The organism is Desulfovibrio mangrovi (assembly GCF_026230175.1).
GTDB classification, from domain to species: domain Bacteria; phylum Desulfobacterota; class Desulfovibrionia; order Desulfovibrionales; family Desulfovibrionaceae; genus Halodesulfovibrio; species Halodesulfovibrio mangrovi.
The window spans coordinates 1,896,435-1,951,111 of sequence record NZ_CP104208.1; the positions used below are offsets into that span (position 1 = coordinate 1,896,435).

Here is a 54,677-nt window from a genome sequence, read left to right on the forward strand (position 1 = left end):
TCTCGCCGGGATGCACCTTGGTGCCAACCTGACGAACGAGGATGTTGCCGGCCAGAACAACCTGACCGCCAAAACGCTTAACGCCGCGTCGTTGTCCCTGGGAATCGCGTCCGTTTCTGGAACTACCACCAGCTTTTTTATGTGCCATGACGTATCTCCTGACAGAAAAAAATTACTAGGCCCGCAAAAAACTAGGCCTGGATGCCCTTGATCTTGAGAGCAGTGAACTCCTGACGGTGACCCTGCTTTCTGCGGGAATCCTGACGACGGCGCTTCTTGAAGACAATGATCTTCTCGCCGCGGCCATGTTCCAGAACTTCAGCGGTAACCTTGGCGGAAGCCACGTAGGGTGCACCCACAGTGAACTTGTCACCACCAACCATAAGAACCTTATCGAGAACGACTTCGCTGCCGGCTTCAGCTGCAAGCTTTTCTACAAAAATCTTGCCACCTTCTTCAACACGGAACTGCTTGCCGCCCGTTTCGACGATCGCGTACATATATATTCCTCCATAGAAAGAGAGAGGGAGACTTACCCTCTTTCAGCAGGAAAAGTCAACCCAATTCGTCTCATTTGTTGTAATTGAGTTTCACAAAAAGTGAACCGCTTCCGCTACCACAGCAGTTTCCGGCTTGCAAGAGTTTCCTGCGGGTTTTCCGGAAAAAAATGTAACTCCAGCGACTACTCTTTACGCCAACCCAATAACCTTACAAACAATTATAACATCCATGTTAATTTTCCCAGTGACATGGAGGGGTATTTATGAGAAAAGACCCTTGAGTGTGTCTCATCTCGTGTCCGGGGAGAAGTACCGCACCAAAGCCCTCCCCCAAGGCTTATTCTCCCCGGACCCCTTTCAACTCCCCAACACCTTTGCATTTCCATCCAATTGCCTGTATAATGGGATGATTGGACATCATTCTTTATACCCACACCCAATGAGGCATCGCATGAAAGGCATCATCCTTGCGGGCGGTTCCGGCACCCGGCTGTATCCCATAACTCACGGGGTATGCAAACAGCTGCTGCCGGTCTTCGACAAACCCATGATCTATTACCCCCTCTCCGTCCTCATGCTTTCCGGCATTCGGGAAATATGCATCATATCCACCCCCAAGGACCTGCCCCGCTTCCGCGACATGTTCGGCAGCGGTGAACAGCTCGGCCTTTCCATTGAATACATCGTACAACCAAGCCCCGACGGACTTGCACAGGCATTCATCCTTGCCCGTGAATTCATAGGCAACTCTCCGGTCTGCCTTGTTCTCGGCGACAACCTCTTCTACGGTCACGGCCTGTCCACCGTGCTTGAAGAAAGCGCCCAGCTCTCTGACGGAGGCATCGTCTTCGGCTACAAGGTGCGCGACCCCGAACGATATGGGGTGGTGGAGTTCGATGCAGCGCAGAAAGCCCTGAGCATTGAAGAAAAGCCCTCAAAGCCGAAATCGCGCTATGCAGTCACAGGCCTATATTATTATGATAACAAGGTCGTCGACATCGCCGCCGAACTCAAGCCTTCAGCTCGCGGAGAACTGGAGATCACAGACCTTAACAACGTCTATCTCCAGCAAGGCAAGCTGGACGTACAGCTCCTCGGCCGCGGGGTAGCATGGCTCGACACCGGCACCTTCGAATCCCTGCATCAGGCGGCTGCATTCGTCAGGGCCGTGCAGGACAGACAGGGCCTGAAGATTGCCTGCATTGAAGAGATTGCCTACCGCAAAGGCTACATCACGGAAGCGCAGGTGGCGGACCTTGCCAAACCCATGATCAAGAACGATTACGGGCAGTACCTGATGGATGTCATCCAAGCCTAGCCAGCCGGATACAAGCGCGGCGCAGCAACGTTCCGGCATTTCCAAAACAGCACGCAAAATCAAAGGCCTGTTTCGCAAAGGATGCGAAACAGGCCTTCAAAAATTCTTGACCCACTGCTTGTCAGGGCATAGAGCCTGAATGCACTGCAGACCCGCCCACGGATCTTTTACATGCAATCGACTATCACCCCTGCCACAACAGGAACTCTCACTGCCCGATCAGATCAATGCGACCGCCCACAGTCGCGCCGATCCTAGTGATGATCGAGGTGCTCGCCCTTCTTGATGCGGTAGAACGCGGTGGAAACGATGATTACGAAGTAGATGAAGATCAGGCTCACGCCCACCATCCCCTGGGGGGTGGAGTGCATCATATTCGCAAAGAGTTCGGCGACCATACACAGCTCCTTTTCTCAATCATTACATATAAAACCTGCAGAGAAAGTAGTTGCCCCAATTTCCGTAAAAGTCAAGAATCAATTTGTGATTTTGAGCACAACTAGATAAAAACTGTAAACAAAACAGCCCCTTTCACACCTGCGGGCTGATCATCCAACCAATACATCCCGGAGCCATTATGCCCGCAACTGCCCTTACCGCAGGCACCACGCTGGAACTGTTTATCGATTCGCTCGCCACTGGCGGCCAGGCCATCGCCCGCCGCGAAGGCATGGTCATCTTTGTAGACCGGGGACTCCCCGGCCAGACCGTGCTTGCCACCATCACGCGTACCAAAAAACGCTTTGCCGAAGCCACACTTGAGCGTGTTATCACGCGTAACAACACTGAAATACAGCCTTTCTGCAAACACTTCGGCATCTGCGGCGGGTGCCACTGGCAGCACCTTCCCTACGAAGAGCAACTGGAATGGAAGCGTCGCTTTGCGGAAGATTCCATGCGCCGCATCGCCGGTGCCGACGGGGCAAGCGCACTCCCGACCATTCCCTCCCCTGACCAGCGCATGTATCGCAACAAGATGGAGTTCGCCTTCCTGCAGGGGCGCGACACCATCCATCTGGGGTTACGCAGAAGCGCCTCGCACTCTATCATTAATATAACAGAGTGCCACCTGCAGTCCGAGCACTCCGTCGCCATCGTCCAGACCGTGCGACAGTGGGCCAATCGACATAAATTACTCAACGCCTATGACGCGCGCAGCGGCAAGGGCTATCTGCGTTTTTTGGTTGTCCGTGAAACAAAATACAGCAACCAGTGCATGGTACAACTCATCACCACGCCCGACTGGTCCCCCACGGGGCAGCGGGAAGAGCTGGTCCGCGAACTGGCTGCCGAACTGCGCGAGCACTCCGATATTCCGACCAGCGCGGTCCACTCCGTCCGCAGCAGCAAGACCCAGGTGGCCTACGGAGAAGACACTATCTTCATCGAAGGTGCCCCGACCCTTTCGGAAACCATCTCCATCGACAAACACAACCTCACCATCAACATTGGCGGAGCAGACTCCTTCTTCCAGACCAACACAAAGGCAGCCGAGGCATTGTACGGTAAAGCCCTGCAACTGGCCGCACTGACCGGCAAAGAAACAGTCTGGGATCTCTACTGCGGCATCGGCGCGCTCTCTCTGGCCTCTGCCATGAATGCCAGTCGCGTTGTCGGCTTTGAGATTTCCGAGGCTGCCGTCAGTACGGCACGGCAGAATGCCGAGCAGCTTTCCCTTCCCAACACCTCATTCCATGCCGGTGATGTGCGGCTTACCATGGCGCTCGAGTCCGTTTTGCCGGACGTGCTCATCACTGACCCGCCGCGGGGTGGCATGCATCCGGACGTGGTTGCGGCCATTGACCAGCACGGCCCGGAACGCATTGTTTACATTTCGTGTGATCCAGCAACACAGGCACGTGACATCGGTTTGCTTATCGACAAGTACGCCGTATGCGAAATTCAGCCCGTGGATATGTTCCCTCACACCCCGCATGTTGAAAACATTGTGCTCCTGAAGAAGCGCTCCTAGTTATCAAAGCGCATACTCAACTATAAATACTGGAGATTTACCGGCACAATCATCTTACGGTAAAAGTCATAACCCCCTATGGACGAAAGAAAAAAACTGAGGTATGGAGCAATAAAGTACCTCATCCAAGCTTTCCCACTCCAGACAGGAGGGTGACCGCCAATGAATCGCCTGTGTCTTCCACTACTGTTTGCCGCAACCAGCCTTGCAGGCCTGCTGCTCACGGCAGCCCCGTCGCCCGTTCAGGCAGAGTCAACTTATGTCGGCACAGAAGCATGCGCAGAATGCCACGAAGATCAGTACAACAACTTCAAACAGTACGCGAAAAAGGCCAAGTCCGCCCACAGCCTTCAAATCATGGCGCCAAAGCTGACCAAGAGTGAACTGGAAAGCTGCTACGGATGCCACACAACAGGATACGGAAAACCCGGCGGTTTTGTGAGCTTTGAGCAGACCCCCCATCTGGCGGATGCCGGATGCGAGGTGTGCCACGGCCCCGGCTCCGAGCACGTTGAATCCGGGGGCGACAGCACGCTGATACACAACCCCGAGTTAGAAGAATGCAAGACCTGCCACAATGAAGAACGGGTCAACAACTTCGGCTTCCGCCCCCTGCTGCATGGGGGAGCCCACTAACAAAAAAAGCCCTCCGCAAGGAGGGCTTTTCATTTGGTATCCATATCAGCCGAGGACAGCCGAACCGGGCATGGCATGGCAACGCTCCGAACCGGCTACCAGTCCACCTTGATGACAATCTTGCCCGATGCATCACGCTCAATTCCGGACAAGTCTTCAACCTGGTCGAGGGTACCGCCAGCATCAAGGATCTTATCCTTTTCCTGCTGAATCAATTCTTCAAGAAGTGCAGTTTGCTTGTCGCTCAATTCAAGGAACTGGCAGCCCACCCTATCCTTACCGACAAAGCGCACCACTGCCTGCACCTTCTTTAGACGGACATCTATGGAATCCACCAGATGGAAACGGAAGACCTGCCCCGTCTCAAACACGTCAGGATCAGACTTGAAACAGATGCCCCCCATGCTGATGTCAACCACAGTCAGTGCTTCACGGACCTTTCCGACCTGAACGGTAAAATCTGCTAGCGGAATACGCGGATGCCTTCTCTTTTCCTTCCAGCCTTCGCCAGACTGCTCCTGGATCACTCCAGGCCCTGAGCGCGTTTCATTGTCAGCACCACCGAACAACGCCCCCGCAAGGCCATCCGCCAGTCCGCCCTCCATTGCTCCGGCTATTGCACTGCCGGAGGAAGTCTGATGTTCGCGGCGCAACTCGGTCAGCTCTGCGGCCCCCATGCCCCCTTCGGTAAGAATGCGCAAAGCGCGCTTTTCCTTTCCTTGTGAAACATACAAACCAGCAAGCTCACGACGCATGACGTCATCACTTCCCCCTTGGGCTACCGCCGCTTCGAGCACCTGAAGTGCCTCTTCAACCTTGCCCTGTTCGCGCAGCTCCTGCGCCGCCAACTGCATGGGGTTTCCGGTAATCTCAGCCCCCTTGGGAGGCTCTCCGAGCTTACGCATGGCCTTGCCGGCTTCAGCCACACGCCCCTCCATGGCAAGGACGGAAACGGCCTTATGCCTGAAGGCAAACGCTTTTACCGGATCTCCCAATCCGGCAAAACAGTCCGCAAGGGCGGAAAACACTTCTGGAAAGACAGGCTTGCGCTTGAGGGCCGCGAGAAACATCTGGGCTGCTTTGGCAAAAAGACGCTTCGACAGCAACTCCAGACCGGCGTAGAATAACCTGCGGGCGTCTTCCTCGTGGTCAATGGGGTCCGGCAGCTTGCCATCAGCCTCCATGGCCTTCAACTTCGGATCAGGCTGCCCTTCCGCCTTCAATGCATTGATAACCGCTGCCCGCACGTTGCGAGGATCAAGCGACGACGCCATGCAAGATGTAGCGCCTGCAGCAAGAGCCAGCTGAGACTCCTCGGAACTGCACTCCGGCTGCACAACAATAATGGCGAGGTTGGCAAACGCAGCATCAGCTCGCAGAGCCCGCAGCAAGGCAAAATTATTCTGCCTGGCAACGACACCACGTAACATGAGGATATCAAAAGGCGTTTTCTTGAGCGCCACAACCCCGACTTTGAGCGATGGGGCAAAGAGCAGACGCGCCTGACCGATCCCCTCCAAACCGGTCCGGAACACATCACGAATCTCTGCCTTCTCTTCAATGATGAGTATCTTCAGAATTCTTGCCATAAAAAGCCCTACACCCGAAAAGTATCGCATCACCCCACAGGGATATATAACGCCTATCAATGAAGGTCCATGGTCTCAAGCAAACTTACGTAAATTTATGGCAAGTTAGCCCGCTTGCCGCTCATCTCCTCAACCTTGATCCTGACTATGACGGTCTTTCTCTGCGCTGCTTCATGGATCGTTGCAGGGTCTCCACCAAACCGCGCAACCAATGCCGCAAGGGCGCTTTGATGCTCTTCGCCCTGCTCAAGAATGGTTGCCTTGCCTCTGACCACGACACTTTCATAGGCCATGCCTATATCACAGGCCTTGGCATTTTCCGGCACCAGAAGCCGGGCAGTTCCTACCACGCTCACGGCGACCGAGGCATTGGCACGAATGCAATCCAGCTTTTTCCCTTCCTGTGCGCAGTGAAAATAGATGTTTCCATCATGATACACGTAATTGAGTGACACCAGATAGGGCGCTCCCGCGCCCTCCACATCATGCGTGGCAAGCGTCATATATAAAGCCTCACCCAATATCCGCTCCATCTCCTGCACACACCCGACCGCCCTGTCTTTACGCCGCATGAATAGCTCCTATTGCTGGTTGATCGATCAGCCCAATTTTGCTCACGAAATTTGTGAAAAAAAGTGCTCTCGTTTGCCCTCACCCGTTGACGGGGTGAACATCGCATGATAGACCGGTCCAACTTGTGAATGATTGCACGAAGTGCCCCGTGCGAAAACTGGGTAAACTGGGGTTCTCAGCGGGGTCCGGAGAATGATCATTAAAAAGAACAAGGAAATCAACTCCAAAAAGTATGTCGACCTTATGGGCACCGTCGGTACGATGGGAATGCACATGGTCACACATCCTGCTGTGGGGGCGGGAATAGGCTACTTTTTGGATGATTGGTTAGGGACTAAGCCGTGGTTGTTCATTGCCTTCCTTATACTTGGCGTTGTTGCCGGGTTCAGGGCGGTTTTTTTGGACACTCGGAAGATCATGAGGAATCAGGAAAAGCAAGATGCTGAGAGATTTGGGCGAAAGGATTGAAAAGCACCTGTACGCCAAAGGCTTCAGGCTGCCGCAAATCCGGTCCATACTCAAGGTGCAGATTCTGTTCAGCATGGCTTCCGCTCTGGTTGGGATCCTGACAGTAGGGCTGACCTTGTGGCCACTCAGTTTCGCGGTGGGCGTGATACTGGCTACATACAGCTTTTTCTCGCTGGCTAGGTTCTTACAGCAGGTAATACTGCAGAGCTACAGTCGGCAAATGCTGTGGGGATTGTTGTTCAGATTTTATGGACGGCTTCTGCTTACCGGACTCATCCTGTTCGGGCTGATTATTGAGCTCAGGGTTCCAAGTTCGGCGCTCGTGGCAGGTTTAGCCACTTGTATGGCAACCATGCTCGTAGGGATCATATCCCGAAGGGCAGAGCGGAAAATCAAGGAGGCATGAGGATATGGCAGGTGGATTGCCGCATCCGGTGCTATGGTCCACCCTCGCGGGAATGGATCATATCACCATCAATGGAGCTCAAACAGAGTTCAAACATGTGTTCTATACCTGGATTGCCATGGCAATTCTGTTTAGCTTTGCTTTTCTCCTGAGAGGCAAAGTGAAGATGGTGCCCGGTAAGCTCCAGAACGTTTTTGAAGTTATCATCGGCGGTTTGGAAGAGTTTGTCGTCAGCAACATCGGTGAAGACGGTCGCAAGATTTTTCACGTTCTCATCGCTCTGTTCCTGTTCATTCTCTTTAACAACCTCCTCGGACTCGTACCCGGTTGTGACGCACCTACGGCGAACGTGAACACCAACGCTGCGTTGGCTATCTTCACCTTCCTGTACTACAACTGGATCGGCATCAAGCGTTGGGGCGTTGGCTACATCAAGCACTTCTGTGGCCCCTTCTGGTGGCTCATTCCGCTTATGTTGCCCCTGGAACTTATCTCCCACGCTGCACGTCCGCTCTCTCTGACTCTCCGTCTTTTCGGTAACATCAGAGGTGAAGAAATCGTGCTGGTGCTGTTCTTCATGCTCGCACCTATCTTCGGTACCGTTCCGATCTACTTCCTGTTCCTGCTCGCAAAGTGCCTGCAGGCCTTCATCTGGTTCATGCTTGGCATGATTTACCTGAAGGGTTCTCTGGAACACGCCCATTAATGGGGGAAATGGTCTTAGACCAACTAACATAATAATCTTAGGAGTGTAGTACAATGCGTAAGTTCATGATGATTGCTCTGAACACTGTTGCCATCCTGTCTGTTGCCGCTATGGCTTTCGCTTCTGAAGGCGCTAACGCTTTCGGCGACCTGGTATACTTCGGCGCCGCTCTGGGCATGGCTATTGCCGCTGCCGGCTGCGGTATCGGTCAGGGCCTCGGTCTGAAGGCTGCTTGTGAAGGCACCGCCCGTAACCCCGAAGCTTCCAACAAGATCACCGTGTCCCTCATCCTCGGCCTGGCATTCGTAGAATCTCTGGCCATTTACGCTCTCGTTGTTAACCTGATGCTCCTCACCAAGTAAGCATCTGGTACTAGCGCCTGTTAAGGAGGCCGCTGAAGCGGCCTCCTTTTTCTACTTTATAATTGGGAATGATTTCACAATCAGGTAGACTCCGCCCATGACACAAAAAAGCGACCATATCCCAAGAGCCACAATCCAGCGTCTTGCCGTGTACGTGCAAGTGCTGGAAAACCTTTTGAGAGAAGGCACTGAAGTCATATCCTCTGAACCGCTGGCCAAGGCATGCAACGTCAACGCATCCCAGATACGTAAAGACCTTGCATACTTTGGCGAATTTGGCGTTCGGGGGGTGGGCTACTACGTAAAGAGCCTGATCGAATCCATTACCAGCGCCCTTGGTGTAGACCGAGAATGGCGCACCGTACTCATCGGGGTCGGCAACCTTGGCCGCGCCCTGTTGAACCACAAGGAATTTCGCCTGAGAGGCTTCAATATCGTCGGCGCATTCGACTGCGACCCCTTCAAGATCGGTGAGGAAATCTCCGGCCTGGAAGTTGTCTGCACCAAGCGTCTCAAGGAAAAAATCGGTGAGAATGGTGCCGAGATCGGCATCATCACCACTCCGCCGGAGCGAGCCCAGCGCGCTGCCAACCACCTTGTGGAGGCTGGCATCCGTGGGATTCTGAATTTCGCACCGGCCCGCATCACAGTTCCCAGCGACGTACATGTGGAATACGTTGACATATTCCACCATCTTTACGCTCTTTCTTTCAACATCACGTTCGGGAGCTCTGACTAGCAACCGTTGTCGCTTTCCCTTTTGACGACAAAAGGCCCGACAGGTATATTCAACCAGTCGGGCCTTATCTTTCAGCGTTACCGAAGCGCTTCTGCAACGCCTCACGATATCAGGAGGAATCATGCCTGCTCCCATCGTTCTGTTGACGGACTTCGGCCATATTGATCCCTATGTCGGCCAGATGAAAGGAGTGCTTGCCACCTTGGCGCCAAACAGTCCCGCGCTGGACCTGTGCCATGGTGTACGCCCGCAGGCCGTCATGCAAGCCGCCTATTTTTTGAATGCGAGCTTCATGCATTTCCCCGAAGAAAGCATCTTCATATGCGTCGTCGACCCCGGCGTGGGGACGGACAGGCGCATACTCTGTGCCCGGGTGGCCAACCGCTACGTATTGGCTCCTGACAATGGCTTGCTTATGCCCCTTCTTTCAGAATACCCGGGGGCCAGCTGTTATTCCATGAACCTGTCCACATTCGGTGAGGCATCCGCCACCTTCCACGGACGCGACATTTTCTGTCCTCTGGCGGCCTGTCTGGCCGACGGCGGCACACCTGCCGAACTGGGAACCCCCATCAGTATTACCGAACTTCACACACCGGACTGGATCGCACCGGTTGAAAAAAATGAAACCGTTGAATGCACGGTGCAGCACATAGACACCTTCGGCAACGTGGTACTCAATCTGCCGGCCATACCGTGGCTTGAGCGAGTCTCCCTGTGGTCGGAACTGATGCTGAAGCAGTCGCCCCCCCTACAAGTTATACGTACCACGACCTTCGGACAGCTCCCGCGCAACACTCTCGGCTGCATAGCCGGCAGTCAGGGCTATCTCGAACTCGTTCTCAACGGCAGTTCTGCGGCACAATACCTCAAGGTCGACCTCGGAGACAGAATCACCCTTTTAAGCACGTTCATTCCAGCCGATGACTATTCAATCAGAAATCAATAGTTTCTCGGTCGCCATGGGGTTCATGACCCGACTGGGGCCCGCCCGCATTTTCTCGCCTGAGGAACTGGCCTCCACCCTCAGGCATTTTTCCCTTCTGGGACTTCTTCTTGGTGCCATGATCACCCTGCCCTTGCACGCTCTCTTCGGCAGCAGCCACGGAACCGCGCAAGGCTGGCTTTGGGTTGCCCTCTCCATCTGGCTTACCCGCGCCCTGCATTGGGACGGCTGGGCTGACCTGTGGGATGCATGGGGCAGTTGCGCGCAGGGGGAAAGATTCTGGGCCATCATGAAGGACAGCCACATCGGGGCATTCGGCGTCATCGGGCTGGTCATGGGACTTGGCGGTCAGATACTGTTCGCAGGAGAATTGCTTGGCTCCAATCTGTGGCCCGCGCTCATATGGGCTCCCGCCTTCGGCAGGGCTGCAGCCGCCCTTATTGCCATGTTCGGCACGGCTCCCCCAACCTCCACGCTCGGCAAACTCTTTCTGGCTGGTGCCACCCTGCCCGTCATACTCGCGCAATCGGCAATTGCCCTTGTTGCCGGAGTTCTGCTCTGCGGATTCAAGCCTGTTGCCCTTGCCTGTGCCCTTGTATCCTTCGGCCTCATTGCGCTGACCCGTCTTTCCCGCAAGCAGAATGGCCTGAACGGTGATTTTCTCGGCGCAACCGTCATCTGGGGTGAGCTATCCGCCATGCTAGGGGCTCTGCTCGCGCTGAGTTGACCGATGCTTGCCCCACTATAGAATCATCAAGCCTGGTCCCGCGCCTCTCTGCGAAGGAAGACAGAAGCGATTCCGGCACGATCTCTGCTATTGCATACGCAGAGCATTTTACTGTCGGATTCGTGACACCTTTCAGCCCATTAGCGAATACACCATGGCTCCGTACCGATTCAAACTGCAGCAGGTTCTGGACTACCGGGCCCAGCTTGAAGATCAGGCAAAGATGGCCTTTGCAAAAGCGCAGCAGCGTTACGAAGCCCATGTTGCCCATGTGAACGCCCTGCGGGAGCGGCTTGCCGAATACGAACCGAAGCTGTATCAGACGAACAACCAGAGCGAACTGTGGCTGCTGCGCAACTTTGTGCAGGCACTGGCGCAGGACATTGCCAATGCCGAAACACATCTGCTGCAACTGGCCCAGGAGCTGAACAAGGCGCGTCAGAATCTCGTCAAAAAATCGCAGGAGCGGAAGCTCCTCGACAAACTCAAGGAAAATCAGGCCAAGCGACATGCCAAAGAAGAACGATTCAAAGAACAGCAGCAATTCGACGAAACAGCAACGCTTCGGTACAAGCCTCAGACTGTTTAGACTTTGCAAGCTGCTTGCCTTGGCGGTTGTTTTCAAGCTTGTCATCCTTGCCACGCTGGCGCTGGATGCCACGGGCTGGCAGATTCCCTTCCTGTCCGTACCGGCTGCTACCGTAGCTCAAACGAACGCCGCCCCAGTCGTTGCACTTCCCGTAAGTGCAGCCGTTGCGGCAACCCCGGCCATGGCCGCCGACCCCGCACCCGCAGCACCTGCCGCACAACCGGTGCAGGACTCGCTGACGTGGGAATCACTGCAGCAGAAGCAGGACGAACTGAATCGCCGCGAACAGGAGCTCAACAGACTGCAGCAGGAGCTTGACCAGAAGATCCAGAACCTGCAGTCGCTGGAAAGCCGCCTTCAGGTCATGCTCAAGGACGCCGAGGAAGCCAAGGACAAGAAGATGCGTCACCTTGTGGACGTATATTCCAACATGAAAGCCAAGCAGGCTGCGGAAGTGCTGAGCACGCTTGATGAAGGCATCGCCGTGCGCATTCTTGCAGGCATGCGAGGCCGTCAGGCCGGTGAAATCCTGACTTTCGTCAAGGCCGACAAGGCTGCCCGCCTTTCCGAAGCCCTGACCAAAATGCAGCTGCCTTTCGAATAGTTCGCCATGCCCCGTTTGAAAATCGTTGTAGCCTACGTTGGCACCCATTATTGCGGCTGGCAGATTCAGAACACGCTATCCAGAAGGCCCCAGCCGACCATTCAGGAAGAGCTTGAGCGCATTGTTGAACGCGTGACAGGCAGCGCCATCCGCGTCTTCGGCAGCGGACGCACGGACTCCGGCGTCCACGCTGACGGACAGGTTGCGCACTTCGACATACCTGAACACAAGCTGGACATGGATTGGCAGCGCACGTTCAATTCCATGCTGCCGGACGACATCGCCGTGCTCTCCGTGGAACAGGTTGCGGACAATTTCCATTCCCGCATCGACGCCAAGGGCAAGGCCTACTCCTATTCACTATGGCTCAGCAGACGGTACACTCCCCCAAGGCTCTTTCCCTTTGTGTGGGCCAGCGGTCCGCTTGATATTGCCGCCATGGATGCGGCGGCGCGTCATCTGGAAGGAACCCACGACTTTACCAGTTTCCAGAACGCCGGCACGGATCTGGAAACCACGGTACGGACCATCCGCAGCATTTCCCGTACACCGGAAGGACCGATACCCGCCATAGACTCCCCCATGCAGATCACATGGCGATTCGAGGCCGACGGCTTTCTCAAGCAGATGGTGCGCAACCTCATGGGCACACTGGTAGCCTGCGGCTCCGGCAAGCTCTCGCCCGATGCCATACCGGAACTCATTACCGCCTGTGACCGCACCAAAGCTCCCTGTACCGCTCCGGCACAGGGGCTGAGCCTCACCGAGGTCTACTACTAAGACCAAACCGTTTCGGCTCACAGCTACTCCCCTACCTCTCTTGAGAGAGGAGGATTCCCGCCAATAAAAAACACCCCGGACAACTGTCCGGGGTGTTCTTGTTTCCATGGTAAATAATGAAGAGCCGTCGGCCGTTACGTATAGTTCGGCTCTTCTTCCTTGATGATCTGGAAGGCCTTGTTGGACTTCACCGTGCCGCTGATGCCCCAGAACTTGCGCACTCCGGCAACGGTACATTCCAGCAGGTCGTCCGTATCGGTATCCAGCAGGAGCACGTCGCCGATCTGCAAACGCAGCAACTGGTTGCCGGTGATCTTGGTTTCCCCGAAGCGAATCTTCATCTCCACGGGCGTCTCCATGAGGCGCTCTTTCAAGCGAGCCACCCATGCATGGTCCACCTCAAGCCGTTCCGTCTGAAAGCTGGCGTGCAGCTTGGAACGGATAGGTTCGATGGTGGCGTAGGGAAGACAGATGATAAGGGAGCCGATGGCCGTCTCCAGTTCCACTTCAAAGGTGATAACCACCACAACGTCGCTGGGCGGCACAATGGCCGCAAACTGCGGGTTGATTTCGGAACGCACGAGTTCGAGATTCACTTCGTGAACGGGACGCCACGACTCTTCCATGTTGTCCAGCGTGATCTTGATCACGCGGTCTACAATGGCCTGCTCAATGCGGGTAAACTCACGCCCCTCGATCTTGGGCTGCGAACCGGCCCCACCGAAAAAGTTCTCCACCAACGCGAACACAAGTCGCGAGTCAACAACCACAATGGCGTTACCGCGTAAAGGCTCCATCTTGAAGATGTTGATGCTGGTGGGCACGGGCAAAGAACGCATGAAATCGCCGAACTTGGTCATATCAATGGATATGGGGTTCAGTTCCACGCGCTTGCGTATGGTGTTGGACAGTGCGTTCGTGCACAACCGCGCAAAACGGTCGTTCACGATTTCCAGAACAGGCATACGGCCGCGGATAATGCGGTCCTGATTGGCAAGGTCAAAAGGAACTATGCCGGAGTCGTCCTCCGGTATATCAGTCTCGCTTTCAATCTCTCCGCCGGACAATCCTCGTAAGAGGGCATCCACCTCGTCCTGGGCAAGAATCTTGTTCATACGCCACAATGCTCCATAAACTTGAGTACACTATACCCTAAGCCTGCCGCGTTTGCCGGTCAAGCACGCCGGTATGTTGGCGATTTGACGTCAAAACGGTTCAGCGAATGATTATGCATGTTTAGTGCCAGAATGCCTGCCCTGACCCAGCCCAGACAGATCCAACACTCCGGAATAGTTAGGAAAGATGAGGATAACGACGCTTGATACGCTGGATGACATCCGGATTGACGTATCCGAGAAGGGAAAGAATTTCATCTATGGCATATGGCGATTTGGACTGCTCCTTATAGCTCTCCGCCTTGGCAAGATCCTCCGGAGAAAGAAGCTTTTCAGCCAGCAACACGTCCACAATGGTATTGTGCGCCGTGGTTGCCTTGCGGGATGCCGGTTTCTGCATCCCCGTAATTAGGTCCCCGCCCTCCGCAAAAGCGCCGAGACAGCTGTCATCCACACCGTCCAGTTGGCGGTTCAGTGTCAGTTCCATCTCCTTGAGGTCGGTCAGAGACTGCTTCACATCTCGATATTTCATCTGCAACTGCTGCTTTCTGGACCGCTGGACCTGAATCTTGTCCGTCAGCCCCGTCGTAGCCTGATAGCCGAATCCTGCTACGCCGATTATCAGCAGAAACACCAAGAACACGCCAAGAAGCGTTGACATGAAGCCACCCCTTTTCTCCCAGTAAGGCGGACGTGAACGAATTGTAATTACAACAATCCGGACAGTTTCTAGACTTTTACCAGAGAGAGCACGAGTAGAGCAAGTGCATATTCACCTCTCCAAAACAGAAGGACTGGATACAGTAAAAGCAACAGCAACAGAGAGCGCCTGCAGCAGTTACAGCAACTCCCTCAACATTGCGCTTGACCCTCCAGAAAAATGCGGTAGAACCAGTGCCACAGGCTCATTTCCGAAATTATCTTTTTTTGTCATTTTTCACCATTTTCCATCTGGTCCACAGTCCTTTTTACCGACAAAGGGGTCGCAAACCAATGAAACGTATCATTCTCAGCCTTGTCGTCACCATGCTGTGTCTGGTGCCCGCCATGGCCTCCGCAGCCGGAAAGGTCGTATCCGTCAGCCAGTTTGTTGAGCACCCGGCGCTCGACGCCGTCCTCAAGGGCGCGCAGGACTATTTCAAGGACAACAATCTGGATGTTACCTTCAACGTCCACAACGCACAGGCCAACATGGCCACCACCGTACAGATCGCAGCCCAGATTCAGGGAGAGCAGCCGGATCTGGTTATTGCCATTGCCACTCCGTCCGCGCAGGCATGTGCACAGAAAATTCAAGGCACCCCCATCCTGGCAACTGCCGTGACCGACCATGTTGGCGCAGGCCTCGTAAAGAGCCTTGAACACCCCGGCGGTAATGTTTCCGGCACTTCGGACATGCTGCCCGTGGCCCGCCAACTCGACCTCATCCGCGAGTTCCACCCTGAACTCAAAAGCCTTGGCGTCATCTACAACTCCGGCGAGGCCAACTCCGTCACGCTGGTCAAGATGCTCAAGGCCGCCTGCGACGCCGCCGGCATCAAGCTGGAAGAAGCCACGGTGCTGAACTCCGCCGGCATCTATCAGGCAGCCAAAAGCCTTGTGGGCCGCACCGAAGCCGTTTACCTGCCCACCGACAACACGGTCATTTCCGCGCTGGAATCCGTGGTCAAGGTGTGCCGCCAGAACAAGCTGCCTCTGTACGCCGCAGATAACGATTCCGTTGAGCGCGGCACCATCGCCGCCCTTGCCTTCGACTATTACAAGCTCGGCTACCAGACCGGAGCCATGGCCAAGCGCATCCTGTTCGACGGTGCCGACGTTTCCGCCATGCCTGTTGAATCCCTGCAGGAACTGTCCCTGCACGTGAACATGAAAGCTGCGGAAGCCATGGGCGTTACCGTACCGGAAAGCGTCCTTTCCCGTGCGGAAAAAGTAATCAAGTAACCATTTGAACACATCAACGAGGCGGGGGTGTGGCAACATGCCCCCGCCTCGCCATTCGAGAATTGACTATGACCTGGTATGCTTTTTACGGAGCGCTTGAACAGGGGTTCGTATACGGGCTCCTCGTGCTGGGGGTCTATCTGACCTTCCGCGTGCTCGACTTCCCCGACCTTACTGTGGACGGCTCGCTGCCGTTGGGCGCCGCTGTTTCCTCCGTGGCCATCACCGCGGGCGTGAATCCCTTTGTTTCCCTGCTCATGGCCATGGGCGCCGGTTTTCTGGCAGGCATGGTTACGGGCATCCTGAACACAAAATTCCGCATCCTGCATCTACTGGCCTCCATCCTGACCATGATTGCCCTCTATTCCATCAACATCCGCATCATGGGCAAGCCCAACCTGACTCTTCTGGGAGCGGATACGGTGCTGGATTCCGTAGCCGGTTTCGGCCTTCCCCCGCACATGTCGGCCCCGCTGCTTTTCGCCTGCTTCTGCGCAGTTGCAGTAGCCCTGCTCGTCTGGTTCCTGCACACGGAACTGGGACTCACCCTGCTCGCCACGGGTGACAACGCGCAGATGATCACGGCCCAGGGTGTGAATACGCACAGCGTCATAATTTTCGGCGTGGGGCTCTCCAACGCCCTTGCCGCCCTTTCCGGCGCGCTTGTGGCTCAGAATCAGGGAGCTGCGGACGTGAACATGGGCGTGGGCACCATCGTGGCGGGCCTTGCCTCGGTCATCGTAGGCGAAACCCTCTTCGGGTGCCGCACTGTGGCCCGCGCCATGATTGCCGCCATTCTCGGTTCAGTCGCCTACCGCCTTGCCATTGCGCTTGCTCTGGGACTCAAGCTGGGCAGCTTCTCCTTCACCCCCAGCGACCTCAACCTCATCACGGCCATTCTGGTCATTGCGGCCCTTGTGTCACCCCAGCTGAAGAGCCGGTTCAGGAAGTAAGCCATGCTGGTACTCGACAACATCACCAAGTATTTCAACAGAGGCACCATCAACGAGGTGCTGGCCCTGAACGCCTTGTCACTGACCGTGAACGAAGGAGACTTCATCACCGTCATCGGCTCCAACGGCGCGGGCAAGTCCACCACCCTCACCTGCATTGCGGGCGGCTTCAAGCCGGACAGCGGAGCAATCCGCATCAACAATGAGGACATCACGAACTGGCCGGAATACCGCCGTGCCACCTTTATTGGCCGCGTCTTTCAGGACCCGCTGAAGGGCACCTGCGCCTCCGCCTCCATAGAGCAGAACATGGCGCTGGCCCTGAAACGCGGCAAGCCCAGAGGCCTGTCCAGAGGCGTGAAGGACAAGGACCGCCCATGGTTCCGCGAACAGCTCGCCACCCTCGGTCTGGGACTTGAAAATCGTCTCAAGGATACCGCAGGTCTGCTTTCCGGCGGCCAGCGTCAGGCCCTGACCATGCTCATGGCAACCATGGTGCGCCCTGACATTCTGCTGCTGGACGAACATACGGCCGCCCTGGACCCCAAGACCGCCAACCAGATTCTTGAACTCACCCACAATATCGTGGCAACGCAGAAGCTGACCACTCTCATGGTTACCCACAACATGCATCAAGCCCTCACCTTCGGAAACCGCCTGATCATGCTGGACCGCGGCGAGGTGATTCTGGATGTCTCCGGCGAGGAAAAGAAGAACCTCACCGTGGACGACCTGCTGCAGCGCTTCTATGCCCTGCGCGGTGAGGCCATGGGCTCCGACCGGCTCCTGCTCGGGTAACAGCCTCCCCCCTCCCCGGTTCGCACAACAGATTTGCGAGGCCGCTTTATCCATCGGAAAAGCGGCCTCTTTCTGTCTGTTTCCCACTTTTTCTCACAGCTTTTTGCAATGATCCACAAAACACGCTCTCTGCTAAGAAATTTTCTGCAAAAATATCTTTCAGTTTCCACGATTCACGCAATTTCCTTCTCAGCACCTGTTTCTTTCCTCCTGTTTTTGGCTTACCATTCCCCCATGCAGCAAATTATCGTCACCGACCATACCGGCGAGAGTCGCGCCATCCCCCTGAAGCCGGACAACGGCCTCTCCGTGGCGCAGTATGTTTACACCAGCGGCACCTTCTGCGCTCCTGCCCTGTGTTCGGGGCTCGCACGCTGCGGACGCTGCCGCATGCTGTTCACGGAAAACACGCCTCTGCCCAGAGGGGAGGACGCCCTCTACTTTACGGAAGCCGAGCTGAGGGAAGGCTGGCGACTGGGCTGCCACCATACGCCGGAGGCAGGCATGTGCATCACCCTGCCAGAGCTACCCTCCCGCAAACGCCCCTTGCAGGTTACTTCACAAACGCTTGCAGCAGCACAGGGCAAACAGCTCAAAATGGCCGTGGACATCGGCACCACCTCCCTGCACTGGTCCTTGCTGGAGGGTGACAAACGCATCGCGCACGGACAGGAACTCAATCCGCAAATGGGCGCAGGCAGCGAAGTCATGTCCCGCCTCGCCTTTGCCCGCAACGGAAACGGGGCAGAGACGCTCCAGACGCTGCTCACCGACCGCCTGCACGATATCGTGACCAGAACGGCGGACGCCGGAGCTTCAATTTCGGAATGCTGCGTTGCCGCCAACTCAGTCATGACCTACCTGCTGCTCGGCAAGGCGACCTCAGGACTTGCCAGCGCCCCCTACGCGCTTGACTACAAGGGCGGCAGCACCGAAACGCTGGACGGACTCCCCCCCATGTATATGCCGCCATTGCCCTCACCCTTCGTGGGCGGCGACTTGTCGGCGGGCATGCAGGCGGTGCTGGAGCGCAATCCCGAATACCCGTTCCTGCTGGCAGACCTCGGCACCAACGGAGAATTTGTGCTGGCCCTGTCGCCTGACAAGGCGCTTGTCACCAGCGTGGCCCTCGGTCCGGCACTGGAAGGCATCGGCCTCACCTTCGGCACCGTGGCCCAGCCGGGCGTCATCACCCGCTACAGCATGACGCCCAAGGGACTGAAGGGAATGCCCCTGCCGCAGGAACCGGACGGGCCCCCCGCAGTGAAGGGCATCAGCGGCACCGGGTATCTTTCTCTTGTTCACGCCCTGCTCAAGGGCGGCCTGCTGGACCGCGATGGCAGATTCGCCGAGCCCCCCTACAATCCGCTCGCCACCCGCCTTGCCGCACAGCTGAACACGCAGTACGGCGAAAAGCGCTACCAGTTGCAGGACGACATGTATCTGCTCGCAAGCGATGTGGAAGAGCTCCTGAAAGTCAAGGCAGCCTTCACGCTGGCCTATGAGCACCTTCTTGCCAAGGCGGGACTCGCCACGAGCGACATTCGCACGCTCTACGTCGCCGGAGCGCTGGGAGAGCATGCAGACATCGCCGACCTTGAAGGATTGGGCTTCATTCCCGCAGGCATGGGAGCCCGCGTATCGAGTCTCGGCAACTCCTCGTTGCGCGGAGCGGAACTATTCCTTATTGACCCGGCAAGGCGCGGCATGGCAGAAGTCTGGACCGCCGCAGCTGAACATGTGGACCTGACCACTGATCCTGCCTTCACCCAAAACTTCACGCGCCATATGCGCTTCATATTTTCATGAAAAACTGTCTCTCCCTTCCCGCGCTGCCCCTGCGCGAAGAACTTGCCGCCTATGAAGGCGTTTTGCGTACCGTATTGAAACTCAAGCAGGCACACCGCAAGGAACTGCATTATGCCGTAGCGGACCTTTCCCGCGCCCTGACCACGGAACGAGGCGGGATGAAAGTGAACTACTGGTCCACCCCGCGCAACTCCTCAGCCTACCTGCACTTCTATCTGCCGTGGAACCTGTACCGCCTTGCATGGCTGCTGCCCAATCTGGATCTTGACCTGCAGGACGGCGACACCGTGCTTGATCTGGGCTCCGGTCCGCTCACGCTGGTGCAGGGCATGTGGCTGGCACGTCCGGAATTGCGTGAGAAGAAGCTCACCTTCATCTGCTCTGACATCGCGCCCAAGCCCATGGAAACCGGCCGCGCCCTGCTGGAAGCCATGATGGGCACGCCCCTTGCGCAAAGCCCGTGGAAGGTGGTTCTTGAACGAACCTCTCTGGAAAAGACCCTGCGTAACCACTACGGCAAGGTCCGCCTTGTCAGCGGTGCCAACGTGCTCAACGAGCTGCGCGCAGGCAGAGGCCAGACGCTTGAAGAACGCATGGACGAACTGGCGCTTGCCATGACGGATGCCTGCTCGCCCAACGGTGAAGTCCTGTTCGTGGAACCCGGCACCCGTCTCGGCGGCAAGATGGTGGCTCTGCTCCGCATGGGCCTGATGGAGCACGGCATGTTCCCGCAGTCTCCCTGCCCGCACGACATGTTCTGTCCCATGCTGGATCAGCAGAGCACCGGCTGGTGCCATTTCAACGCTCCGGCGGAAAATGCGCCCGCATGGCTCATGGAACTGACAAACCGCGCCCGTATGGAGCGCCGCAACATCAGCATGAGCTTCATGCATGCGGCAAGAACACAACCCCAGTACGACGCAGACTCGGTGCGCGTGCTTTCCGACCCGATACGCCTGCCGGAGATGGCCGAAGCCGCCCGCTACGCATGCTCCTCCAGAGGATTGGCGCTAGTGCACAAGGCCGGCCGCTTCCAGAGCGGCTGGGGCCTGCAGATCGAGTGGCCAGAAAAGCCTGTTATCGACACAAAATCTCGAGCACAGGTAGCCTACCCCGCAAAACGCTAGCAGCCCCACATGAAGATTATCGACCTCGGACTAATCAAGTACACGGACGCCGACGCCATCCAGCGGAAACGGCTGGAAGAGGTAGCGGCCGGAGCGGAACCCACGCTCTACCTGCTGGAACACTCACCGGTCATCACCTTCGGACGCAACGGCGGCCGCGAAAACCTGCACGTCAGCGACGAGTATCTCGCCTCGCAGGGAATCGATCTGGTGCACTCCTCACGGGGTGGCAACATCACATGCCATTTTCCCGGACAGCTGGTTGCCTATCCTGTATTCAGGGTAGCCAAGCAACCCGGAGGCATGCGCGGCCTGTTCCACGATCTGGAAGAGGTGGTCATCCGCACGGCAAAGGCCTTCGGGCTTGATGCCGCGCGTCAGGAAGGGCGTCCCGGCGTATGGGTGGAAAACCGGAAGATTTGCTCCATCGGCATCGCCATGCGCAAATGGACCAGCTACCACGGACTTGCGCTCAATGTAATGCGCGATGTGAACCTGTTCCGCATGATCACGCTCTGCGGACTTTCCGACGCGGAACCCTCGTCTCTGGCGCAGGAACTTAACCGCGATGACCTCAGCATGCAGGAAGTGAAGGATGAGCTTGTCAGACAATTCCGAAACGTATTTACGGATACCACCCTGGCTCAGGGTCAAGATTCCCTGTAATCACAACTATACCGCCACGGGCGATCTCATCGGCGACCTGAACCTGAACACGGTCTGCCAGAGTGCCAAGTGCCCCAACAAGTTTGAGTGCTTTTCTTCCGGCACGGCGACCTTTCTGATCATGGGCAGCACCTGCACCCGCAACTGCGCGTTCTGCAACATCAGCAACGATCCGGTTCCCCCACTCGACCCCTCGGAGCCCGAACGCGTTGCGGAAGGCGCGCGCAGACTCGGACTGAAGCACGTGGTCATCACCTCGGTCACGCGGGACGACCTGCTGGACGGCGGCGCATCGCACTTTGCGGCCACCATTCGTTCCGTTCGGGCCGCGGTTCCGGAGTGCTCCATCGAAGTGCTCATCCCCGACTTTCAAGGATCGTTTCCCGCACTGAAGATGGTGATGGAGGCAGCGCCGGACATCATCAACCACAATGTGGAAACCCCACCCGCACACTACCCCCGCATCCGCCCGCAGGCGGATTACGCCCAGAGCCTTCAGCTGCTGGAAAGGGTAAAGCAGGCAGGTCATCGATCCAAATCCGGCCTCATGGTCGGACTTGGCGAAACGGACGACGAGGTACGCGGCGTCATAGACGATCTTGCAGGAATACAGTGCGACATCGTCACCATCGGCCAGTACATGCGCCCCTCACGCAAGCATCCCGCCGTAGTACGCTACGTGCATCCGGATACCTTTGAAGAATACGCCGCCTACGGCAAATCCAAAGACATACGCCACATGTTCTGCGCGCCGCTGGTACGTTCCTCGTACAATGCGGCCATGTTCGCGGACTAACCTCCGAAACACCCAAAGATACAGCCGGGCTGGGATTACCCCAGCCCGGCTTTTTTTTGGCAACGTAGCCATAAAAAAAGCATACACCCCTTGTCATAAGAGTAAACATATACTAACGTGACATTACAGCCTTATCCCACAGCCTGTTCCCATTTATAAGCCGATAGCCCTCGGCCCTCCTGCAAAAGCCTCCTGTTCCCCTCGGGAGGCTTTCGCATGTAAAAATACAAAAATGGGGGAAAACCCTACTATGCACAAATCCCTCCGTGCGATAGTATCCGGATATGGACTTCTCGCTTTGAGGACACGTGATTTAGCGAGAGGTGCGGTACAGACAGCCCGGGAGTGACGGCCCCGGGCTGTTTGTGTATCAGAGCATTGTCACGCCACAGTAGAAAGCCCCCAACTTCTTGATGCTGCATTATGTGACAGCTGCCTCCTGTCCCCACAGGATTTTTCTCTCCCACTTCTTTTTCCTCACTACAGTGATGCAGTACGCCACAACAGTCACACCGCACACATCACACACACTTCCTTCCGCCTGCTTGACCAGCCAACCCGCCCACACTACCATGGGATATCTTCATTCCATCAGGAGAACCCACCATGACCGCACAGCGACGCGACACCCTGCGTGCCATCCTTGACGCCGCCCTGCATGCAGTTGCGCCGGACAAAGCCATTCACCGCCATGTAGCCGTAACAGGTTCCATCATGAACATATCAGGCGTGGAGTACGACCTTGACGCCTTTGAACGCATCTTCGTTGTAGGAGCCGGCAAAGGGGCTGCCCCCATGGCTGCAACACTGGAAGCCATGCTCGGCGACAGGATAACGGAAGGGGCCGTGTGCGTGAAATACGGACACACCGTTCCCACCCGCACCGTCAGCATATACGAAGGAGCACACCCCGTACCTGATGCAAACGGTGAACAGGCGGCCCGCGCCATTCTGCGCATTGCGGAAAAAGCGACGGAAAAGGATCTTGTGCTGTGTGTCATAACCGGCGGCGCCAGCGCCCTGACTCCCGCGCTGGTGGAAGGCATCAGCCTCGAAGACGGCAAGGCAGCCACAGCCCTGCTGCTGGAATGCGGGGCCACCATTCACGAAATCAACGCCATCAGAAAGCATCTTTCCATCTTCGGCAGCGGCAACCTTGCACGAGCTGCCTCCCCGGCCCGGCTTGCCGCGCTGATCATCTCGGACGTTGTCGGCGACAATCTGGACGTTATCGCCTCCGGCCCCACATCACCGGACTCATCAACCTTTTCCCAATGCATGGAAATCGTGGAGCGTTACGGCATCCGTGACAGAATGCCTGCCAACATCCTTGCCCGCCTCGAAGCCGGGGCACGCGGCGAGATTCCGGAAACGCCAAAGCAGGGAGACCACGTTTTTTCCACCGTGCAGAACGTGCTGGTAGCCACCAACCTGCAGGCGCTGGAAGCTGCGGCGGCTGCGGCATTGCAGGCAGGCTACACCCCGCGGATCCTCACTTCCACCATGACCGGAGAAGCCCGCGACAAAGCCCGCGAACTGGTTGATACCGCCATGAACCTCTGCCTTGACGGCAAAGAGGTTTCCGGTCCTGTCTGCCTGCTGGCAGGCGGGGAAACCACGGTTACCATCACCGGTAAAGGCTTGGGGGGGCGCAATCAGGAAATGGCTCTGGCAGCGTCTCTATACCTGCAGGACTGCGAACATATCACCATGCTCTGCGCCGGAACAGACGGCTCAGACGGCCCCACGGATGCCGCAGGCGGTTTTGCCTGCTCAAAAACCGTGGAAAAAGCCCTGTGCTGCGCCCTGGACCCGCAGGTCTATCTTGACGACAACAACGCATACAACTTCCTGGACAAGACGGATAACCTGCTGAAAACCGGCCCCACGCTCACCAACGTCATGGACCTTGCGTTGGTACTTGTCGATTGCCCCCGGTAAACGGACAGATCATGGCGAAGGAAAGAACATTGATCAGCCTGCGTTCCGTAGGCCCGGCCACCATACGCGATCTGGCGGAACTGGGAATTACCAGTGTGGCGGAGCTGGCGGAACGAGAGGCGCAGGAACTGTATGACGGGCTCTGCGCCCGCACAGGACAGCAGCATGACATCTGCGTACTGGATGTTTTCTCCTGTGCCGTAGCACAGGCGCGCGACCCGAACCTGCCACAGGAACAGCAAGACTGGTTCTGGTGGTCAGCCCGAAGAAAATGCGCAACATCGCGCTAGATCCCCTCGGCCACAAAAAAGCCCCCGCATGCAACACATGCGGGGGCTTTTATCAGCAACAGCAACAAGCTGCTTACTTTACGGCATCCTTCAGCATCTTGCCGGGGGTGAACTTCACAATCTTGGTTGCGGGAATTACGATTTCTTCGCCGGAACGGGGATTGCGACCCTTGCGGGCTGCACGCTCAGCAACCTTGAAGCTGCCGAAGCCGGTGAATACAACGGAATCGCCACCCTTGAGAGCTTCAACGATGGTAGCGATGGTTGCATCGAGAGCAGCTTCTGCCTGAGTCTTGGATGCGAGGTTAGCCTTGGAAAAAATCTTTTCAACAAATTCTGCTTTGGTCATTCACTTATCTCCGTGACACTGACGTAGTTTATTCGAGACTCCGGGGAAGTGCCCCTCATGTCTCAGTGAGTACGGCTGGACAAATGGCAAAGCTTGTAGGGTTTGTCAACCTCCGCATTACCAAATAGTGGCGACTGGCGTGGGTTCCCAGCCATTTACCCTCCCCCGGCGGGCAACAAACAGTATTTCCGATACAAGCACAACCCATTGTAATCACGATCAATTCCAAGACTGTCCGTGCCTTTTGGCGTAACTGGGCCTCATGGAAGAAAAAATGCGTCCCTCCAGCCTTTCAAAGCAGCTACGCCTCATGCCATCCATGGACAAGCAATCCCTGTCGGGTATACAATATGCGGTGAAGATTCCGAAGCAAAACGGAGTAGCACAGCATGAATGTGAAGATTGAACGCCTACCCACACTGCGCATTGCTACAGTCCGCGCATACGGCCCTTATGAGAAATCCGGCCCCGAGGCTTGGCAGATGCTTACCCCCTGGATTGCCAGAAACAGCATTCTGTCGGCCAAGACCATGTTTCTGGGGTTCTGTCATGACGACCCGATTATTACGTCCGCGGGGCGAATTCGCTATGATGCGGCCGTAACCCTGCCAGAGGGCTTCATTCCCGATGATTTTGTTCATACAAGGGAGATCGCGAGCTGCGAATATGCCGTTACGATCCACAAGGGACCGTACGTCACCCTTTCGCATGTTTGGGCTTCCCTGTTCTGGGACTGGCTGCCCGCCAGCAGCCGCCGTCCTGCCGATGCACCGCTGATGGAACAATACCTGAGTGACCCGTATCTGGATTCTGAAGAGGATCTCGTCACCAGACTGTATCTCCCCCTGACAACAATCTGACCATCCCGACTATAGTCCGGAGGAACAATGACCACCCGTTCCCGTTTCATTCTGGCCGCCCTGTCCGTCCTGCTGCTTGCGCTTGCGGCCTGCGGGCCCACCAACTACGTCCGCCTGCGCTACACCTCGGAATTGGCCCCAGCCCACATCCAGCCCAACGCTCCCACCGTAGCCATCGTCGAATTCGCTGACGGACGCTCCAAAAAGGACGTTGGGATCCGCAATGACGCCACTCCTTTCATTCCGGTATCCAGCGTTACCGCATGGGTCAGCGAAGCTCTCAGGGAAGAACTGAGCCGCAAGGGACTCAACACGCGCTATGTGAAAAGCGCCGATGAAGTAGCGCCCGGTGAACACGTAATCACCGGTACGGTCAAAAAGGTATGGCTGAAGCAGAACACGCTCACAGCCTACAGCGTATCCATCGAGGCAGCCATCGCACTGGATGATGCGATGCCCGTCACGTACCGCTCCGAGCAGGAGCGTCAGGACATCCCCACCGGAGATGTAACTGAAGAGCATCTCAGCGAGACACTGCGCACCATGCTCTCCAGCGCCGTGGAGGATCTTCTGGCGAAGATCTACAATACCGCGAACTAAGTGCGCCGTATTCTAGCCATTATCTGGTGCCTCTGGGCCTTGAGCCCGGGGGCACCCTGTCAGGCGCAGCCCGCTGCTGCCCCTGCATTCAAACACTCCGTGGCAGTAGCCTTTGGCGGGGAGCTGGGCCTGCCTGTGGCAGTGCGTGTGACTGAAGCCATGGCCCGCATAGGAGCCATGCAGAAAGCCGCCCAGTGGCTTGACCGGGATAAAAGTGTGCAGTTGGCCCGAATGGGCTACGAAAAAACCGACCCGCAAGTACTGCGAGATGCCCAGCCCCTTGCATGGATGCTCTACCGTGCAGTCATCACCGAGCAAGAAAAGATAGGCAAGGCGCCTGACCTTGGCGTCCGGTCAACGGCTACAGTAGTCCCCCCCAAGAACTTTCCCGTGCGCCTCAAGGATGCCCTGCTGCAGTCACTGCAGCTCCTGCTGCATCGCAAGGCTCTCGATCATGAACAGCGTATTCTGCGCCGCTTCGTACAACTGACTGCCTCCATGCCTGACATGGCGGCACCGGCAGATGCGCTGAACAAGCAGTTTGAACCCCAGTTCACCGACATCGCCAACGAACTTCATGCCCTCACCCTGCTTCGCGAACAGCTGGCAAGCCTGCAGAACGGACTGTGGACGCAACCGGAGCCGATTTCCCTTGCCATGAAGAGGGCTATTGAACTGGCACCGGACAACCCTCTGCTCTGGTACGCCAAGGGCACGGCGGATTATCAGCTCCAGCGTACACAAGATGCCCTGAATGCGCTCGACAGGTGCCTTGACCTCATGCCCAATTTTGCACAGGCCCTGCATGACAGAGGCACAATATATGTGCGCCTTCACCTCACCACACTGGCTCTTGCCGATTATGATGCCGCCATCCGTCTTCAGCCCCGCAACGCCGATTTCTTCCGCTCCCGCGGCTCGGCGCACCTCGTCAACGAAGACTTTTCTCCCATGTGCCGCGACTTCTACACGGCCTGCGCTCTCGGGGTCTGCGAGAATTACCACTGGGCCACAAGCCGGGGACACTGCACATCCGCACCGCCTGCGGGACAGTAACATGCTGCGGGCCTCAGCATCCTGAATTTCCATGAAAAAAGAGATCGGCCGCGTCTGGGGGTAGTAGACGCGGCCGACGCTGCAAGGGAGGAGGATGATGAATGGTGCGGCTTCGCTGCTTAACCGCACGGGAGACCGGGTGCTGCAAACCGGTCCATCATTCCCTGTTGTCATCGAAAACGTTCGACGACAAACATCCATATGGCCAGATTACACTACGCTAAGGAGCGGGCTATTATATTTTTCAAAATTGATTGCCCGCGACGACATTTTTCCGGCCCGCCTGCACGACCGATAAGAGAAAAGCCCCTGCCGCGAATTCGACAGGGGCTTGTTTTTTTCATGAATAAACCTAACGGAAGGTCATCTCCAGACAAAGGAATCGGCGCTCCCCGCACAATGACACAGGCCCTCTGCCGGACGTTGCTGCAGTTGCCTGCGCAGGCACATGGCCGCTTCATCCTGATACACAACCCACAACGATCCGTATCGTTCACAGATATATGTGTGTCCTCCCCGGGGCGCTTCTCTCCGGGCCTGCGGGGGGCCCATCAATTCATGCACCTGTTCCGGCGTCATGCCCCGTGCAATGGTGACACGTCCGGCCTTGCTCATCTGCAGATTCCTGCGGAGAACAGCATCGCGCTTCCTCTTCAGCTCATCCAGATCCTGCAGAGCACGTTCCCGATCCCGGTCGTCGAAAGGCCGGGGAGACGGGGGAGGTGCCGGCTTTGCCTGCTGACCGTCAGAGAGAGGCGGCATGGGAGCATATCCGTCAGACAGAGGAGCCATTTCAGCAACCCGTTGCCGAGCGAAATTCACAGCCCTGCCCGAGGCGTTAAGCTCATCCCGCAGGGCGGGAGTCTTTGCTATCTGCTCAAGCCGTTCCAGCACATCCTGCGTATTGAAAGAAACCTTGCTTCTGCAGTGGACCGACATATGCTGCCCATCCAGGCGCACTTCTTCGCCCAGACGTTCAACCTGCAGCACTGCGGCCGTAAAACTGTATACCTCATCCCGCTCAAGAGAAAAATTGGCAATTTCAGTACGGGACTCCATGTACACGCCAGCCCGCTCCAGCGCCTTTCGCTCGGCCTCCGCATAACACATGCGAACGGCCTCGGAACGGGAGTCGTTGTCTCCCATGTGGTAGACATGCTCCACGTCAAAGGTCTGCCATGCGCAAACGGGGGAACCGGCTCCAGATGCCAGCAGCAGCACTCCGCTGGTCATCACTGCCACAAACAACCGCCTGATCATGACAGATCAATCTCCATACCCATACGGGCTGCAAAGCAATGCATGGAAACGCCTTGCTGCAACAGCACAGCATGGCAGCGCTTGACGACGTCATCAATCATTTCGTCAGAGTGATCCTGGTTGTGGTGGAAGAGGCCAAACTGGCGCACCTTCGCATCCATGGCCAGTTGCAAAGCCCTGCGCCACGGGGAGTGCCCCCAGCCTCTGGTGTACCGATATTCCTCTTCAGTGAACTCCGCATCATGAAAAAGAAGGTCGGCACCGGCGCAGAACTCCACATATTCGTCATAGCTCCGTCCGCCGGGGTGCGTCCCGTCAAGTTCATTATCGGTCAAAAAGACAAACGTCCTGCCGTTTTCCGTAAATTTATACCCAAGCCCGTTGTTGGGGTGGTTCAGAGCAATGCTCTGCACATCCAGCCCGCACACCTGAATAGGAGCATCTGCAGGCGTATTCTGCATCCACTGCACCTCGGCATCCAATCCATGAAGCGGAACCGGAAAATACGGCGGAGACATGAGCCCCGAAAGCAATTGCTTCATATCGCCGCTCTCAAGGGGACAACCGTATACGGTCAGGGAAAAATCCTTCCGGTAAATGGGCTTGAAGAAGGGAAACCCCATCAGGTGATCCCAATGAGCATGGGTAAAAAACAGTGTGCAACGACTCCGTTTCTCGGCAAGCAGCTTGTTGCCCAACTGACGAATGCCGGTACCGGCATCTATGATGATGACCTCGTCACTGGCTGTACGCAGTTCCATGCAAGTGGTGGCGCCGCCATAGCGCAGAAACTCCTCCCCCGAAACGGGAATGGATCCTCGTGCACCCCAACACCTGACAATCATAGTTCTCTCCAGTGTTGAAATTCTGGCAACAACAGGAAATGCAGGCCATCACGGCATGGCAGAACGGACCGGAGCACAATGTCGTGCCCCCTATCCACAACCTAGTCACCACCCAAAGATAAACCGCTATGAAAAATAAGGCAACCAGTGCTGATTGCAGAGGTATTTCCTTGCCTATTCCCGCAGAGTGCGCGAGGGTTCTAATCAGGAGGCAATATGTTTGATACCCTGACCTTGGAAAAATATGCGGACGTCATTATCTGGGGCCTGCAAAAGGGCCGCAGCAAGGCTTTTGCCAAAAGCGATTTCATTCTGGTCAATTACGACCATGAAGCCCTGCCGCTTGCCGAAGAGGTCTGCGCCCAGTTGCATGATCGCGGCCTTATTCCCATCCACAGGGCCCTGCCGACACCGCGAATGGAATACGACCGCTACACCAAGGCCAACAACAAACGCCTCTCCACCCTCACTCCGGGAGACAAGGATCTCTACAACCACCTGAACGGCTCCATCAGTCTGATAGCGCCTTCTTCGCTCACCCATCTGGCGAGCATTGATCCGGAACTGCTCAACCTCGTACAGAAATCACGCCACCCCCTGCGCCAGATCATGAATACACGGGAACAGATGGGTTCCTTCGGCTGGACGCTCTGCATGTACCCTACGCAGGCACTGGCCGCTCAGGCGGGCCTTTCCCTTGAAGAATATGCCCGGCAGATAAAACTCGCCTGCTATCTGGATGACGGTACGCCGACTCACAAATGGCGTCTGCTGGCCAAACAGATTGAAGCCCTGCGCGAAGAACTGACCAGTCTCGGCAACTGCACCCTGCGCGTGGAATCGGATTCCGTGGACCTGCTGCTCAAGGTGGGCGAACGCCGCATCTGGGCAGGCCTCACGGGACGCAACCTGCCCAGCTTTGAACTATATGTCTCACCGGACTACAGAACAGTGGAAGGAGTATACACCTCCAACCTCCCGTCGTTCCGTTCCGGCAACATCATCAGCGATGTACGGCTGGAGTTCAAACAAGGACGCGTTACCGCCATGCAGGCCGCGCACAGCGAGGCATTTGTGGTCAAGCAACTGAATCTGGACGAGGGCGCAGCCCGTGTCGGTGAATTCGCACTGGTGGACAAGCGCTTTTCACGCATCTCCGCCTTCATGGCCAACACCCTGTACGACGAAAACCACGGCGGCACGTGGGGGTCCATGCATATTGCCCTCGGCAATGCCTACAACAACACCCTTGCCGGAGACGTCACGGCGTATGATGAAGAACTCCGTCGTTCGCTCGGCTTCAACTCGTCCATCCTGCACTGGGACCTCGTCAATACGGAGCGCAAGCGGGTAACCGCCATCCTGAAGGACGGAACCCGCAAGACCATATACGAAGACGGGGAATTCACACTCTAGGCACCGCAGCACAGGCTTGCCTTTCCTTTGAAAAAACGGCACCGTCCACGCCCATGGAACAGATCATCATCAAGGTATACGGAAGCATTTCTCCGGCAGGGAATGAGTTGCTGCAGGCAGCGCAGCGCGTTGCAGACGAGAGTGTTTCGCTGGAAGGGGACATGCTCCTCATAAGCCATGAAGGCATGTATTTCATGATCGACGACTTTATCGAAGCCATCAAACCCCATCTGGGTAAGGGGTCTGAAGGACGCATTGATTACATCGACATGGACGAATGGACCCTGACACGCTACCGCATCCAGGACGGGCTCATCACACGCAGCGAGGCCGGACTGAATCAGGTGATGGACTACTCGGGTCACTAATCGTCTTCGTCGCCGAACCTGCCTGCTCCGTGTCCCATACGGTTCACATTGGCCTCTTCATATGAGGACATCGTGTACAACCGCACCTTGTGGCTGCGGGGGAATTCCTTTTTCAAAAGCTGCTTGAGAAGACGTTTCAGTTTCTCCATTGAAACCTCTTCCCAACGCTCCTGCTCAAATCCATCCTCAATAACCGTAAAGGCATCATAACCGGTGCGGACCAGCGCGACAGACCGGTTCCGCTTGTAGGTGCGGACATCAAGACAGTGCCCCCTCTCCAGCTTGGCCGCACGTTGCAGCACTGTGGCTATCAGGGTTGTCTTATCGATCATACAATACCCCTCCCCCATTCCGCATGGACATGACAATGTGCTTGCGGCCGGGTGACACCACGGTAATCTTGCCCTCGCCCACCTCAAAAAAGACCGTCCGGCTCAGCTCCAGCCCCACATCCTGCAATCTGATGGGGATGCCCCGATTAGAGAGTAACGTCCGTACAGCCTGCACATTCCGCTGGCCGATAAAAAAACGGCTGCTGTTGGGCAGCACGCTGGCTCCACCGATAAGCGCGGCGCTCAAACCCGTGGCAAACGGATTACCTCTGAGTCGCCCTATATGCCGCAGCAAATGCTCAACGCCCTTGTCGGCATAATAACCGGGGGCCTCGTCATTACTTCTGCCCCTGTTGCTGATGGAGGAGTCCGGCAATGCAATGTGCACCATGCCGCCGACGGTAGTCCGCGGATCATAGAGAATGAGCGCAACGCACGACCCAAGACCGAAGGTCTTGAGCACCGCCTCCGGTTTTGCGGAAGCGGCAAGCTCACCGATTCCAATTATGTGATTGTTATCGCCCATTCAAGACCCCTCGGAGGGGGGCACAACGCTCACCCTGACCTTCCGGAAGCCCTGCAACAGGCGACGAGTACCCGCTAATTCCAAATCAATTCCCGCAAAAGTAAAAAATGCTGAAAAACCATGGCAATACTTTACTATTCATAACGATAATCATCCAGCATTACACATAGTACAACAAGAAACAAACACCGTACAAGTCAAATCAGGAAAAACTCGCAGGCAGCGGCAACAATAAGGGCCGCCCTCCAGCCGGAAGGCGGCCCCTGTCATCACACGAGATGATGGAACTACTTGGCGTAACCTACGGCCCTGCGCTCACGAATGACCGTAACGCGAATCTGGCCGGGGTACGTAAGGTTCTTCTCGATCTGCTCGGCAATGTCCTTGCACAGCAGGTACGTGGTGTCATCGTCCACGTTGTCGGAGTTGACCATAACGCGGATTTCACGGCCAGCCTGGATGGCGTATGCCTTGGAAACACCTTCGAACGCGGTGGCAATGCCTTCCAGATCTTCAAGGCGCTTCACGTAGTTTTCAAGCAGTTCCTTACGGGCGCCGGGACGGGCACCGGAAAGGGAGTCCGCGGCCTGCACAAGCACAGCCAAGGCAGACTTGGGCGGCTGATCTTCATGGTGTGCGGCGATGGCGTGGATGATTTCCTTGCTTTCGCCGTACTTCTTGGCAAGGTCGGCACCAATGATGGCGTGGGGACCTTCCACTTCGTGGTCCACAGCCTTGCCGATGTCGTGCAGCAGGCCGGCGCGCTTGGCGCGCTTTACGTCAAGGCCGAGTTCTGCAGCCATCATGCCGCACAGGGAAGCCACTTCCAGCGAGTGCTGCAGCACGTTCTGGGAAAAGCTGGTGCGGTACTTGAGCTGACCGAGCAGCTTGATGATATCGGCATGAATACCATGCACACCGGCGTCAAACGTTGCCTGTTCGCCCACTTCACGCAGCTGTACTTCCAATTCCTGCTGCACCTTGCGGACAACGTCCTCAATGCGGGCAGGGTGGATGCGGCCGTCGCTGATGAGCCGCTCAAGCGCCATCTTTGCAATCTGGCGGCGCAACGGGCTGTAAGCGGAAAGAATGACGGTTTCAGGAGTGTCGTCGATGATCAGGTCAACACCGGTGGCTGCTTCAAGCGCACGGATGTTACGACCTTCGCGACCGATAATGCGACCCTTCATATCTTCGCTGGGCAGGGTAACAGCGGTAACGGTCTGTTCGCCCACGTAGTCGCCCGCATAACGCTGAATGGCGGTCGCAAGAATTTCCTTGGCCTTGCGGCTTGCGGTTTCCTTGGCTTCCGCCTCGATCTGCCGCATCATCTTTGCGGCTTCATGCTTGGTACGGGATTCGATCTCTTCGAACAGGCGCTCTTTGGCCTCATCTGCCGTCAGTCCGGAGACTTCCTGCAGACGAAGTTCCTGCTCCTGAACCTTTTCATCCAACAAAGCAGCCTGCTCTTCCAGCTTGCGCTCCTTGCGGGTGAAATCCTTTTCCTGAACGAGCAGTTCCTGCTCTTTCTGAGTCGCCTGCTCACGCTTGCGCTCAAGGCGCTCGGACTGCTCCTGCAGTTTGTGATCGCGACTCTTTATCTCTGCTTCGCGCTCCTTGAACTCTTGTTCAAGGGTGCGTTTCTGGTTGTATATCTCGTCCTGCCCCTGAAGGATAATTTCCTTCTTCTGGGCCTGTGCTTCCTTGCGCGCTTCTTCGATAATGCGATTCGCCAGTTCCTGAGCATCGTTCAGACGCTTGGAGGAAATGACCTTATGCATCGCATATCCGGTTGCTGCGCCGATAATGGCACCCAGCAGGACGAGCCCGATGGACATCAGACTCATGCTGTTACTCCCATAGCATTCGGAAGCCCCATTCCGAATGGTCCATTGTTATGACGCGACGTTGCGCCTGCTACACAGGAGGCAGCATGGAGAGGGGAGGATCCGGTACCGGACTAGATCAAGCCTGCCACGCATCTATTCATAAACGCGGCACGGCTGTGAAGGGCTGAGATTAGGGTAACCCCGAAGCGCCGTGTGACTCACCAATGCAGGACCATGTGGTCCTTAGGTGGGCTCCTTGGACGCTCCTTCAGGCTTCCCGAATGGTTCGGGCTTGCACACCGGTGCGCCGGTCAGGCTCCCAATTGTATGATTGTGAGGCCAGCATCGGCTTATCATCACGCACACCCCAGGGGGTTGTTACCGTATCAAGCCCGAGGGCTGCGGGTCAGATATTCCCGCTATCTATCTTATCCACCAGCTTTTCCATGCGTCTTGTCAGCACTTCAAGCTTGCGGTCGGATTGCAAGAGATCGTCAGCCAGTCCTAATACCAGAAACGTCAGAAGCTTCTCCTTGCTAATCTGCCTTCCTGGAAAATTGAGCTTATTATAACGCTCTTCTACCAATTTTTTGGCGCGCTCAACCCTGGAGGGGTCAGCCTCCGCCTTGAAAGAGACCTCAAGATCCAAGACATTCAGGTTATAACTGCGCATCGCGCACTACGACCCCCCGGTCTGGTCTTTCAGTTTCAGCAACAGGGCGTCGATCCGCTGACGAACGGAGTCCTGCGTGGACCGCTCCAGTTCGAGCTGTTCCTTAAGTTCCCGGTTTTCATCTTCCAATACGGAAAGCCCCAGATCAACCTCTTCTTTGAGGCGTCTGTTGTCTTCCTTGAGGATGGCTACCGTCTCAAGAAGGGAGTCAATACGCTGTTCTAACTGGTCTATAAGCTCCATGACAAACTCGTATCCTTTTTGTCAGTTGAAATCAAGACTTCCGTTTTCTGGGCAGGTTCTTCTGCACACCGCGGCCAATGGCAAGCGAATCGTCCGGAACGTCCTTGGTAATCACCGATCCAGCCCCTACAAGGCTGTTCGCACCGATGGTCACAGGGGCCACAAGCGAAGAATTGGAGCCGATGAAGGCACCATTGTTGATAATGGTCTTGTGCTTGTTTACCCCGTCATAGTTGCAGGTGATGGTTCCGGCACCAATGTTGACGCCCTCGCCCACCTCGGTGTCGCCAAGATAAGTGAAATGGTTGGCCTTGGATTTTTTGCCCAGTACGGACTTCTTCAATTCGACAAAATTCCCGACGTGGGAGGCTTCCTCAAGCACGGCCCCCGGACGCAGACGAGCATAAGGCCCAACGATGCAATCCGGTCCGATCTCTGCGCCCTCTATGTGACAGAACTGGCGCACTTCGGCACCGGAAGCCACAGTGGCATTACGCAGCCACGTGTGGGACTGCACGGAAGCGCCCTTGTGTACTTCGGTATTGCCATAGAGCTCGCAGGGGCCATGCAGAATGGCCCCCGGCTCAAGATAAACCATCGGGCCGATGCGAACCGTCTCCGGCGCATGGATCATCACGCCCTGCTCCAGCCACTCGAGCACCAGATTGGTGCGCAGGAGCGACTCCGAACGAACGAGTTCCGCAGGGTTATTGATGCCCAGCAGATGGGGATCCTGCCCGCAATCCACACCGCAAACCTTCATGCGGCGGGCAACGGCCAGCTCCACGAGGTCGGTAATGTAGTATTCGCCGCTCTTGTTGGCGTTCTGCAGCTTGTCCAGCAACGGTGCAATGGTTTCAAGCTTGAGCAGATAGATACCTGCATTGATCTCGTTCGGCTCCTGCCCGTGCAGTTTTTCATCAAAATCCTTGGCTTCCACGATGGCGGCAACATCGCCGTTATGACGCACCACTCGGCCGAAGGAAGCCGGATCAGCCAAGGTCAAGGTCATGAAGCCGATGTCCGCGTCACGATCCACCACTTCCTTCATGAACGCCATGAGGCGCGGCTGCGGCAGCAGCGGCGTGTCGCCGTTCACTACCAGCACGCGGTTGATTCCCGCCTTTTCAATCTCAGGCCATGCCACCTGCAGCGCATGCCCGGTGCCAAGCTGTTCGCTCTGCAACACGAAATTACGCGATTCCATCTCAAAGGCCTTGCGCACCATATCCGCACCATGCCCGATGACGGTCCAGATGCCGTCACCAAAAATGGGATCAAGCGCCGTATACACGTAACGCAGCATGGGTTCGTCCAACAAAGGCTGCAACACCTTGGGCTTGTCGGAATGCATTCTGGTTCCCTTACCGGCGGCAAGGACAAGGGCACCTATCATATTTTTAGAGGACATATCGTCTCCGGAAAGTTTGCATCTATAATCAAAAACGCTCAAACCGCTGAAAAATACGTGGTCATACCCGTTGTTGTCCAGCGCAAACACACATCATGACATTTTAGGGAGATCAGATAGCAAACAAAAGCAGTTGAGTGGCTGTTTCATCCATAACCGACCAACAACAAGGACATATCGCGGCCTGTTGAACGATACAGTCCATGACTGAAGCCATTGGAAGTGAAGGCAGGAGCGAGGCTATTCGCGCAACTGCAAACGCCCCAGCATGGCTGCGGCAAGGATGCAGACAAGTCCGGCAACGGCATGAACGGGAACCGGGGCCTGACGGACTACAGCCACAAGCAGCACAGCCAACGGCGGGGTCAGATAACTAAGATAGCCGACGATTGTCATGTTGCCGTGCACAACAGCCTTGTTCCACAACGTGAAAGAGAGTCCCAATGGCACCAATCCCAGATACAGCGCTGACAGCAGAACCGATACCGGCGGCAACGCGTAATCGGTAGTGCCATACACGTGCACGATGAACATGCCAGAGGAAATCAGTGCCGCGAAAATTGTGAAAGCAGGCATGTAATCCTCCGCGGGGTGACAACGGGAAAGTGTTACGGAAAACCCGCTCCAGATGAACCCGCAGCCGAGGGCATATATGTAGCCTTCAAGGTAGGCAGCATCAAAAGAAAGCCCCCTGCCCCCTGCAATGACAAGATACGCCCCATACATGCCGAGCACAGCCAACCCCAAAGTGGTGAGGCGCAGCATCCCGCAACGCAGCACTGAAGAGATAATGACAATCCAAAACGACCATGTCGTAGCCAGAATGGCACCTTCCACGACAGGGGCATGATCCAGTGCGAGATAATACACCCAGTGATATCCGAAAATGCCGATGACACCGAGAAGTGAAAGATTGAAAGAGGGTATCGGAATTCGCAGGGAACGGCGCAACACTATTTCCTGCCCTGCCAGATAGAGCGCAGCAGGGACGAAGCTGAAAAAGAGCAACTCCGTTACGGATAACCCATCAAGGCAGTTGCCGGTAGCTGCAGGCAGGCTTGCCCAGCAAAGAATTGCTGCAAACGCATAAAGATGTGGGTGCATACGATCTCCTTCAGCTCTTCATGCAACAAAAAAAACGAGGGGGGCTTGAACAAAATGAACGTGTTCAGGAAACGACGGAAGCTCTGTAGGCTGAAGGAGTCGTTCCAGCAAGTCGGCGGAACCACCGGGTGCAGTGGCTCTGATCCGCAAAACCACAGGCTGCTGCGGTATCAGCAACGGTATGGCCAAGTCGGAGCAGGTGCTTGGCATGCGCAACACGCAGGCAAACCAGATAGGTATGGGGAGATACGCCGGTATATCTTCGGAAAAGGCGGATCAGATGCTGCGGAGTGCAATTCGCCGCCTCTGAGAGTGACAGCAGGGAGTGCTCCTCTTTGAACGAATCCTGCAGCAATTCGTGAACCGTCCGGAACCGCCATGATTCACTCCCCAACAGGCGATGGACTGCAGGGCGATTTCCTTCACCATGACGCGAACAAAGCTGGCCGAACACCTGCGTAAACAAGATCTGGCTTTCAAGTGGGTCAGCAGTGTGCCACAGGGCTTCGTGCATTCCGGCAAGCCTGTTGTGCAGTTCAGGGTCATCATACAGGCCATCAACCATGGTGCGCTGGGCTTCATGAAAAAAGGATTCGGCCCAGTCCGTATCCACGTAGATGGTTCGCAGATTGCGTGGACCCGCTTCCACTGCACTGTTGGCGTGCACTTCACCAGGATTGACAACCCCGAAGGCATTCATACCCAGCACCGAAGTATTGCCCTTGAAACGGAAGTATTCCCCCCCGCTGTCGTTGAGCCAGATTGTCAGCGCATCGTGAACATGGGGAGGAAAGTCCACCTCTGCATGCGGACAGGAAAGCAGTTCAACGCCGGGTAAGCCCTGCGGAATGCGATATGTCACGTGCGCAAGCTTCATGCCTGTTGCATACTCCACACGAAAATATGGTGCAAGCCAAGCATCCCCATTCCGCCTGCACGTCAAGGTTCTACAGCAGCCATAAAAAAAGCGGGCCACCCTTTCGGGCAGCCCGCTGTCAGTGCATGATCAGGAACTACTTGCGAGATGCGCTGATGCGCTGCAGAGCACGCTGGAGAGCGGCCTGTGCACGAGCGTAGTCGATCTTTTCGCGTTCCTGTGCGATGCGTGCTTCCGCACGCTCTTTTGCCTTACGTGCACGTTCGACATCGATGTCTTCAGCGCGTTCGGCGGATTCGGCCAGAATGGACACCTTGTTATCGGAGATCTCTGCAAAACCACCGGATACGAAGACTTCGCGAGTCTTTCCGGCAGCCTTGTAGTGCAGGACTCCGATGCGCAGGGCGGCCAGGAAGGGGATGTGGTTCGGCAGGATACCGAACTCACCCTCAAAACCGGGGGCGCCCACGTAGTCCACCGCTTCGCTCAGGACAACTTTGTCCGGCGTCACGATCTCAAGCTGGAGAGACTTTTCCATAAGAGGTCACCTCCCTTGAGTTAGGCCTTGTTCTTGTTGTACTTCTCCACAGCCATTTCGATACCACCCACCATGTAGAAATCGTTTTCTGCCATGTGGTCGTATTCACCATTCAGGATTCCGCGGAATGCCTTGATGGTGTCTTCCAGCTTCACGTACTCACCGGGGGTACCGGTGAACACTTCTGCAACGTGGAAGGGCTGAGACAAGAAGCGCTGGATACGACGTGCACGAGCAACGGTGAGCTTGTCATCGTCGGACAGTTCGTCCATACCCAGAATCGCGATGATGTCCTGAAGGTCTTTGTACTTCTGAAGAACCATCTGAACTTCACGAGCTACGCTGTAGTGCTCAACACCAACTACGTTGGGGTCAAGAATACGGGAGGTGGAGTCCAGCGGGTCAACCGCAGGGTAGATACCAAGTTCCGCGATCTGACGGGAAAGAACGAGCGTACCGTCAAGGTGCGAGAAGGTGGTTGCCGGTGCGGGGTCAGTCAAGTCGTCCGCAGGAACGTAAACTGCCTGAACCGAGGTAATGGAGCCCTTGGTGGTAGAGGTAATACGTTCCTGAAGGCCACCAAGGTCGGTACCCAGAGTAGGCTGATAACCCACCGCGGAAGGCATACGGCCGAGAAGTGCGGACACTTCGGAACCTGCCTGGGTAAAGCGGAAGATGTTATCAACGAACAGGAGCACGTCCTGGTTTTCTTCGTCACGGAAGTACTCTGCACAAGCAAGAGCGGTCAGAGCAACACGAGCACGTGCTCCGGGCGGTTCGTTCATCTGGCCGTACACAAGTGCGGCCTTTTCCAGAACGCCTGCTTCCTTCATTTCGTGGTAAAGGTCGTTACCTTCACGGGTACGCTCACCAACACCTGCGAACACGGAGATACCGCCGTGCTGCTTAGCGATGTTGTTGATCATTTCCATCAGAATAACGGTCTTGCCCACGCCTGCACCACCGAAGAGACCCATCTTGCCGCCCTTGGGGAAGGGGATCAGAAGGTCAACAACCTTGATGCCGGTTTCGAGCAGCTGAACAGTGGTGTCCTGTTCGGTGAACTCGGGTGCGGGGCGGTGAATGGGCAGACGCTTCTTGGCGTTGATGGGACCCATTTCGTCCACGGGGTTACCAACAACGTTCATGATACGGCCGAGAGAAGCAGCACCTACGGGTACGGAGATGGGTGCTTCAAGGTCAGCTGCTTCCATGCCGCGAACGAGACCTTCGGTAGCGTCCATGGCGATGGTACGAACCACGTTGTCACCAAGGTGCTGCGCAACTTCGCAGATCAGCTCGGGGGCATCCGTGTTGTTGGGGTTCACGATTTTAATCGCGTTGAGAATGTTCGGCAGGTTGCCATCAGCGAACTCAACGTCCACGACGGCGCCAATAACCTGAACGATTTTACCTACGTTAGCCATAACGATTTCGCTCCCTTACTTATCCTTTCAGCGCTTCTGCGCCGCCGACGATATCCATGAGGTCACTGGTAATGGCTGCCTGACGCGTCTTGTTGTAGATGAGCGTCAGGTTTTGCACCATTTCGTCGCAGTTCTTGGTCGCGTTATCCATAGCTGCCATACGTGCTGCGTGTTCGCTAGCAGAGGTATCGAGCAGTCCACGGTATACCTGAACCTTGATAAAGCGGGGCAGGAGTTCTGCCAGCAGACCTTCAACAGCGGGTTCGTAGATGTACTCCTTCTGCACGCCGGAAGCGGGTACTTCCTCTTCCTTGGCAGCAGGAGCAATGGGAAGCAGAGAGAGAGTAGTAGGAATCTGCTTCGCCATGCTGACGAACTCACCAAACACCAGAACGACTTCGTCGAATTCACCGGTAAGGTAGGAGTGGATAACTTCCATGCCCAGCTCGTTGGCAAGGCTGAAATCGAAGCCACCCATGGCGTCGCCGATGCCCTTCACGACCTCAAAATCGGTCTTGCGGATGGCATCGCGGCCCTTCTTGCCTACACAGTAGAACTTAACGGTCTTTCCTTCGGCGGCCTTCGCCTTGGCAAGCTTAATCGCCTCGTTAATGAGGTTTGCGTTAAAGCTGCCGCAGAGGCCACGGTCCGAGGTGGCGAGAACGATACCGCAGGTCTTGATTTCCTCACGGACTTCAAGAAGCGGATGGGTGTTCTCGTCCGCCTTGCTGGCAAGGTCGCCCAGCATGTCATAGAACTTATCCGCGTAGGGGCGGAACCGCTCTATGCGCGTCTGGGCACCGCGCAGTTTCGCCGAAGCCACCATGTTCATGGCTTTGGTGATCTGCTTGGTCTTCTTAACCCCAGCGATCTGTAGTTGGACGTCTTTCAACGAGGCCATATGATACCCCCGTCCTTAAGCCGCGAAGCTTTTTTTGAACTCTTCGATTGCTGCTTTCAGGCGGCCTTCGATGTCCGCATCAATAACTTCACGTGCCTTCAGGTCGGCAAGGATGTCGGCCTTGGCGTTGCGCAGGAACTCAATGTAGGCGCTTTCGAAAGTACGGATCTTGTTAACCGGCACGTCGTCCATGAAGCCACGGGTAGCAGCGTACATGGAAGCAACCTGCTCGTTGAACGGCATGGGCTCGTACTGGGGCTGCTTGAGCAGCTCAACCAGACGTGCACCGCGGTTCAGCTTTGCCTGGGTAGCCTTGTCGAGGTCGGAACCGAACTGCGCGAAGGCAGCCAGTTCGCGGTACTGGGCAAGGTCAAGACGCATGGTACCGGCAACCTGCTTCATAGCCTTGATCTGCGCCGCACCACCAACTCGGGAAACGGAGAGACCAACGTTAATTGCAGGACGCACACCAGCGTTGAACAGGTTGGGCTCCAGGTACACCTGACCGTCGGTAATGGAGATAACGTTGGTCGGGATGTACGCGGATACGTCGCCAGCCTGAGTTTCGATGATGGGCAGTGCGGTCATGGAACCGGCACCGAGGCTGTCGTTTACCTTAGCTGCACGTTCCAGCAGACGGGAGTGCAGGTAGAAAACGTCACCGGGGTAAGCTTCACGGCCGGGAGGACGACGAAGCAGCAGGGACATCTGGCGGTAAGCGGTAGCCTGCTTGGAAAGGTCATCATAGATGATCAGAGCGTGCTGGCCGCCGTCGCGGTAGAATTCAGCCATGGTGCAGCCGGTGTAAGCAGCGATGAACTGCAGCGGTGCAGGCTCGGAAGCGGTTGCGGAGATGATGGTGGTGTAAGCCATCGCGCCGTACTTCTTCAGAGTGTCGGCAACCAGAGCAACGGTGGACTTCTTCTGACCAATGGCCACGTAGAAGCACTTAATGCCGGTTTCCTTCTGAGCAAGAATGGCGTCGATACAAACAGCGGTCTTACCAACCTGACGGTCGCCGATAACCAGTTCACGCTGACCACGACCGATGGGGGTCATGGCGTCGATAGCCTTGATGCCGGTAGGCATGGGCTGGTGAACGGACTTACGAGCGATGATGCCGGGGGCCTTGAGTTCCACGGGACGGATGTCCTTGGATTCAACAGGTCCCAGACCGTCGAGGGGCTGACCCAGGGGGTCAAGAACACGACCGATAACGGCGTCGCCCACGGGAACGGAGAAGATCTGGCCGGTACGCTTTACCGGGTCGCCTTCCTTAATGCCAGTATCTGCACCGAGAAGAGCGACACCCACGTTGTCTTCTTCAAGGTTGAGAACCATACCCTTCAGGCCGCCGGGGAACTCAAGAAGTTCCATGGCCATGGCATTACGAACGCCGTAAACACGAGCAATACCGTCACCAACGGAGAGAACGGTACCAGTTTCGCTCATTTCGACGCGCTGTTCGTAATTCTCGATCTGGCTTTCAATGATTTTGGAGATTTCTTCTGCTTTAATCTGCATGGCCCTACTCACCCCTCTTGATGTTTTCTTTCAAGATACCCAGCTGAGCGCGGAGGCTCGCGTCAAGCACCTGGTCGCCGATCTTCAGCAGAACGCCACCAAGGATGCCCTTGTTAACGCCGAAGTCCAGGATGAGCTTCTGGTTTGCTTGTTTTTCCAGCTGGGTTTTTACCGCCTCGCGCTTCGCCTCGGGAAGTTCTACCGCAGTGATGAGCTCACCGCGAACAACTCCCTGCTCAGCGTCGAGCAGAATGTTGTAGAACGCCTGAATGTCAGGAATCAGTGCAAGTCGATCCTTTTCCGCCAGCAGGAAACAGAAGTTGCGGACGATCGCGCTTGCCTTGACGCTGTCGAGAACCTTTTCGATGACCGCGCGCTTTTCTTCCTGAGAGAAGATCGGGTTGCGGAACACCTTACCGAGCTCAGGCGTGCCCTCAATGGCCTTCGCCAGGGAGGCAAGTTCCTGTCCGAAGGAATCAAGTTCCTTCGCACCGGCTTTCTTACCGATGGAGAAGAGTGCCCTGGCGTATCTGCGTGCTACGATATTGCCGGTCAATTGAGCACCACCTTCGTTAAGTATTTATCGATGAGCTTTTCGTGATCTTCGTTGGTCAGCTTTTCGGCGAGCATCTGCTCGGCGGCGCTTACAACGAGTTCGGCCATTTCAGCACGCATCTGCTCAACGGCCTGCTTCACTTCAGTCTCAGCGGTCTTGGTGGCCTGTGCCGTAATCTGGGAAGCGGTCTGTTCAGCCTTCTCAATGATGGCTGCCTTGATACGCTCACCCTGAGCACGGTACTCAGCGATAATCTCATTACGCTCGGCCTCGATGTTGGCAATACGCTGCTCGACATCGGCAAGGCTCTTGCGAGCCTGGGTCTTACGGGTTTCGAGATCCGCAAGTTCCTGCTCAATGCCAGTGCGGCGACCGGAGAAGAAGCCCACGATCTTCTTGCCAGCCTTAAACCAGATTACCCCTACCACCACGGCAAAGGTGACGACGCGAGCTGCGAAGTTGCCCCAAGGCAACTCATGACCACCGCCCGCGGCCTCGGATGCTACGGCTGCCACAACTGCGAGCAGTGTAAGCGCCAATGCACCGGTTAGAATTCTAAGCCCTTTCAAAGCGAACCCTCCTTCAACGCTTGCGCGTGCTTATCCGAGCACTTTGGCCGTGGCTTTACCAGCAAGGGCACCCACTTGGCCCTTGAGAGTCTCCATAGCCTTGGCGACGTCGGCGGTCACCTTTTCCCTAGAAGCGGAAATAACAGCCTGCGCCTCCTGGTTGGCTTTGGCGAGGATGCCTGCTTCCTGGACGAGTGCCGCTTCCTTTACCTTTTCACGCTCAGCGGTGGCGTTCTTGCGTGCTTCGGTAAGGGCAGCCTCATAGTTCTTGAGTTTCGCTTCCGCAGAACCAACAAACTGTTCAGCATCGCCCAGCAGACCCGACATCTTATCCTGCCGCTGCTTGATGATTTCCCGAATCGGACGAATCAGGAGAGCGTTCAAGACAAACAGCACGACGAGGAAGTTCACCAATTGGATAACTAATGTAATATCCAGATTGATCATGCCTGCTCCCTTAGTGAGGTTGTGAATTTAAGCTCAAAGTGGTTCCCGAATTAGCTGATTCATAGTGTTGTGTCAAAACCTTTTTTAAAAAAAGATGGTTACTGTTCAACCAATCAGTTCCGGATATCTCTCTGTTTTCATTTTGAATACAAAAAAAGCCCCCCGTTTCGGGAGGCTTTTTTTCCTATCCACTTCCTATAGCGAACTATTTCTGCCCGGAGGCCTCTTTTGCCCCTTTGTCAGGGGTAACGGAGGCCTGCATGGCGATGTGACCTTCCAGCTTGGCACCTTCCTCCACCATGAGGACGGGAGCCTGCAAGCTGCCGACAAGGTTGGCGGTGCGATGCAGCACAGCCTTCTTAGTGGCGATGATTTCGCCCTGAATATTACCAGAAAGAATAAGCTGGCCTACCCGCACCTGTCCTTCGACCCGAGCGTCCTTGCCGATTATGAGAGTTCCCTCGGATTGCACTTCGCCGTTGAAAACGCCGTCTATGCGCACCGAGCCCTGGAAATTCAATTTGCCCTGATACACGGTCCCGGAACCGAGAAAGGCATTGATTTCATCTCTGGCCATTGGTCGCTCCTTATTTGTGACAGAGAGTACAAGCAAATACAACTGACCGGCAAAACCGGATCAATTCGTTTTAAAGACAAACCGCCTCATCGAGACATTCAAAACCAGCCCTATGAGGCAAAAGTTTACCAGTGTGGCGCTACCACCATAGCTGATAAAGGGCAAGGGGATGCCAACCACCGGCATAAGCCCCATAACCATGCCCATGTTTATCAGAAACTGCCAGAAAAAATAGAAGAAAACCCCTGCAGAAAGGAATGAGCCGAAGCGGTCCTTGGCATCTCTGGCAGTATTAAAGATGGCGAGCAGAAAAAGGCAGAACAGAATCAGAAGGATCGTGCATCCCACAAAGCCCCATTCCTCACCAAACACGGCAATGGCGAAGTCAGTGTGTTTTTCCGGAAGAAAGCGCAGTTGAGACTGGGTTCCTTCCATGAATCCCTTGCCCCACACCTCGCCAGAACCGATGGCGATCTGTGATTGGATGATATGATACCCTGAACCGAGAGGGTCATCGCCCGGGTTCAGGAACGTCAGAACGCGCTGCTTCTGATAGTCCTTCATAAACATCCAGCCAATGGGTAGACATGCGGGAAACGCCACCAGACAGGTTCTGAACACCCCCTTGCTCAGGCCACGGAAGAGGATGATGCCGCCCACGTTGAGCAACATGTTCAGCGTGGTCCCCAAATCTGGCTGCTTGAGAATGAACACGGCAGGAATAAGGCACACACCGATGACCTTGACAAACTCTCCCCAGCCCAGCGGATGCGAATTGCGGGCCAGCAACTTGGCCGCGATGAGAATGGCGGCAATCTTGGCCAGTTCGCTCGGTTGCAGGTTAAAGAAGCCGAGCGATATCCATCGCTTTGCGCCATAAATTGTCTTACCTGCAATGGGCACCATGGCCAGCAGCACAACGGTGAGAATAAATACGGGCCAGGCCAGGCTACGCCAATGGCGATAGTCCAGCACCATGACAAGGAGCATGCCGAGCAGCCCGACTCCGCCCCAGACAAGCTGCTTCTGATAAAAGCTGCCCATGGCGATGCCGTCTTCCGACATGAACGCACTGGCGGAGTAAAGATTAAGAACGCCCACACAGAAAAGGATGGCCGTCATGAGAACGAGCCCCCAGTTCATGTGCGTCAGCAGTCGTCTGTCAATGGCCATTACTGATTCTCCTCACTGAACAGGTGATCATAGACCCTCTTGACAATAGGACCAGCTGCCGAACCGCCGTGACCGCCATGCTCCAGCATGCAGACCACTACATAGCGCTTGTCGCCCTTATAGCCCCACGAGGCCATCCAGGCGTGGTCGCGTTCCCAGTATTCCATCTCCTCCACCTTCTGACGCTCGTCATTGGCTTTGAGCTTCAGCTTGACCACCTGCGCAGTACCGGTTTTACCGCCAATGACAGCTCCTTTGGTCTGCAACCGTTTGGCCGTTCCCCGCTGTTCCTCAACAGTCCTGCGCATGGCATCCAGAAGGAGGGCTCGCTGCGATTCGTTCAACGGAATAGTTCTTCGTACAGTAGGCTCACTGTCGGCCAACAGGCTGGGCTGCATGAGCTTGCCATCGTTCATGAGAGCACCCAGAAAGCACGCTACCTGAACCGGCGTTACCAACGTGAAGCCCTGACCAATGGCAGTGATAACTGTTTCACCGCGCTGCCACGGTTCGCCGAAACGTTTGCGCTTCCAGTCCCGTGAAGGCACAAGGCCGGAACGCTCGTGCGGCAGCCCCAGCCCCGTCTGCTCTCCAAAGCCGTTAGCCTTGGCGAAGGCTTCCATCTTGTCCACGCCGATGCGGTTCAGCATTTCATAATAATATACGTCGCAGGACTCGATAAGTGACCGGGCCATATCCACTGCACCGTGACCATGCTTCTTCCAGCAACGGAACAAAGTCTTACCCAGATAAAATTCGCCGTTGCAGAACTCCGTCTCACGGGGATTTACGCCCTCCTTAAGCAGAAGGCCTGCCATGAGCACCTTCCAGACCGATCCGGGCGGATACACGGACTGGATAACCCGGTTCTGCAAGGGGAAAAACGGATCGTCGCGCAGTTCGTTCCATTGCTTGTTGGTCAGGCCCGCGGCAAAGGCATTGTTGTCAAAGCTGGGCTGGGTCACCAGAGCCAGCAGCTTGCCGGTATCCGGATCCATGACAACGAGACCGCCCGCCTGCCCTTCAAAGGCTTCGGAAGCAATGCGCTGCAACTCAAAATCCAGCGAGAGGAGAATGGAATCGCCCGCCATGGGCTCCTGCACCATCTTGCGGTTCAGTTCGCGCCCCATGACATCCACTTCCAACTGCTGCAGCCCCTTGTCGCCGCGCAAGCGGTTCTCAAGCACGAGCTCCAGCCCCTGCTTGCCCACGGCATCGCCCAACGCAAGATCGGAGTCTGCCTCCAATTCCTTTTCGTTGGCTTCCGCCACGTACCCGAGCACATGAGCGAACAGCGGCCCCTGCAGGTAGTAGCGTCTGGGCCGGATGACGATTTCCAGCCCCGGCCAGAGCATGCGGTTGGACTCAATCTGTGCCAGAAGATCAAACGGGACATCCGGCACCAGAAGCAAAGGCTGGAAGGGTTTGATGCGCGGCTTGTCCTTGAAGTACTTGGCCCAGAGGCTTTCCTCGGGAATGCCGGTCCAGTGGCTTACCTGTGCAATGGTAGAGGCAATATCCTTGCAATCCTCACGCACCAACCCCAGTGCGTAGGCCGGGCGGTTTTCCGCAAGCAGTTCTCCTCCTCGGGCACGAAGCAGCCCCCGGGGAGCATCCACCCGTTCCTGACGCAACCTGTTTTCTCGAGCGAGTTTGGCAAACTCGTCCCCCTTGTGGATCTGCAGATACCAGAACCGGAGGAAAAAACAGAAGAACAGCAGGAGCACAAGCCCCTGCAGCAACAGAAGTCCCAGTTTCGGGGGTTGGTAGCCTTCGGGATCAAGCTGCATTGACATGACGCAACTCTCTTTCCCGCAAACGGAATACCACGAACCACACAAGCGGAATGACCAGAGCGTTCAGGCAGGCATCGCTGATCAGGCGGGGGAGCAGAATATCAACATCCTGCAGGTGCTTCATCATGATACCGATGCCCACATGCCCCGCTCCGAGTGCGGCGGACAGGATAAGAATGAAAACGATGTTCTCGGCTTCAAAGAGGCTTCTGCCCAGATAGAAGAGAACACAGGCAAAAGCATACCAGAGCAGACCGGGGCCGAAAGCAAGCAGGCCAGCACCTTCCTGAATCAGGGTGAAGAGCAGCACCAGCCAGACCGTCTGCGGCCGATTCCCCTCCTGCATGGAGCAAAGCAGACCGGGCAGCAGAAAGTCCACCCCGGGCAGCAGGTACATTGCCCAGACCCCGCAAACGGCATAAACCGTCCACCAGGCGATGGCCCTGAAAAGGGAAGGCTGAGTACCCTGCATTATCTATAAGCCCTTCTTCGCAGCACCACAGAGGCACCGTTACTGCTTTTCGCCATCATCTTCCTGCCTTGAATCAAGGGACTGCTGGTCAAAGGCTTCCACCTCTCCGGTGTTACCGATGAGCAGCACTTCTTCAAGATTATCCAGATTGGCAAGGGGTTCTGCCATTACCTTCTGGAACAGGGAGATATCGGAGTATTCAATGGAGACAATACGCGCCACGGGCAGCCCTTTCGGGAACGCGCCGGCCTGACCTGAGGTAACCAGCAATTCGCCGACCCCCAGAGGGGCGTTAAGCGCCACGTACCGCATTTCGAGCTGACTTCTCGGGCCCTGTCCCACGATGATTCCGGGAGTCCTGTTCTCCTGGCTCACAACGGCGATACGGCTGTTCTGGTCGGTGAGCAGCAAGACGGAAGAGGTGTACGGCCCCGCACGGAAGACGCGACCGACGACCCCCTCGTGTGTGACCACGGGAGTACGGACACCGGCACCTTTGAGATACCCCTTGTCCAGCAGGATTGACTCAAGCTCGGCCTGAACACCCAGCCTGTGGGCAATAACACGCGCTCCGATCCGCTCCCATCCGGCGGGAGCGGAAACAGACAGCAAGGATCGCAGGCGAATGACCTCAGCCTTGTCCTCATTCGCTTCGGCAAGATCAAACATGACCTCCTTGAGTTGCGCTTCAAGCTCGTCGTTGCGTTTGCGCACGCCCACAAGGTCTATGTAGTGCTCCCAGAACTCCGCCACCTGCACCTGTATCCACTTGCCCGGCTTGAGTACCGCGCCGACAAACTCCAGCCCGGTATGCGTGGCGAGTCTGTCCACATATCCGGTACGCAGGTTCCATGTGAACAAGGTGAGGTACAGGCAGAGCACCAGTACCATCAGAATGAGAAGACGCTTGGAAAAGGAAGCGTTAATCGACCGCTACCTCCTTAAGGATATCCAGATTGTCCAGCGCCTTGCCGGTACCGATAACAACGGTGGAGAGCGGGTCATCCACCACGGTGATGGGCAGCGAGGTTTCCTCGCGCAGCAACTGATCCAATCCCTTCAGGAGTCCGCCGCCGCCGGTAAGCACGATACCCCTGTCCACGATGTCCGCCGCAAGTTCCGGAGGCGTCTGTTCCAACGCGATGCGCACGGCCTGCACGATGGAATCCACCTGTTCGGAAATGGCCTTGCGCACTTCCTCGGAGGTAATGATGATGTTCTGGGGAATACCCGTTACAAGGTCGCGGCCCTTCACTTCCAGAGTTTCCTCGGGATCCATGGGATAGGCGGATGCGATCTTGATCTTGATTTCTTCTGCGGTGGATTCACCGATGAGCATGTTGTACTTGCGCTTCACATGCGTCATGATGGCTTCATCCATCTTGTCGCCGCCCACGCGGACGGACTTGGAGTACACCACGCCGGAAAGCGAAATGACCGCCACTTCGGTGGTGCCGCCGCCGATGTCCACAACCATGTTGGAGGTGGGCTCCTGAATAGGCAGGTTGGCGCCGATGGCTGCGGCCATGGGCTCCTCGATGAGGTAAACCTCACGTGCGCCTGCGCTCTGGGCGGATTCCTTCACCGCACGCTTTTCCACCTGCGTAATGCCCGTGGGCACGCAGATGATAATACGCGGGTGAACTATACGATTGTTGTGCACCTTCCGGATGAAATGGCGCAGCATGGCTTCCGTTATTTCAAAATCGGCGATAACCCCATCTTTCATGGGCCGGATGGCCTGAATGTTTCCGGGGGTACGGCCGAGCATACGCTTGGCGTCATGCCCGACAGCAAGGACAACGGTGTTGCCCCGGGCATCCTTCTTCACCGCCACCACGGAAGGTTCGCGCAGAACAATGCCCTGCCCCTTCACATAAACGCAGGTGTTGGCGGTTCCCAAGTCGATGGCCAGGTCGTTGGAAAACATCCCAAGAAAAAAGTCCAGTATCTTTGCCATATTCTCTCGCTTGCTTCGTTCAAAAGGAATGGGTATCAGAACAGAGTACCATCACTCATCCCAGACACCCGAAACTGTAACTCCAGACCGGCAATGAACAGATACCATCAATTATCCGTCTACTTCCGACACCGTTTTCGTCAGCGAGTCCAGAAGGTCCCGCTTGATGCCGGATTCACGTGCCCCAATCGGGACGGCTCTCTGTCCACCCGTGGGTGCATCTTCTGCAACCCCCGCGGGTCCGGTTCCGGAATGGGCCTGAAAGGCGCAAGCCTCTCGGACCAATGGGCTTTTTGGCGCGAACGGTATAGCCGCTCGCTAGGCCCCGCGACCTTCATAGCCTATTTGCAATCATTTTCCAACACATATGGGCCCCTCGAAAAACTCGAACAAACCCTCACGGAAATCGAAGCCTTACCTGATTTGGCAGGTTTGTCCATAGGAACAAGACCGGACTGCATCGACAACGAACGGCTGGACCTCATCGCCCGAACGGCCGCCAAGCCCGCCATGCGCGAAGTATGGCTTGAGCTGGGCCTGCAATCGGCACTGGACAGAACCCTTGCCCGCATCAACAGAGGCCACGATTTTGCCTCGTTTGAACGCGCCGTCCATCTCGCCCATAAACGCGGCCTCAAGGTTTGCGCCCACGTCATCGCAGGGCTGCCCGGAGAATCGCTGGACGATTTTCTCTATACCATCGACACAGTAAACGCACTGCCCGTGCAGGGGATCAAATTCCACAGCCTCTATGTGGCCGAGGACACCCCTCTTGCCGAGGAGTGGCAACGCGGAGAATACACCCCGCTGAACGAGGCTATATATATTGATACAGTGGCCGAAGCCATTCCCCGCCTGCGTCCGGAAATCGTCATACAGCGTCTGACCGGAGACCCCGCCGAAGGCGAACTGCTCGCGCCGGTATGGCCTTCGACCAAGACAGTCATTATTTCCGCCATTGCCGCCGAGCTGCAAAAACGCGATACATGGCAGGGCAAGGCGCTGAAAGACTCCGGCAAGGGACGACCGCCCCTGTGGTTCTCTCTGCGCCGCAACTTGCCCGCAGCACTGCATGCGGAATGGGAACAGGAATTTCGGGCAATTGCCCCGCAACTTCATTTCGACCTTACGGAGCCGCTGCCATGAGCCCCCAAAAAACGAGCACAGACGAGCTTCTCGTCGAGTCCATTTCTGCCGGGCGGCTACGCCTTACGCTGAATTGGGTCGGACAGCAACTGGAAGAGACGGCTATTTCCTGGAAAGATGAAAAAGGGCAGGACACGCCCATTGCAGAACTCTCCCCCGCCGCCCTGAAGCTGCGGGATGCCCTGGAACGTTACGTTGCGGGCCAGCGCGTAACCTGGCCGGAACTGCCGCTTGCCATGAAACGCTGCACTCCGTTCACGCAGGAAGTGCTTTCCATACTGCGCACTGTGCCTCAAGGCAAAACCGTCACTTACGGAGAACTTGCCGCCATGGCAGGCCGCCCCAACGCCGCCCGCGGCGTGGGCCAGATCATGCACCACAACCGTTGGCCGCTCATAGTGCCCTGCCATCGGGTCATCGGATCCGGCGGCTCCATGACCGGGTTTTCGGGCTCCGCCGGCATACCTCTCAAGGAATACCTGTTGCAGCTTGAACGCAACGCACGATAAGCAGCCCCGCCTGAAGGCCGGAACCGACCCGCCAAGACAGAAAAGCGCCCGCAGCCAAACGACTGCGGGCGCTTTATTGATAACAAGGACAACAAGCCTAGGTATGCTTCTCGATGGTGGCAAAGGCGCTGTGGTTATGGATGGATTCGTAGCTCTCCACCTCCACGCGGAACCAGCTCACCTGCGGATGCGCTTCCAGCTTCTGCGCCGCACTGCGCACCACGTCTTCCACAAAGGTGGGGGTCGCAAAGGCAGCCTCTGTCACGTATTTCTCATCCTCGCGCTTGAGCAGCGAGTAGACAGGGGACGAAGCGGATGCCTCGGCAATCTCGATGAACTCTTCGATCCATGCGAAACCGCGCATACGCACCTTCATGCGCACAAGAGCGCGCTGGCTGTGGGCGCCTTCGTCGGAGATGGCCTTGGAGCAAGGGCACACGGTCATCACCGGCACATCAACCTCCAGCAGAAAAGAGGGCTTGTCACCCTTCAGTTCGCCGGTAAGCTGACATTTGTAATTCATCAGCCCGCCGCGGCCGCTGGCCGGAGCCTTCTTGTTCAGGAAGTACGGAAAACGGAACAAGGCATACGCCTTATGGGCATGCAGGCGTTCCTTTATGTCCAGCAGCAGGTTACGCATGCTGTCGTAATCAAGCTCCTCGCTCCAGCCTTCCAGCGCTTCCACAAAGCGACTCATGTGCGTGCCCTTGAATTCAGCGGGAAGGTCCACGCCAATGTCCACACGGGCTACGGTGTGCTGCGCCCCTTTGGCTCTGTCGCGGATAACGATGGGCAACCGCAGATCGCGGACACCAACGCGGTCAATAGCCATAGCCACCTGAGCGGGGCTCATCTGTACGTCTTCCATGAAATTAGACAAGGTCCTGTCCTGTTGTCGCCAAGCTGAGTTTACCGTGCTTGACCCCCTTGGTGGAGGTAAGCTTCTGCGCGAGGGTGCGCACCTCGTTGCCGTCTCCCTTGAGCACCAGCACTTCGAGGCAATTATGGTGGTCCAGATGCACGTGCATCGATGTAATGATCACATCATGATGATCATGCTGTATTTCCACGAGTTTCTGGGACAGATCGCTCTTGTGGTGATCGTACACCAGAGTAAGCGTCCCTGCTATTTCGCGGGAATCATCCTTCCACTCCTCTTCCACCAGCGTATTGCGGATAAGATCGCGGATGGCTTCCGAACGGGTCTGATAGCACCGCTCTTCGCACAGGTGGTCGAACTTCTCCAGCAGGTCGGAGTCGAGGGACACGCCGAAACGGATAGTCTGGCCCATACAGTCTCCTGTCAAATTACCCGATTGCGGGGGATTGCCGAAGAGATAACCGGCCTGCCCTTGCTACGACAAGAACCGATCTCCCCAAGACACTATCAATATAAATATACACCGGCTATTGGTGTACCACAAATCCCTTCGTCGTACATCACCGGCGCAGTTCCCAAAGACTGACCGTCACTGCGGCAGGCTGCTCATACAAGGCCGAGGTCTTCTCCATGGCAAGGCGGTGCGCCTTCCAGCCATGCCTCTCCAGCAGGGTCAGGAAATATGTGTACACATTTCTGTTGGGTTCCGCCACCCACGCCACCCCACCCGGAGCAAGCGAGTGCTCCAGAAAGGCCAGTACAGGCTCAACAAAGCGCCGTTCGTACATGATATCGCCGCCCCATACGCAATCAAATGCATGGGGGGCTACGGCAGGATGCCGCCAGTCCATGACCGTCCACAAGGGGGAGGCGACATTGTTGATGCGGGCATTACGCGCAGCATACCGGAGAGCCTGCGGTTCATAGTCCATGGCAACGACCTTGGCGCCGAGCCAGGAGCCCACAAGGGCGGTAAGACCAAGCCCGCAGCCCATATCGAGACAGTATTTCCCCGCGATATCCTTCTGCTTCGCATACAACCACTGGCCAAGGACCAGACTGGCCGGCCAGAGCTCAGTCCAATACGGCAGGCGCTCGTCATCGCCGAAATCTTCATCGCCCATGGCTTCCCACAGGGATTCAAGATCGGCAGCGCGTTCAAGACGCCAATGCCTGCCGCACAGATTCACATCAATTACTGGGGTATATTCCTTGAGTCCGGTCATCGTTTCCTTCCGCCCTGCGGGGAAGATGGCAAAGGGTACATGAGGCTGTTCTCCGGGGCCGTACGGCCTTTCCGCCAACGGCGGCAACTACCTCAAACTGCGGTGCGACTGCATAACGCACCTTGCCATTGCAGTCCACCCGCAAGATGACGTCCGGAATTGCCACCCACAGGAAAGTAGGATACCTATCGCAGCGCTGCACGGGCACTATACTGCCTACGCTAATTGACAAAACAGCCTGTTGTATTCAATCTATAATCAGGAATCCGCCACAGACTGGCGATGTGTCGCCTGCATCTGACGCCTTCGCCGCCTAAACCGGTTTCTTCCGTGCATCAGGGGACGCTCCTGTCAATTGAACAGCGCGGAGACTGCAGACCACAACAGGATACTTACCATGACCACACCACTTTCGGGATTGCATAAACAGGTCTGGACCGCCATGCTGGCGGCACTGATTACCGTGGGAGCCATGGTACAACTTCCCATCGGCCCCGTACCTGTAACCCTGCAGACCCTGTTCATTATTCTGGCAGGCCTGATACTCGGCCCTGTCCGCGGCGCAGGTGCCGTGGCGCTCTATCTTCTTGCAGGCATCATCGGCCTGCCCGTATTCGCAGGCGGCAAGGCCGGGTTCGCCCACCTTCTCGGTCCCACGGGGGGCTACCTTGTCGGATACTTGGGCACAGCTATTCTGGCCGGTTTCGGATCAGCCAAAGAGGGAGAAACGCCCTCTTTCATCAAACCGCTGCTCTGGTCCTTGGCCGGACTGGCTTCCGTCTTCGGCATGGGTCTCGTCCGTCTCATGCTCGTTCTGGATATTCCGTTCCAGAAGGCGTTGGCCATCGGTTTTGTCCCCTTCATCGTCGGGGA

64 protein-coding genes and 1 other RNA gene (2 of these 65 cut by a window edge) are annotated in these 54,677 nt (G+C 56.3%); 30 read left to right on the forward strand and 35 right to left on the reverse strand.

The features are described 5' to 3' along the window. Both rpmA and rplU read right to left on the reverse strand, forming a co-directional pair. A protein-coding gene (gene rpmA / locus N1030_RS08735; protein ID WP_265828910.1) for a 50S ribosomal protein L27 crosses the window boundary here: on the reverse strand, positions 1-148 show its 5' portion. The gene continues 125 nt to the left of window position 1, outside the view; only the first 148 of its 273 coding nucleotides appear in the window; its start codon is at positions 146-148; its stop codon lies beyond the left edge, outside the window. A gap of 43 nt (positions 149-191) precedes the next feature. After that, entirely contained in the window at positions 192-500 is a 309-nt protein-coding gene (rplU, locus tag N1030_RS08740) for a 50S ribosomal protein L21 (RefSeq protein WP_265828911.1), read from the reverse strand. A gap of 451 nt (positions 501-951) precedes the next feature. On the opposite strand from rplU, the gene rfbA reads away from it, so the two are divergent. Beyond that, positions 952-1,818: a glucose-1-phosphate thymidylyltransferase RfbA gene (gene rfbA / locus N1030_RS08745; protein WP_265828912.1), complete on the forward strand. Its 867-nt coding sequence runs from the start codon at positions 952-954 to the stop codon at positions 1,816-1,818. Between the two features lie 254 nt (positions 1,819-2,072). Here rfbA and N1030_RS08750 read toward each other — a convergent pair whose 3' ends face one another. Next, positions 2,073-2,216, reverse strand: coding sequence for a hypothetical protein (locus N1030_RS08750; RefSeq protein WP_265828913.1), 144 nt, complete (start codon positions 2,214-2,216; stop codon positions 2,073-2,075). Positions 2,217-2,395: 179 nt separating this feature from the next. Here N1030_RS08750 and rlmD point away from each other — a divergent pair, with 179 nt between their 5' ends. Further along, positions 2,396-3,790: a 23S rRNA (uracil(1939)-C(5))-methyltransferase RlmD gene (gene rlmD / locus N1030_RS08755; RefSeq protein WP_265828914.1), complete on the forward strand. Its 1,395-nt coding sequence runs from the start codon at positions 2,396-2,398 to the stop codon at positions 3,788-3,790. 162 nt (positions 3,791-3,952) lie between these two features. Then, positions 3,953-4,426: a cytochrome c family protein gene (locus N1030_RS08760; RefSeq protein WP_265828915.1), complete on the forward strand. Its 474-nt coding sequence runs from the start codon at positions 3,953-3,955 to the stop codon at positions 4,424-4,426. Between the two features lie 95 nt (positions 4,427-4,521). Here the strand turns inward: N1030_RS08760 and N1030_RS08765 are convergent, their stop codons facing one another. Then, complete coding sequence (locus N1030_RS08765; RefSeq protein ID WP_265828916.1) at positions 4,522-6,015, reverse strand: PilZ domain-containing protein; 1,494 nt, start codon at positions 6,013-6,015, stop codon at positions 4,522-4,524. Positions 6,016-6,110: 95 nt separating this feature from the next. After that, positions 6,111-6,587, reverse strand: a complete 477-nt coding sequence (locus N1030_RS08770) for a pyridoxamine 5'-phosphate oxidase family protein (RefSeq protein ID WP_265828918.1) — start codon at positions 6,585-6,587, stop codon at positions 6,111-6,113. A gap of 193 nt (positions 6,588-6,780) precedes the next feature. Between N1030_RS08770 and N1030_RS08775 the strand changes: the two genes are divergently transcribed. The 10 genes from N1030_RS08775 (at position 6,781) to truA (ending at position 12,915) form a co-directional block, all read left to right on the forward strand. Continuing rightward, complete coding sequence (locus N1030_RS08775; RefSeq protein ID WP_265828919.1) at positions 6,781-7,056, forward strand: AtpZ/AtpI family protein; 276 nt, start codon at positions 6,781-6,783, stop codon at positions 7,054-7,056. Further along, positions 7,028-7,462, forward strand: coding sequence for an ATP synthase subunit I (locus N1030_RS08780; protein WP_265828920.1), 435 nt, complete (start codon positions 7,028-7,030; stop codon positions 7,460-7,462). The genes N1030_RS08775 and N1030_RS08780 overlap by 29 nt, the downstream gene beginning before the upstream one ends. Positions 7,463-7,466: 4 nt before the next feature. Continuing rightward, entirely contained in the window at positions 7,467-8,168 is a 702-nt protein-coding gene (atpB, locus tag N1030_RS08785; protein WP_265828922.1) for a F0F1 ATP synthase subunit A, read from the forward strand. Positions 8,169-8,221: 53 nt separating this feature from the next. Beyond that, a complete protein-coding gene (locus tag N1030_RS08790; RefSeq protein ID WP_265828923.1) occupies positions 8,222-8,530 on the forward strand; it encodes an ATP synthase F0 subunit C in 309 nt (102 codons plus the stop codon). Positions 8,531-8,627: 97 nt separating this feature from the next. Beyond that, complete coding sequence (locus tag N1030_RS08795; protein WP_265828924.1) at positions 8,628-9,269, forward strand: redox-sensing transcriptional repressor Rex; 642 nt, start codon at positions 8,628-8,630, stop codon at positions 9,267-9,269. A 121-nt stretch (positions 9,270-9,390) separates the two neighbouring features. Further along, the gene (locus N1030_RS08800) at positions 9,391-10,218 is read left to right on the forward strand and encodes an SAM hydrolase/SAM-dependent halogenase family protein (protein WP_265828925.1); all 828 of its coding nucleotides are present in this window, start codon (positions 9,391-9,393) and stop codon (positions 10,216-10,218) included. Beyond that, positions 10,193-10,942, forward strand: a complete 750-nt coding sequence (locus tag N1030_RS08805) for an adenosylcobinamide-GDP ribazoletransferase (protein ID WP_265828926.1) — start codon at positions 10,193-10,195, stop codon at positions 10,940-10,942. Before N1030_RS08800 ends, N1030_RS08805 begins: the two co-directional genes overlap by 26 nt. Positions 10,943-11,096: 154 nt before the next feature. Further along, positions 11,097-11,531, forward strand: coding sequence for a flagellar export protein FliJ (fliJ, locus tag N1030_RS08810; RefSeq protein WP_265828927.1), 435 nt, complete (start codon positions 11,097-11,099; stop codon positions 11,529-11,531). A 19-nt stretch (positions 11,532-11,550) separates the two neighbouring features. Further along, complete coding sequence (locus tag N1030_RS08815; RefSeq protein WP_265828928.1) at positions 11,551-12,135, forward strand: MotE family protein; 585 nt, start codon at positions 11,551-11,553, stop codon at positions 12,133-12,135. Between the two features lie 6 nt (positions 12,136-12,141). Further along, positions 12,142-12,915: a tRNA pseudouridine(38-40) synthase TruA gene (gene truA, locus N1030_RS08820; RefSeq protein WP_265828929.1), complete on the forward strand. Its 774-nt coding sequence runs from the start codon at positions 12,142-12,144 to the stop codon at positions 12,913-12,915. Between the two features lie 134 nt (positions 12,916-13,049). On the opposite strand, the gene fliM is transcribed toward truA, so the two are convergent. After that, positions 13,050-14,030, reverse strand: a complete 981-nt coding sequence (gene fliM, locus N1030_RS08825) for a flagellar motor switch protein FliM (protein ID WP_265828931.1) — start codon at positions 14,028-14,030, stop codon at positions 13,050-13,052. Between the two features lie 178 nt (positions 14,031-14,208). Continuing rightward, positions 14,209-14,691 carry a hypothetical protein gene (locus tag N1030_RS08830; RefSeq protein ID WP_265828932.1) on the reverse strand — a complete coding sequence of 161 codons (483 nt, stop codon included), beginning with the start codon at positions 14,689-14,691 and terminating at the stop codon, positions 14,209-14,211. Positions 14,692-15,023: 332 nt separating this feature from the next. Between N1030_RS08830 and N1030_RS08835 the strand changes: the two genes are divergently transcribed. From N1030_RS08835 to N1030_RS08875, 9 genes are all read left to right on the forward strand, one after another. Beyond that, on the forward strand, positions 15,024-15,974 hold the full coding sequence (locus N1030_RS08835) for an ABC transporter substrate-binding protein (protein ID WP_265828933.1): 951 nt from the start codon (positions 15,024-15,026) through the stop codon (positions 15,972-15,974). Positions 15,975-16,042: 68 nt separating this feature from the next. After that, complete coding sequence (locus N1030_RS08840; RefSeq protein ID WP_265828934.1) at positions 16,043-16,927, forward strand: ABC transporter permease; 885 nt, start codon at positions 16,043-16,045, stop codon at positions 16,925-16,927. Between the two features lie 3 nt (positions 16,928-16,930). Then, positions 16,931-17,725: an ABC transporter ATP-binding protein gene (locus tag N1030_RS08845; protein WP_265828935.1), complete on the forward strand. Its 795-nt coding sequence runs from the start codon at positions 16,931-16,933 to the stop codon at positions 17,723-17,725. 234 nt (positions 17,726-17,959) lie between these two features. Then, on the forward strand, positions 17,960-19,534 hold the full coding sequence (locus tag N1030_RS08850; protein WP_265828937.1) for an ASKHA domain-containing protein: 1,575 nt from the start codon (positions 17,960-17,962) through the stop codon (positions 19,532-19,534). Beyond that, positions 19,531-20,661 carry a small ribosomal subunit Rsm22 family protein gene (locus N1030_RS08855; protein ID WP_265828938.1) on the forward strand — a complete coding sequence of 377 codons (1,131 nt, stop codon included), beginning with the start codon at positions 19,531-19,533 and terminating at the stop codon, positions 20,659-20,661. Before N1030_RS08850 ends, N1030_RS08855 begins: the two co-directional genes overlap by 4 nt. Positions 20,662-20,670: 9 nt before the next feature. After that, the gene (gene lipB / locus N1030_RS08860; RefSeq protein ID WP_265828939.1) at positions 20,671-21,327 is read left to right on the forward strand and encodes a lipoyl(octanoyl) transferase LipB; all 657 of its coding nucleotides are present in this window, start codon (positions 20,671-20,673) and stop codon (positions 21,325-21,327) included. Further along, a complete protein-coding gene (lipA, locus tag N1030_RS08865; RefSeq protein ID WP_265828940.1) occupies positions 21,257-22,123 on the forward strand; it encodes a lipoyl synthase in 867 nt (288 codons plus the stop codon). The genes lipB and lipA overlap by 71 nt, the downstream gene beginning before the upstream one ends. A 606-nt stretch (positions 22,124-22,729) precedes the next feature. Then, a complete protein-coding gene (locus N1030_RS08870; protein WP_265828942.1) occupies positions 22,730-24,064 on the forward strand; it encodes a glycerate kinase type-2 family protein in 1,335 nt (444 codons plus the stop codon). A gap of 11 nt (positions 24,065-24,075) precedes the next feature. Continuing rightward, positions 24,076-24,354 (forward strand): helix-hairpin-helix domain-containing protein, encoded by a 279-nt coding sequence (locus tag N1030_RS08875; protein ID WP_265828943.1) that lies wholly within the window; start codon positions 24,076-24,078, stop codon positions 24,352-24,354. Between the two features lie 73 nt (positions 24,355-24,427). Here N1030_RS08875 and N1030_RS08880 read toward each other — a convergent pair whose 3' ends face one another. Further along, positions 24,428-24,703, reverse strand: coding sequence for an HU family DNA-binding protein (locus N1030_RS08880; RefSeq protein ID WP_174403645.1), 276 nt, complete (start codon positions 24,701-24,703; stop codon positions 24,428-24,430). A gap of 389 nt (positions 24,704-25,092) precedes the next feature. Between N1030_RS08880 and N1030_RS08885 the strand changes: the two genes are divergently transcribed. The 3 genes from N1030_RS08885 (at position 25,093) to N1030_RS08895 (ending at position 27,219) form a co-directional block, all read left to right on the forward strand. Next, positions 25,093-25,563: an AraC family transcriptional regulator gene (locus N1030_RS08885; RefSeq protein WP_265828944.1), complete on the forward strand. Its 471-nt coding sequence runs from the start codon at positions 25,093-25,095 to the stop codon at positions 25,561-25,563. Positions 25,564-25,590: 27 nt separating this feature from the next. Then, the gene (locus N1030_RS08890) at positions 25,591-26,163 is read left to right on the forward strand and encodes a hypothetical protein (protein ID WP_265828945.1); all 573 of its coding nucleotides are present in this window, start codon (positions 25,591-25,593) and stop codon (positions 26,161-26,163) included. Between the two features lie 99 nt (positions 26,164-26,262). Beyond that, positions 26,263-27,219 (forward strand): tetratricopeptide repeat protein, encoded by a 957-nt coding sequence (locus N1030_RS08895; protein ID WP_265828946.1) that lies wholly within the window; start codon positions 26,263-26,265, stop codon positions 27,217-27,219. Between the two features lie 363 nt (positions 27,220-27,582). On the opposite strand, the gene N1030_RS08900 is transcribed toward N1030_RS08895, so the two are convergent. Both N1030_RS08900 and N1030_RS08905 read right to left on the reverse strand, forming a co-directional pair. Further along, on the reverse strand, positions 27,583-28,479 hold the full coding sequence (locus tag N1030_RS08900) for a hypothetical protein (RefSeq protein WP_265828947.1): 897 nt from the start codon (positions 28,477-28,479) through the stop codon (positions 27,583-27,585). Then, complete coding sequence (locus N1030_RS08905) at positions 28,476-29,324, reverse strand: MBL fold metallo-hydrolase (RefSeq protein WP_265828948.1); 849 nt, start codon at positions 29,322-29,324, stop codon at positions 28,476-28,478. The genes N1030_RS08900 and N1030_RS08905 overlap by 4 nt, the downstream gene beginning before the upstream one ends. Before the next feature lie 216 nt (positions 29,325-29,540). On the opposite strand from N1030_RS08905, the gene N1030_RS08910 reads away from it, so the two are divergent. Together N1030_RS08910 and N1030_RS08915 are read left to right on the forward strand one after the other, a co-directional pair. Continuing rightward, positions 29,541-30,740 (forward strand): aminopeptidase, encoded by a 1,200-nt coding sequence (locus N1030_RS08910; RefSeq protein ID WP_265828950.1) that lies wholly within the window; start codon positions 29,541-29,543, stop codon positions 30,738-30,740. 53 nt (positions 30,741-30,793) lie between these two features. Then, positions 30,794-31,108, forward strand: coding sequence for a hypothetical protein (locus N1030_RS08915; RefSeq protein ID WP_265828951.1), 315 nt, complete (start codon positions 30,794-30,796; stop codon positions 31,106-31,108). On the opposite strand, the gene N1030_RS08920 is transcribed toward N1030_RS08915, so the two are convergent. From N1030_RS08920 to N1030_RS09025, 22 genes are all read right to left on the reverse strand, one after another. Further along, complete coding sequence (locus tag N1030_RS08920; RefSeq protein WP_265828953.1) at positions 31,105-31,440, reverse strand: hypothetical protein; 336 nt, start codon at positions 31,438-31,440, stop codon at positions 31,105-31,107. The two genes, N1030_RS08915 and N1030_RS08920, sit on opposite strands and share 4 nt — an antisense overlap. Further along, complete coding sequence (locus N1030_RS08925; protein WP_265828954.1) at positions 31,430-31,966, reverse strand: chemotaxis protein CheD; 537 nt, start codon at positions 31,964-31,966, stop codon at positions 31,430-31,432. The genes N1030_RS08920 and N1030_RS08925 overlap by 11 nt, the downstream gene beginning before the upstream one ends. 287 nt (positions 31,967-32,253) lie before the next feature. Further along, positions 32,254-33,813, reverse strand: a complete 1,560-nt coding sequence (gene rny / locus N1030_RS08930; RefSeq protein WP_265828955.1) for a ribonuclease Y — start codon at positions 33,811-33,813, stop codon at positions 32,254-32,256. A 176-nt stretch (positions 33,814-33,989) separates the two neighbouring features. Then, positions 33,990-34,172: non-coding RNA, 6S RNA (gene ssrS / locus N1030_RS08935), on the reverse strand. Between the two features lie 29 nt (positions 34,173-34,201). After that, positions 34,202-34,468 carry a cell division protein ZapA gene (zapA, locus tag N1030_RS08940; protein WP_265828956.1) on the reverse strand — a complete coding sequence of 89 codons (267 nt, stop codon included), beginning with the start codon at positions 34,466-34,468 and terminating at the stop codon, positions 34,202-34,204. A 6-nt stretch (positions 34,469-34,474) separates the two neighbouring features. Continuing rightward, positions 34,475-34,711 carry a cell division protein ZapB gene (locus N1030_RS08945; RefSeq protein WP_265828957.1) on the reverse strand — a complete coding sequence of 79 codons (237 nt, stop codon included), beginning with the start codon at positions 34,709-34,711 and terminating at the stop codon, positions 34,475-34,477. Positions 34,712-34,742: 31 nt separating this feature from the next. Beyond that, the gene (gene glmU, locus N1030_RS08950) at positions 34,743-36,122 is read right to left on the reverse strand and encodes a bifunctional UDP-N-acetylglucosamine diphosphorylase/glucosamine-1-phosphate N-acetyltransferase GlmU (RefSeq protein WP_265828959.1); all 1,380 of its coding nucleotides are present in this window, start codon (positions 36,120-36,122) and stop codon (positions 34,743-34,745) included. 240 nt (positions 36,123-36,362) lie between these two features. After that, positions 36,363-37,226: a DMT family transporter gene (locus N1030_RS08955; RefSeq protein WP_265828960.1), complete on the reverse strand. Its 864-nt coding sequence runs from the start codon at positions 37,224-37,226 to the stop codon at positions 36,363-36,365. 64 nt (positions 37,227-37,290) lie between these two features. Beyond that, positions 37,291-38,103 (reverse strand): helix-turn-helix domain-containing protein, encoded by an 813-nt coding sequence (locus tag N1030_RS08960; RefSeq protein ID WP_265828961.1) that lies wholly within the window; start codon positions 38,101-38,103, stop codon positions 37,291-37,293. A 136-nt stretch (positions 38,104-38,239) separates the two neighbouring features. After that, the gene (locus tag N1030_RS08965) at positions 38,240-38,641 is read right to left on the reverse strand and encodes a F0F1 ATP synthase subunit epsilon (RefSeq protein ID WP_265828962.1); all 402 of its coding nucleotides are present in this window, start codon (positions 38,639-38,641) and stop codon (positions 38,240-38,242) included. A gap of 20 nt (positions 38,642-38,661) precedes the next feature. Then, a complete protein-coding gene (gene atpD, locus N1030_RS08970; RefSeq protein ID WP_265828963.1) occupies positions 38,662-40,068 on the reverse strand; it encodes a F0F1 ATP synthase subunit beta in 1,407 nt (468 codons plus the stop codon). A gap of 19 nt (positions 40,069-40,087) precedes the next feature. Further along, positions 40,088-40,969 carry a F0F1 ATP synthase subunit gamma gene (locus tag N1030_RS08975; RefSeq protein WP_265828965.1) on the reverse strand — a complete coding sequence of 294 codons (882 nt, stop codon included), beginning with the start codon at positions 40,967-40,969 and terminating at the stop codon, positions 40,088-40,090. 15 nt (positions 40,970-40,984) lie between these two features. Continuing rightward, entirely contained in the window at positions 40,985-42,493 is a 1,509-nt protein-coding gene (gene atpA / locus N1030_RS08980; RefSeq protein WP_265828966.1) for a F0F1 ATP synthase subunit alpha, read from the reverse strand. Between the two features lie 4 nt (positions 42,494-42,497). Then, positions 42,498-43,049 (reverse strand): ATP synthase F1 subunit delta, encoded by a 552-nt coding sequence (gene atpH, locus N1030_RS08985; RefSeq protein ID WP_265828967.1) that lies wholly within the window; start codon positions 43,047-43,049, stop codon positions 42,498-42,500. Then, positions 43,046-43,618 (reverse strand): ATP synthase F0 subunit B, encoded by a 573-nt coding sequence (locus N1030_RS08990; RefSeq protein ID WP_265828968.1) that lies wholly within the window; start codon positions 43,616-43,618, stop codon positions 43,046-43,048. Before N1030_RS08990 ends, atpH begins: the two co-directional genes overlap by 4 nt. A 30-nt stretch (positions 43,619-43,648) precedes the next feature. Next, the gene (locus tag N1030_RS08995) at positions 43,649-44,065 is read right to left on the reverse strand and encodes an ATP synthase F0 subunit B (RefSeq protein ID WP_265828969.1); all 417 of its coding nucleotides are present in this window, start codon (positions 44,063-44,065) and stop codon (positions 43,649-43,651) included. Between the two features lie 205 nt (positions 44,066-44,270). Beyond that, complete coding sequence (locus tag N1030_RS09000; protein WP_265828970.1) at positions 44,271-44,642, reverse strand: bactofilin family protein; 372 nt, start codon at positions 44,640-44,642, stop codon at positions 44,271-44,273. 60 nt (positions 44,643-44,702) lie between these two features. Beyond that, on the reverse strand, positions 44,703-45,815 hold the full coding sequence (rodA, locus tag N1030_RS09005) for a rod shape-determining protein RodA (RefSeq protein WP_265828971.1): 1,113 nt from the start codon (positions 45,813-45,815) through the stop codon (positions 44,703-44,705). Beyond that, positions 45,815-47,611, reverse strand: coding sequence for a penicillin-binding protein 2 (mrdA, locus tag N1030_RS09010; RefSeq protein ID WP_265828972.1), 1,797 nt, complete (start codon positions 47,609-47,611; stop codon positions 45,815-45,817). The genes rodA and mrdA overlap by 1 nt, the downstream gene beginning before the upstream one ends. Beyond that, positions 47,595-48,083: a hypothetical protein gene (locus N1030_RS09015; RefSeq protein WP_265828974.1), complete on the reverse strand. Its 489-nt coding sequence runs from the start codon at positions 48,081-48,083 to the stop codon at positions 47,595-47,597. Before N1030_RS09015 ends, mrdA begins: the two co-directional genes overlap by 17 nt. Before the next feature lie 39 nt (positions 48,084-48,122). Continuing rightward, positions 48,123-48,974 (reverse strand): rod shape-determining protein MreC, encoded by an 852-nt coding sequence (gene mreC, locus N1030_RS09020; RefSeq protein WP_265828975.1) that lies wholly within the window; start codon positions 48,972-48,974, stop codon positions 48,123-48,125. A gap of 31 nt (positions 48,975-49,005) precedes the next feature. Beyond that, positions 49,006-50,043 carry a rod shape-determining protein gene (locus N1030_RS09025; protein WP_269891801.1) on the reverse strand — a complete coding sequence of 346 codons (1,038 nt, stop codon included), beginning with the start codon at positions 50,041-50,043 and terminating at the stop codon, positions 49,006-49,008. A 93-nt stretch (positions 50,044-50,136) separates the two neighbouring features. Here N1030_RS09025 and mnmL point away from each other — a divergent pair, with 93 nt between their 5' ends. Continuing rightward, positions 50,137-51,189, forward strand: coding sequence for a tRNA modification radical SAM protein MnmL/YtqA (gene mnmL, locus N1030_RS09030; RefSeq protein WP_265828976.1), 1,053 nt, complete (start codon positions 50,137-50,139; stop codon positions 51,187-51,189). Further along, positions 51,186-51,698, forward strand: coding sequence for a methylated-DNA--[protein]-cysteine S-methyltransferase (locus N1030_RS09035; RefSeq protein WP_265828977.1), 513 nt, complete (start codon positions 51,186-51,188; stop codon positions 51,696-51,698). Before mnmL ends, N1030_RS09035 begins: the two co-directional genes overlap by 4 nt. A 97-nt stretch (positions 51,699-51,795) precedes the next feature. Here the strand turns inward: N1030_RS09035 and folE2 are convergent, their stop codons facing one another. The 3 genes from folE2 to N1030_RS09050 form a co-directional block, all read right to left on the reverse strand. After that, positions 51,796-52,566 (reverse strand): GTP cyclohydrolase FolE2, encoded by a 771-nt coding sequence (gene folE2, locus N1030_RS09040; protein WP_265829045.1) that lies wholly within the window; start codon positions 52,564-52,566, stop codon positions 51,796-51,798. 4 nt (positions 52,567-52,570) lie between these two features. Further along, positions 52,571-52,990 carry a nickel-responsive transcriptional regulator NikR gene (nikR, locus tag N1030_RS09045; protein WP_265828978.1) on the reverse strand — a complete coding sequence of 140 codons (420 nt, stop codon included), beginning with the start codon at positions 52,988-52,990 and terminating at the stop codon, positions 52,571-52,573. A 148-nt stretch (positions 52,991-53,138) separates the two neighbouring features. Next, positions 53,139-53,804 (reverse strand): class I SAM-dependent methyltransferase, encoded by a 666-nt coding sequence (locus N1030_RS09050; protein ID WP_265828980.1) that lies wholly within the window; start codon positions 53,802-53,804, stop codon positions 53,139-53,141. A 397-nt stretch (positions 53,805-54,201) separates the two neighbouring features. Here N1030_RS09050 and N1030_RS09055 point away from each other — a divergent pair, with 397 nt between their 5' ends. Next, positions 54,202-54,677, forward strand: partial view of a biotin transporter BioY gene (locus tag N1030_RS09055; protein ID WP_265828981.1) — the 5' portion only. It continues 70 nt past the right edge of the window; the window shows 476 of its 546 coding nt (coding positions 1-476); its start codon is at positions 54,202-54,204; the stop codon falls past the right edge of the window.

Excerpts from the sequence above, each read along its gene's own strand:
- rplU (WP_265828911.1), bottom strand. The coding sequence starts at position 500 with ATGTACGCGATCGTCGAAACGGGCGGCAAGCAGTTCCGTGTTGAAGAA.
- rfbA (WP_265828912.1), top strand. The coding sequence starts at position 952 with ATGAAAGGCATCATCCTTGCGGGCGGTTCCGGCACCCGGCTGTATCCC.
- N1030_RS08750 (WP_265828913.1), bottom strand. The coding sequence starts at position 2,216 with ATGGTCGCCGAACTCTTTGCGAATATGATGCACTCCACCCCCCAGGGG.
- rlmD (WP_265828914.1), top strand. The coding sequence starts at position 2,396 with ATGCCCGCAACTGCCCTTACCGCAGGCACCACGCTGGAACTGTTTATC.
- N1030_RS08760 (WP_265828915.1), top strand. The coding sequence starts at position 3,953 with ATGAATCGCCTGTGTCTTCCACTACTGTTTGCCGCAACCAGCCTTGCA.
- N1030_RS08765 (WP_265828916.1), bottom strand. The coding sequence starts at position 6,015 with ATGGCAAGAATTCTGAAGATACTCATCATTGAAGAGAAGGCAGAGATT.
- N1030_RS08770 (WP_265828918.1), bottom strand. The coding sequence starts at position 6,587 with ATGCGGCGTAAAGACAGGGCGGTCGGGTGTGTGCAGGAGATGGAGCGG.
- N1030_RS08775 (WP_265828919.1), top strand. The coding sequence starts at position 6,781 with ATGATCATTAAAAAGAACAAGGAAATCAACTCCAAAAAGTATGTCGAC.
- N1030_RS08780 (WP_265828920.1), top strand. The coding sequence starts at position 7,028 with ATGCTGAGAGATTTGGGCGAAAGGATTGAAAAGCACCTGTACGCCAAA.
- atpB (WP_265828922.1), top strand. The coding sequence starts at position 7,467 with ATGGCAGGTGGATTGCCGCATCCGGTGCTATGGTCCACCCTCGCGGGA.
- N1030_RS08790 (WP_265828923.1), top strand. The coding sequence starts at position 8,222 with ATGCGTAAGTTCATGATGATTGCTCTGAACACTGTTGCCATCCTGTCT.
- N1030_RS08795 (WP_265828924.1), top strand. The coding sequence starts at position 8,628 with ATGACACAAAAAAGCGACCATATCCCAAGAGCCACAATCCAGCGTCTT.
- N1030_RS08800 (WP_265828925.1), top strand. The coding sequence starts at position 9,391 with ATGCCTGCTCCCATCGTTCTGTTGACGGACTTCGGCCATATTGATCCC.
- N1030_RS08805 (WP_265828926.1), top strand. The coding sequence starts at position 10,193 with ATGACTATTCAATCAGAAATCAATAGTTTCTCGGTCGCCATGGGGTTC.
- fliJ (WP_265828927.1), top strand. The coding sequence starts at position 11,097 with ATGGCTCCGTACCGATTCAAACTGCAGCAGGTTCTGGACTACCGGGCC.
- truA (WP_265828929.1), top strand. The coding sequence starts at position 12,142 with ATGCCCCGTTTGAAAATCGTTGTAGCCTACGTTGGCACCCATTATTGC.
- fliM (WP_265828931.1), bottom strand. The coding sequence starts at position 14,030 with ATGAACAAGATTCTTGCCCAGGACGAGGTGGATGCCCTCTTACGAGGA.
- N1030_RS08830 (WP_265828932.1), bottom strand. The coding sequence starts at position 14,691 with ATGTCAACGCTTCTTGGCGTGTTCTTGGTGTTTCTGCTGATAATCGGC.
- N1030_RS08835 (WP_265828933.1), top strand. The coding sequence starts at position 15,024 with ATGAAACGTATCATTCTCAGCCTTGTCGTCACCATGCTGTGTCTGGTG.
- N1030_RS08840 (WP_265828934.1), top strand. The coding sequence starts at position 16,043 with ATGACCTGGTATGCTTTTTACGGAGCGCTTGAACAGGGGTTCGTATAC.
- N1030_RS08845 (WP_265828935.1), top strand. The coding sequence starts at position 16,931 with ATGCTGGTACTCGACAACATCACCAAGTATTTCAACAGAGGCACCATC.
- N1030_RS08850 (WP_265828937.1), top strand. The coding sequence starts at position 17,960 with ATGCAGCAAATTATCGTCACCGACCATACCGGCGAGAGTCGCGCCATC.
- N1030_RS08855 (WP_265828938.1), top strand. The coding sequence starts at position 19,531 with ATGAAAAACTGTCTCTCCCTTCCCGCGCTGCCCCTGCGCGAAGAACTT.
- lipB (WP_265828939.1), top strand. The coding sequence starts at position 20,671 with ATGAAGATTATCGACCTCGGACTAATCAAGTACACGGACGCCGACGCC.
- lipA (WP_265828940.1), top strand. The coding sequence starts at position 21,257 with ATGAGCTTGTCAGACAATTCCGAAACGTATTTACGGATACCACCCTGG.
- N1030_RS08870 (WP_265828942.1), top strand. The coding sequence starts at position 22,730 with ATGACCGCACAGCGACGCGACACCCTGCGTGCCATCCTTGACGCCGCC.
- N1030_RS08875 (WP_265828943.1), top strand. The coding sequence starts at position 24,076 with ATGGCGAAGGAAAGAACATTGATCAGCCTGCGTTCCGTAGGCCCGGCC.
- N1030_RS08880 (WP_174403645.1), bottom strand. The coding sequence starts at position 24,703 with ATGACCAAAGCAGAATTTGTTGAAAAGATTTTTTCCAAGGCTAACCTC.
- N1030_RS08885 (WP_265828944.1), top strand. The coding sequence starts at position 25,093 with ATGAATGTGAAGATTGAACGCCTACCCACACTGCGCATTGCTACAGTC.
- N1030_RS08890 (WP_265828945.1), top strand. The coding sequence starts at position 25,591 with ATGACCACCCGTTCCCGTTTCATTCTGGCCGCCCTGTCCGTCCTGCTG.
- N1030_RS08900 (WP_265828947.1), bottom strand. The coding sequence starts at position 28,479 with ATGATCAGGCGGTTGTTTGTGGCAGTGATGACCAGCGGAGTGCTGCTG.
- N1030_RS08905 (WP_265828948.1), bottom strand. The coding sequence starts at position 29,324 with ATGATTGTCAGGTGTTGGGGTGCACGAGGATCCATTCCCGTTTCGGGG.
- N1030_RS08910 (WP_265828950.1), top strand. The coding sequence starts at position 29,541 with ATGTTTGATACCCTGACCTTGGAAAAATATGCGGACGTCATTATCTGG.
- N1030_RS08915 (WP_265828951.1), top strand. The coding sequence starts at position 30,794 with ATGGAACAGATCATCATCAAGGTATACGGAAGCATTTCTCCGGCAGGG.
- N1030_RS08920 (WP_265828953.1), bottom strand. The coding sequence starts at position 31,440 with ATGATCGATAAGACAACCCTGATAGCCACAGTGCTGCAACGTGCGGCC.
- N1030_RS08925 (WP_265828954.1), bottom strand. The coding sequence starts at position 31,966 with ATGGGCGATAACAATCACATAATTGGAATCGGTGAGCTTGCCGCTTCC.
- rny (WP_265828955.1), bottom strand. The coding sequence starts at position 33,813 with ATGAGTCTGATGTCCATCGGGCTCGTCCTGCTGGGTGCCATTATCGGC.
- zapA (WP_265828956.1), bottom strand. The coding sequence starts at position 34,468 with ATGCGCAGTTATAACCTGAATGTCTTGGATCTTGAGGTCTCTTTCAAG.
- N1030_RS08945 (WP_265828957.1), bottom strand. The coding sequence starts at position 34,711 with ATGGAGCTTATAGACCAGTTAGAACAGCGTATTGACTCCCTTCTTGAG.
- glmU (WP_265828959.1), bottom strand. The coding sequence starts at position 36,122 with ATGTCCTCTAAAAATATGATAGGTGCCCTTGTCCTTGCCGCCGGTAAG.
- N1030_RS08955 (WP_265828960.1), bottom strand. The coding sequence starts at position 37,226 with ATGCACCCACATCTTTATGCGTTTGCAGCAATTCTTTGCTGGGCAAGC.
- N1030_RS08960 (WP_265828961.1), bottom strand. The coding sequence starts at position 38,103 with ATGAAGCTTGCGCACGTGACATATCGCATTCCGCAGGGCTTACCCGGC.
- N1030_RS08965 (WP_265828962.1), bottom strand. The coding sequence starts at position 38,641 with ATGGAAAAGTCTCTCCAGCTTGAGATCGTGACGCCGGACAAAGTTGTC.
- atpD (WP_265828963.1), bottom strand. The coding sequence starts at position 40,068 with ATGGCTAACGTAGGTAAAATCGTTCAGGTTATTGGCGCCGTCGTGGAC.
- N1030_RS08975 (WP_265828965.1), bottom strand. The coding sequence starts at position 40,969 with ATGGCCTCGTTGAAAGACGTCCAACTACAGATCGCTGGGGTTAAGAAG.
- atpA (WP_265828966.1), bottom strand. The coding sequence starts at position 42,493 with ATGCAGATTAAAGCAGAAGAAATCTCCAAAATCATTGAAAGCCAGATC.
- N1030_RS08995 (WP_265828969.1), bottom strand. The coding sequence starts at position 44,065 with ATGATCAATCTGGATATTACATTAGTTATCCAATTGGTGAACTTCCTC.
- N1030_RS09000 (WP_265828970.1), bottom strand. The coding sequence starts at position 44,642 with ATGGCCAGAGATGAAATCAATGCCTTTCTCGGTTCCGGGACCGTGTAT.
- rodA (WP_265828971.1), bottom strand. The coding sequence starts at position 45,815 with ATGGCCATTGACAGACGACTGCTGACGCACATGAACTGGGGGCTCGTT.
- mrdA (WP_265828972.1), bottom strand. The coding sequence starts at position 47,611 with ATGTCAATGCAGCTTGATCCCGAAGGCTACCAACCCCCGAAACTGGGA.
- N1030_RS09015 (WP_265828974.1), bottom strand. The coding sequence starts at position 48,083 with ATGCAGGGTACTCAGCCTTCCCTTTTCAGGGCCATCGCCTGGTGGACG.
- mreC (WP_265828975.1), bottom strand. The coding sequence starts at position 48,974 with ATGGTACTGGTGCTCTGCCTGTACCTCACCTTGTTCACATGGAACCTG.
- N1030_RS09025 (WP_269891801.1), bottom strand. The coding sequence starts at position 50,043 with ATGGCAAAGATACTGGACTTTTTTCTTGGGATGTTTTCCAACGACCTG.
- mnmL (WP_265828976.1), top strand. The coding sequence starts at position 50,137 with ATGAACAGATACCATCAATTATCCGTCTACTTCCGACACCGTTTTCGT.
- N1030_RS09035 (WP_265828977.1), top strand. The coding sequence starts at position 51,186 with ATGAGCCCCCAAAAAACGAGCACAGACGAGCTTCTCGTCGAGTCCATT.
- folE2 (WP_265829045.1), bottom strand. The coding sequence starts at position 52,566 with ATGGAAGACGTACAGATGAGCCCCGCTCAGGTGGCTATGGCTATTGAC.
- nikR (WP_265828978.1), bottom strand. The coding sequence starts at position 52,990 with ATGGGCCAGACTATCCGTTTCGGCGTGTCCCTCGACTCCGACCTGCTG.
- N1030_RS09050 (WP_265828980.1), bottom strand. The coding sequence starts at position 53,804 with ATGACCGGACTCAAGGAATATACCCCAGTAATTGATGTGAATCTGTGC.